The 47593-nt window shown below is 68.7% G+C and carries 48 protein-coding genes and 1 pseudogene (1 of these 49 running past the window's edge); 17 read left to right on the top strand and 32 right to left on the bottom strand.

The genetic code is table 11. From position 1 onward, the window contains the following. From hypE to hypB, 3 genes are all read left to right on the top strand, one after another. The coding region (hypE, locus tag H5J31_RS15250) for a hydrogenase expression/formation protein HypE (RefSeq protein WP_181773218.1) at positions 1 to 772 on the top strand (772 nt) is incomplete at its 5' end. A 10-nt stretch (positions 773 to 782) separates the two neighbouring features. Beyond that, positions 783 to 1166 (top strand): hydrogenase maturation nickel metallochaperone HypA/HybF, encoded by a 384-nt coding sequence (locus H5J31_RS15245; RefSeq protein ID WP_181773217.1) that lies wholly within the window; start codon positions 783 to 785, stop codon positions 1164 to 1166. Further along, positions 1121 to 1885, top strand: coding sequence for a hydrogenase nickel incorporation protein HypB (hypB, locus tag H5J31_RS15240; RefSeq protein WP_181773216.1), 765 nt, complete (start codon positions 1121 to 1123; stop codon positions 1883 to 1885). The genes H5J31_RS15245 and hypB overlap by 46 nt, the downstream gene beginning before the upstream one ends. A 42-nt stretch (positions 1886 to 1927) precedes the next feature. On the opposite strand, the gene H5J31_RS15235 is transcribed toward hypB, so the two are convergent. From H5J31_RS15235 to H5J31_RS15225, 3 genes are all read right to left on the bottom strand, one after another. After that, positions 1928 to 2308, bottom strand: a complete 381-nt coding sequence (locus H5J31_RS15235; protein ID WP_181773215.1) for a hypothetical protein — start codon at positions 2306 to 2308, stop codon at positions 1928 to 1930. Between the two features lie 128 nt (positions 2309 to 2436). Beyond that, on the bottom strand, positions 2437 to 2907 hold the full coding sequence (locus tag H5J31_RS15230) for a hypothetical protein (RefSeq protein WP_207898076.1): 471 nt from the start codon (positions 2905 to 2907) through the stop codon (positions 2437 to 2439). A 585-nt stretch (positions 2908 to 3492) separates the two neighbouring features. Then, positions 3493 to 5073, bottom strand: a complete 1581-nt coding sequence (locus H5J31_RS15225) for an amidase (protein ID WP_328701493.1) — start codon at positions 5071 to 5073, stop codon at positions 3493 to 3495. A gap of 500 nt (positions 5074 to 5573) precedes the next feature. Between H5J31_RS15225 and H5J31_RS15220 the strand changes: the two are divergent. Further along, positions 5574 to 6947, top strand: a pseudogene (locus H5J31_RS15220) (serine hydrolase domain-containing protein); the annotation flags it as partial. Between the two features lie 48 nt (positions 6948 to 6995). Here the strand turns inward: H5J31_RS15220 and H5J31_RS15215 are convergent. Beyond that, positions 6996 to 7184, bottom strand: a complete 189-nt coding sequence (locus tag H5J31_RS15215) for a hypothetical protein (RefSeq protein ID WP_181773212.1) — start codon at positions 7182 to 7184, stop codon at positions 6996 to 6998. A gap of 31 nt (positions 7185 to 7215) precedes the next feature. Between H5J31_RS15215 and H5J31_RS15210 the strand changes: the two genes are divergently transcribed. Then, positions 7216 to 8256, top strand: coding sequence for a zinc-dependent alcohol dehydrogenase family protein (locus H5J31_RS15210; protein WP_181773211.1), 1041 nt, complete (start codon positions 7216 to 7218; stop codon positions 8254 to 8256). A gap of 52 nt (positions 8257 to 8308) precedes the next feature. Here H5J31_RS15210 and H5J31_RS15205 read toward each other — a convergent pair whose 3' ends face one another. From H5J31_RS15205 to H5J31_RS15170, 8 genes are all read right to left on the bottom strand, one after another. After that, a complete protein-coding gene (locus H5J31_RS15205) occupies positions 8309 to 9004 on the bottom strand; it encodes a CBS domain-containing protein (protein WP_181773210.1) in 696 nt (231 codons plus the stop codon). Between the two features lie 18 nt (positions 9005 to 9022). Then, complete coding sequence (locus tag H5J31_RS15200) at positions 9023 to 10615, bottom strand: ABC transporter permease (RefSeq protein ID WP_181773209.1); 1593 nt, start codon at positions 10613 to 10615, stop codon at positions 9023 to 9025. Beyond that, a complete protein-coding gene (locus H5J31_RS15195) occupies positions 10615 to 11517 on the bottom strand; it encodes an ABC transporter ATP-binding protein (RefSeq protein WP_181773208.1) in 903 nt (300 codons plus the stop codon). The genes H5J31_RS15200 and H5J31_RS15195 overlap by 1 nt, the downstream gene beginning before the upstream one ends. After that, positions 11514 to 13754, bottom strand: a complete 2241-nt coding sequence (gene ppsA, locus H5J31_RS15190; protein ID WP_181773207.1) for a phosphoenolpyruvate synthase — start codon at positions 13752 to 13754, stop codon at positions 11514 to 11516. Before ppsA ends, H5J31_RS15195 begins: the two co-directional genes overlap by 4 nt. A gap of 209 nt (positions 13755 to 13963) precedes the next feature. After that, complete coding sequence (locus H5J31_RS15185; protein ID WP_181773206.1) at positions 13964 to 16267, bottom strand: heavy metal translocating P-type ATPase; 2304 nt, start codon at positions 16265 to 16267, stop codon at positions 13964 to 13966. After that, positions 16234 to 16851 (bottom strand): CBS domain-containing protein, encoded by a 618-nt coding sequence (locus H5J31_RS15180; RefSeq protein ID WP_181773205.1) that lies wholly within the window; start codon positions 16849 to 16851, stop codon positions 16234 to 16236. The genes H5J31_RS15185 and H5J31_RS15180 overlap by 34 nt, the downstream gene beginning before the upstream one ends. Then, complete coding sequence (locus tag H5J31_RS15175; RefSeq protein ID WP_181773204.1) at positions 16848 to 17033, bottom strand: hypothetical protein; 186 nt, start codon at positions 17031 to 17033, stop codon at positions 16848 to 16850. The genes H5J31_RS15180 and H5J31_RS15175 overlap by 4 nt, the downstream gene beginning before the upstream one ends. Continuing rightward, on the bottom strand, positions 17030 to 17944 hold the full coding sequence (locus H5J31_RS15170; protein WP_328701492.1) for a universal stress protein: 915 nt from the start codon (positions 17942 to 17944) through the stop codon (positions 17030 to 17032). The genes H5J31_RS15175 and H5J31_RS15170 overlap by 4 nt, the downstream gene beginning before the upstream one ends. 175 nt (positions 17945 to 18119) lie before the next feature. Between H5J31_RS15170 and H5J31_RS15165 the strand changes: the two genes are divergently transcribed. Continuing rightward, a complete protein-coding gene (locus tag H5J31_RS15165; protein WP_181773203.1) occupies positions 18120 to 18734 on the top strand; it encodes a hypothetical protein in 615 nt (204 codons plus the stop codon). A gap of 17 nt (positions 18735 to 18751) precedes the next feature. Next, positions 18752 to 19321, top strand: coding sequence for a hypothetical protein (locus H5J31_RS15160; RefSeq protein WP_181773202.1), 570 nt, complete (start codon positions 18752 to 18754; stop codon positions 19319 to 19321). On the opposite strand, the gene H5J31_RS15155 is transcribed toward H5J31_RS15160, so the two are convergent. The 4 genes from H5J31_RS15155 to H5J31_RS15140 all read right to left on the bottom strand — a co-directional run bounded on the left by H5J31_RS15155 (position 19308) and on the right by H5J31_RS15140 (position 23069). Continuing rightward, positions 19308 to 20813, bottom strand: coding sequence for a WS/DGAT domain-containing protein (locus tag H5J31_RS15155; protein ID WP_181773201.1), 1506 nt, complete (start codon positions 20811 to 20813; stop codon positions 19308 to 19310). The two genes, H5J31_RS15160 and H5J31_RS15155, sit on opposite strands and share 14 nt — an antisense overlap. Then, a complete protein-coding gene (locus H5J31_RS15150) occupies positions 20810 to 21076 on the bottom strand; it encodes a DUF1918 domain-containing protein (RefSeq protein WP_181773200.1) in 267 nt (88 codons plus the stop codon). The genes H5J31_RS15155 and H5J31_RS15150 overlap by 4 nt, the downstream gene beginning before the upstream one ends. 74 nt (positions 21077 to 21150) lie before the next feature. Continuing rightward, positions 21151 to 21675 carry a flavodoxin family protein gene (locus H5J31_RS15145; RefSeq protein ID WP_181773199.1) on the bottom strand — a complete coding sequence of 175 codons (525 nt, stop codon included), beginning with the start codon at positions 21673 to 21675 and terminating at the stop codon, positions 21151 to 21153. Beyond that, positions 21675 to 23069, bottom strand: coding sequence for a DUF4389 domain-containing protein (locus H5J31_RS15140; RefSeq protein ID WP_181773198.1), 1395 nt, complete (start codon positions 23067 to 23069; stop codon positions 21675 to 21677). Before H5J31_RS15140 ends, H5J31_RS15145 begins: the two co-directional genes overlap by 1 nt. Positions 23070 to 23236: 167 nt before the next feature. Between H5J31_RS15140 and H5J31_RS15135 the strand changes: the two genes are divergently transcribed. From H5J31_RS15135 to H5J31_RS15125, 3 genes are read left to right on the top strand one after another with little or no spacing between them, the layout of a single operon-like run. Further along, positions 23237 to 24256: an Acg family FMN-binding oxidoreductase gene (locus H5J31_RS15135; RefSeq protein ID WP_181773197.1), complete on the top strand. Its 1020-nt coding sequence runs from the start codon at positions 23237 to 23239 to the stop codon at positions 24254 to 24256. Between the two features lie 17 nt (positions 24257 to 24273). Further along, positions 24274 to 24504 carry an SHOCT domain-containing protein gene (locus H5J31_RS15130; RefSeq protein ID WP_181773196.1) on the top strand — a complete coding sequence of 77 codons (231 nt, stop codon included), beginning with the start codon at positions 24274 to 24276 and terminating at the stop codon, positions 24502 to 24504. Between the two features lie 42 nt (positions 24505 to 24546). After that, the gene (locus H5J31_RS15125) at positions 24547 to 25923 is read left to right on the top strand and encodes a wax ester/triacylglycerol synthase family O-acyltransferase (protein WP_181773195.1); all 1377 of its coding nucleotides are present in this window, start codon (positions 24547 to 24549) and stop codon (positions 25921 to 25923) included. 178 nt (positions 25924 to 26101) lie between these two features. Here the strand turns inward: H5J31_RS15125 and H5J31_RS15120 are convergent, their stop codons facing one another. Continuing rightward, complete coding sequence (locus H5J31_RS15120) at positions 26102 to 26638, bottom strand: GNAT family N-acetyltransferase (protein ID WP_181773194.1); 537 nt, start codon at positions 26636 to 26638, stop codon at positions 26102 to 26104. Positions 26639 to 26769: 131 nt separating this feature from the next. On the opposite strand from H5J31_RS15120, the gene H5J31_RS15115 reads away from it, so the two are divergent. Further along, positions 26770 to 27015 carry a PLDc N-terminal domain-containing protein gene (locus H5J31_RS15115; RefSeq protein WP_181773193.1) on the top strand — a complete coding sequence of 82 codons (246 nt, stop codon included), beginning with the start codon at positions 26770 to 26772 and terminating at the stop codon, positions 27013 to 27015. A gap of 16 nt (positions 27016 to 27031) precedes the next feature. Here H5J31_RS15115 and H5J31_RS15110 read toward each other — a convergent pair whose 3' ends face one another. Together H5J31_RS15110 and H5J31_RS15105 are read right to left on the bottom strand one after the other, a co-directional pair. Further along, the gene (locus H5J31_RS15110; protein WP_181773192.1) at positions 27032 to 28405 is read right to left on the bottom strand and encodes an MBL fold metallo-hydrolase RNA specificity domain-containing protein; all 1374 of its coding nucleotides are present in this window, start codon (positions 28403 to 28405) and stop codon (positions 27032 to 27034) included. 2 nt (positions 28406 to 28407) lie between these two features. After that, positions 28408 to 29397 carry an Acg family FMN-binding oxidoreductase gene (locus H5J31_RS15105; RefSeq protein ID WP_181773191.1) on the bottom strand — a complete coding sequence of 330 codons (990 nt, stop codon included), beginning with the start codon at positions 29395 to 29397 and terminating at the stop codon, positions 28408 to 28410. Between the two features lie 222 nt (positions 29398 to 29619). Between H5J31_RS15105 and H5J31_RS15100 the strand changes: the two genes are divergently transcribed. Next, positions 29620 to 30297, top strand: coding sequence for a response regulator transcription factor (locus H5J31_RS15100; protein WP_181773190.1), 678 nt, complete (start codon positions 29620 to 29622; stop codon positions 30295 to 30297). Here the strand turns inward: H5J31_RS15100 and H5J31_RS15095 are convergent. The 4 genes from H5J31_RS15095 to H5J31_RS15080 form a co-directional block, all read right to left on the bottom strand. After that, complete coding sequence (locus tag H5J31_RS15095) at positions 30289 to 32010, bottom strand: sensor histidine kinase (RefSeq protein ID WP_181773189.1); 1722 nt, start codon at positions 32008 to 32010, stop codon at positions 30289 to 30291. The two genes, H5J31_RS15100 and H5J31_RS15095, sit on opposite strands and share 9 nt — an antisense overlap. A 97-nt stretch (positions 32011 to 32107) precedes the next feature. Next, a complete protein-coding gene (locus tag H5J31_RS15090) occupies positions 32108 to 33097 on the bottom strand; it encodes a nitroreductase family protein (protein WP_181773188.1) in 990 nt (329 codons plus the stop codon). Further along, on the bottom strand, positions 33090 to 34751 hold the full coding sequence (locus H5J31_RS15085; RefSeq protein ID WP_181773187.1) for a SulP family inorganic anion transporter: 1662 nt from the start codon (positions 34749 to 34751) through the stop codon (positions 33090 to 33092). The genes H5J31_RS15090 and H5J31_RS15085 overlap by 8 nt, the downstream gene beginning before the upstream one ends. Next, on the bottom strand, positions 34748 to 35875 hold the full coding sequence (locus H5J31_RS15080; protein WP_181773186.1) for a lycopene cyclase family protein: 1128 nt from the start codon (positions 35873 to 35875) through the stop codon (positions 34748 to 34750). The genes H5J31_RS15085 and H5J31_RS15080 overlap by 4 nt, the downstream gene beginning before the upstream one ends. 120 nt (positions 35876 to 35995) lie before the next feature. Here H5J31_RS15080 and H5J31_RS15075 point away from each other — a divergent pair, with 120 nt between their 5' ends. The 3 genes from H5J31_RS15075 (at position 35996) to H5J31_RS15065 (ending at position 38326) form a co-directional block, all read left to right on the top strand. Further along, positions 35996 to 36934, top strand: a complete 939-nt coding sequence (locus H5J31_RS15075; RefSeq protein ID WP_181773185.1) for a universal stress protein — start codon at positions 35996 to 35998, stop codon at positions 36932 to 36934. 34 nt (positions 36935 to 36968) lie between these two features. Next, positions 36969 to 37610, top strand: a complete 642-nt coding sequence (locus tag H5J31_RS15070; protein ID WP_236005084.1) for a CBS domain-containing protein — start codon at positions 36969 to 36971, stop codon at positions 37608 to 37610. A gap of 131 nt (positions 37611 to 37741) precedes the next feature. Then, positions 37742 to 38326 carry a DoxX family membrane protein gene (locus H5J31_RS15065; RefSeq protein ID WP_181773183.1) on the top strand — a complete coding sequence of 195 codons (585 nt, stop codon included), beginning with the start codon at positions 37742 to 37744 and terminating at the stop codon, positions 38324 to 38326. Between the two features lie 87 nt (positions 38327 to 38413). On the opposite strand, the gene H5J31_RS15060 is transcribed toward H5J31_RS15065, so the two are convergent. The 7 genes from H5J31_RS15060 to H5J31_RS15030 form a co-directional block, all read right to left on the bottom strand. Beyond that, a complete protein-coding gene (locus H5J31_RS15060; protein WP_181773182.1) occupies positions 38414 to 40816 on the bottom strand; it encodes a bifunctional acetate--CoA ligase family protein/GNAT family N-acetyltransferase in 2403 nt (800 codons plus the stop codon). Further along, positions 40813 to 41388 (bottom strand): CBS domain-containing protein, encoded by a 576-nt coding sequence (locus H5J31_RS15055; protein WP_181773181.1) that lies wholly within the window; start codon positions 41386 to 41388, stop codon positions 40813 to 40815. The genes H5J31_RS15060 and H5J31_RS15055 overlap by 4 nt, the downstream gene beginning before the upstream one ends. A 13-nt stretch (positions 41389 to 41401) precedes the next feature. Beyond that, entirely contained in the window at positions 41402 to 42001 is a 600-nt protein-coding gene (locus H5J31_RS15050; protein ID WP_236005083.1) for an Rv1733c family protein, read from the bottom strand. Between the two features lie 26 nt (positions 42002 to 42027). After that, positions 42028 to 42534: a universal stress protein gene (locus H5J31_RS15045; protein WP_181773180.1), complete on the bottom strand. Its 507-nt coding sequence runs from the start codon at positions 42532 to 42534 to the stop codon at positions 42028 to 42030. Further along, entirely contained in the window at positions 42531 to 43343 is an 813-nt protein-coding gene (locus tag H5J31_RS15040) for a hypothetical protein (protein WP_181773179.1), read from the bottom strand. Before H5J31_RS15040 ends, H5J31_RS15045 begins: the two co-directional genes overlap by 4 nt. Then, positions 43340 to 44302 (bottom strand): Acg family FMN-binding oxidoreductase, encoded by a 963-nt coding sequence (locus H5J31_RS15035; protein ID WP_181773178.1) that lies wholly within the window; start codon positions 44300 to 44302, stop codon positions 43340 to 43342. The genes H5J31_RS15040 and H5J31_RS15035 overlap by 4 nt, the downstream gene beginning before the upstream one ends. A gap of 95 nt (positions 44303 to 44397) precedes the next feature. Next, complete coding sequence (locus H5J31_RS15030; protein ID WP_181773177.1) at positions 44398 to 44994, bottom strand: Rv1733c family protein; 597 nt, start codon at positions 44992 to 44994, stop codon at positions 44398 to 44400. Positions 44995 to 45136: 142 nt separating this feature from the next. Between H5J31_RS15030 and H5J31_RS15025 the strand changes: the two genes are divergently transcribed. Beyond that, entirely contained in the window at positions 45137 to 45568 is a 432-nt protein-coding gene (locus tag H5J31_RS15025; protein WP_236005082.1) for a CBS domain-containing protein, read from the top strand. Further along, the gene (locus H5J31_RS15020; RefSeq protein ID WP_181773176.1) at positions 45565 to 46041 is read left to right on the top strand and encodes a universal stress protein; all 477 of its coding nucleotides are present in this window, start codon (positions 45565 to 45567) and stop codon (positions 46039 to 46041) included. Before H5J31_RS15025 ends, H5J31_RS15020 begins: the two co-directional genes overlap by 4 nt. Positions 46042 to 46119: 78 nt before the next feature. Here H5J31_RS15020 and H5J31_RS15015 read toward each other — a convergent pair whose 3' ends face one another. Together H5J31_RS15015 and H5J31_RS15010 are read right to left on the bottom strand one after the other, a co-directional pair. Further along, positions 46120 to 47016, bottom strand: a complete 897-nt coding sequence (locus tag H5J31_RS15015; RefSeq protein ID WP_181773175.1) for a universal stress protein — start codon at positions 47014 to 47016, stop codon at positions 46120 to 46122. A gap of 180 nt (positions 47017 to 47196) precedes the next feature. Beyond that, on the bottom strand, positions 47197 to 47593 hold the 3' portion of the coding sequence (locus H5J31_RS15010; protein WP_181773174.1) for a flavodoxin domain-containing protein. It continues 131 nt past the right edge of the window; only the last 397 of its 528 coding nucleotides appear in the window; the start codon falls outside the window, past its right edge; it ends in the stop codon at positions 47197 to 47199.

The following is a 47593-nucleotide window of genomic DNA, read 5'->3' as shown; positions in this document are numbered from 1 at the left end:
CCTCGCCGTCTCCGGCGCGAAACCGCTGTACCTGACGGCAGGCTTCATCCTGGAGGAAGGCTTCCCAATCACCGACCTGACCCGGATCGTGGAATCCATGAAGACCGCCGCCGCAGCCGCCGGAGTGTCGATCGTGACCGGCGACACGAAAGTCGTCCAACGCGGAAAAGCCGACGGCTGCTACATCAACACCGCCGGCATCGGCCTAACCACCCACCCACAACGACTCGGCGTCGCAACCATCCAGCCCGGCGACGCCATCCTCGTATCAGGCCCGATCGGCGACCACGGCATCACCATCATGCTCGCCCGCGGCGAACTCGACATCGACGCCGACCTCGAGTCCGACACAGCCCCCGTCCACGGACTCGTCTCCGCACTGCTCGACGCCGCGCCCGGGGTGCGGGCGATGCGCGACGCCACCCGCGGCGGCGTCGCGACGATCCTCAACGAGGTCGCCAAATCAGCGAACGTGGGCGTCGTGATCGACGAGGACCGGATACCGGTCGTCGACCAGGTGCGCGGCGCTTCAGAGCTTCTAGGGATCGACCCGCTCTACATCGCCTGCGAAGGCCGGATCGTGGTTGTCGTCGACGGCGCCCAGGCGGACGCCGCGCTGGAGGCGATGCGTGCGCATCCGCTCGGCTCGCTGGCCGCGGTCATCGGGCGGATCCGAGCCGACCCGCCCGGGCTGGTGCTGCTGAACACCACGTTCGGCGGGACACGGATCTGCGACCTGCTGGTCGGCGACCCCCTGCCGCGGATCTGCTGACGGACCGGCCGTGCACGAACTGGCGCTCACCCAGGCTGTGGTCGAGGCGATCACCGAGCGGACGGGCAGCGCCCCGATCCGTCACGTGACGCTGGAAATCGGCGCCTTGTCCGGGGTGATGGTCGACTCGGTCAGGTTCTGCTTCGAGGTCATCGTGGCAGACACTCCCCTCCGGGACGCGGTCTTGGAGGTGGTGGAGCCACCCGGCCGGGCCCGCTGCCGGGACTGCGCCCGAGAGTTCGACGTCGAAGAGCCGCGGATCTTGCTCTGTCCCGGCTGCGGCTCCGCCGGCCTGCGTGTGCTCGCCGGGCAGGAACTACGGATCAGATCAGTGGAGGTAGGAGAAGAATGTGCGCGACCTGCGGATGCTCGGACGACGCCGGAGTCCGGGTGATCGATCCGGAGTCACCCGGCCACGGTCATGGACATGGCCACGAGCACCCGGGATCGAACAAGACCGTGGTACTGGAGCAGGACATCCTCGCGGCCAATAACTCACTCGCGGCGGTCAACCGCGGCTGGCTGGCCGAGCGGAAGATCCATGCCGTGAACCTGATGAGCTCCCCGGGCTCCGGTAAGACCACCCTGCTCGAACGCACCATCCGCGATCTGGCCCGCGGACTACCGATGGCCGTGATCGAAGGCGATCAGGAGACGGTGTTCGACGCCGAACGGATCAAGGCGACCGGCTGCCGCGTGATCCAGGTCAACACCGGCGCCGGCTGTCACCTCGACGCGGACATGCTGGCCAAGGCACTGCGCGCACTCGAGCCGGCGAACCGGTCCACGGTGTTCGTCGAGAACGTCGGGAACCTGGTCTGCCCGGCGCTGTTCGACCTCGGCGAGAGAAGCCGTGTGGTGATCATGTCGGTCACCGAAGGCGCGGACAAACCGCTGAAGTACCCGCATATGTTCCGCACCGCGGACGTGGTGCTGCTCAACAAGATGGATCTTCTGCCCTATGTGGACTTCGACCTCGACGTGTTCTCCACCGCCCTGGAGCAGGTGAATCAGCGGGCTCTCGTGCTCCGGGTATCGACGACCGGTGGCGAGGGCTTGGACGGCTGGTACGCCTGGCTCCGCGAACGCGGTGGTTTGGACGAGCAGCTCTGACGAGCCCGATCGGCACTCAGCCGGACAAAGGAGACGACACTGCTATACGGCCGCGAGGACGACGAGTGGAACCGGCTGATCGAGGCCGGCACCGCCTTCCTGATCGAACGTGCGCGCTTGCAGCGCACGTCGTCCTACACCGAATTCGCCATGGCCATCGCGAAACGAACCGGAGCACGCCGATTCGACTTCACTCACGACTTCGAACGTGCGGCGATCGGTCACCTCCTCGAACAGATCTCCGAGTCCGCCTTCGCCGACTGCGACGGTCTCCTGCTGAGCGCTCTCGTTCAGTATCTCGACACCAACGACGCCGGCCCCGGCTTCTATGCCTTGGCACAGCGCAAAGGCTTCAGCCTTCCACGTGACGTCTCGGCCCGGTACGAGTTCTGGCTCGACCAGGTCCGGCGTCTGCACGCCCACCATGGCCGCCCACGGCGGACCGGTGAAAGATAGGCAAACGTCGCGGTGCACGACGGCGCTGTCTTCTGGTCGCGTCCATGAAGCCTTCGCAGGGTCCTACGAGGACCCTGCGAAGGCTTCATGGAAAATCAGTTCTGTCCGGCCTCGTAACTCCAAGTCGCGTTACCGCGGAGAATCAGCTTGACCCACGGATGCGTGGCGGAAATACAAGCGCCCTGGAACGTGCAGTTCTCGACCAGGTGCTTCTTGAACGACGTCACCTCCCACGATGGCGACGGGGTCACGTAGTCGGATTCGACGTTTCGCGGGTAAGCGGTGGCGCTGACCTCGCTGAACCAATGAGTGCGGAAATGCACACCGAGGACCCGGTTGCCGTCCTGACACCAGTCCGCGCGGTGGTGGAACTTGTAGAAGGTGGCCCCCAGCACGGTCACCGCGCGGAACCACGCCTCGGTGATCCAACAGCCCTGAGCCCCGACTTCCTTGACTCTTGTGGTGTCCAGCCGAGTCGTCACACTTTCAGGCACCAGCTTGACGATCGCCGCGTTTTCACTCCGGCTCTCCGGCGACTGGATGTCCGCCGCCTGAGCATTCGACACTCCCACGACCGTCAATATCACGGCAGCCGCTGACGCGGCTATCGCTCGACAGAATTTCGACCGCATAAGAACCCCAATCCTCGCGTATCGATCAAGTCTGAAAGCAGTTACTTCCCCATGCCCGAGCGCAATTACCTTAACCGGGAACATAGGCGCCGACAAAGGCTTTCAATACTGTTTGAAACCGGCTTCGGCGGCCCCTGGAAAAGGTCGCGGGTAGGTCCGGGGGGGGTGGACCTACCCGCGACCATGACCTCCCGGACGGGAGGCCCGGGAGGAGGCGATCGGCAGTCGCGAGCGGCGGGCCCCGATGCCGCCTCAGGTTGCGGCCCCTGCGTTCTCCTTGACTCGAGGACGTCCCGGCACAGTTTCGCCGATGCTGTGGTTGTCCGACAGTGGTTTCAAGCTGCCCTGAAAGGCGCCGGAACAACGCGGATCCGCGCAGCTGCCACCACCGCGGCCTTCAGCCGGACCACGGTCTCCACAGGGAAGGTTCGATGCCGACGACCTCGCCGTACCGGAGTCCCGTGCGAAGGCCTGATCACTTCCGGCATCGCGATGCCGGAAGTGATCAGACCGGTGAGGTCAGCGCGTGGTGGGCAGGTAGTGCGGCGCCTTCCGAGCGTGGGTGGCCTGCTCGTAGGCGTAGGCGTAACCGAGCAGGGAAGCGTCGGTCGAGCGGGTTCCCAGGAACGAGATGCCGATCGGCAGCCCCGTCCTAGCGAAGCCTCCCGGCACCGTGATGTGGGGATATCCGGCTGCCGAAGCGCTGCGGGTGCTGCTGACGAACGGGCTGCCGCCGCCTCCGAAGATCGGCGGCGCGGGCAGGTCGGTGGCCGTCACGATCGCATCGAGGCGGTACTTCTTCACCACGGCGTCGATGGAGTCCCTGGCCTGCCCGGTCGCCGCCGCCCGGTGAGCGCGGTAGGCCGGGTCGTTCAGGTTCCCGTCGGTCTTGTCGGCCATCTCGAGCATGTCCTGCTCGAAGCCCGGCAGTTCGATCGCGGCGTTCTTCTTGTTGTAAGCGATCAGATCGGTGAGGTTCTTGGGGTGCTCGCCCGGGGTCGCCGCGAGGTAGCCGTTGAGGTCGTGTTTGAACTCGGTCAGCACGGCGGGCAGCAAGTGCGGCTGGACCATTCCGACGACATCGGGGACATCCGCTCCTTCGACGACTGTCGCTCCCAAGGCGCGGAGCCGCTGGACAGCGGAGTCGAAGACCCGGTCGACGTCACGGTCGATTCCCTCGTGTCCCTTGCGCCACACACCGATCCGCTTGCCGCGCAACGAGTCGCGGTCGAGCATGGTGCGGTAGTCGGCGGGCAGGGTGCCCGCCACCGGTGCGGTGGCGGGATCCGCCGCGTCGGCACCCGCCATCACCGCGAGGGTCAGCGCGGCGTCGGTCACGGTGCGGGCGATCGGCCCGGGCGTGTCGTGCCGGTTCGTGATCGGCACGACACCGCCGCGGCTGACCACTCCCAGCGTGGACTTCACGCCGACCGTCGACGTCGCGGCGGCCGGGCACACGATCGACGAGTCGGTCTCCGTACCGATCGTCACGGTCGCCAGCCCGGCCGCGGCCGCGGCAGCGGAGCCGCTGGACGAACCACACGGGCTGCGGTCGAGGACGTAGGGGTTGCGGGTCTGGCCACCGACGGCGCTCCAGCCCGGGATCTGCCTCGAACCGTAGAAGTTGGCCCATTCGGACATGTTCGCCTTGCCGAGGATGATCGCGCCGGCGTCCCGCAGGCGCTGGACCAGGAAAGCGTCCTTGGCGGGCTTCGCCGAACGCAGCGCGGTCGAACCCGCGGTGGTGGTCTGCCGGTCCGCGGTGTCCACGTTCTCCTTCAGCAGGACCGGAATCCCTTCCAGCGGCCCCCGCGTCCGGTGCTCTCGGCGACGGCTGTCGCTCTGGCGCGCGAGTTCCAGCGCGTCCGGATTCGTCTGCACCACCGCGTTCAGGCGCGGGTTCAGGGCCTGGATCCGATCGAGATAGCCGCGGGTGAGCCGCTCGGAACTCACCAGCCTGCCGTCCATGGCCCGCTGCAGATCCGGGATGGTCAGCCGGTCCAGAACGGTGCTCGTCTCCGCGGCCGGGAGTGAGGCCGTGCGATCGTCGGCGTGTGCCGCCGCGGGCAGCATCAGGCAGACACCTGTCAGTGCGGCCACGATCCCACGCCGCCGTGTTCGACCTGACGAACGCATTCTTTCCTCCTTGTTCGAGCACCGTTCACGATGCCCCGAAATGGTGAATTGCTGACGCGGATCGCTTTCCTCCCGCGTGTACCGGCGCCAAGTCCGGATAGCCGAACCCTAAGGCGTCCGGCGGCGGGAGGCGATGCCACCAGCTGCCCATTCGGGGTGGGGTTAACCCCACCCTGTCCACAATGGAGGCCGCTCACCAGGGCGATGTGCGCTCCGGTTCATCCGGCCGGGTGGTTGTTTCTCGGCTTTTGCCACAGGAATCTCGCCCTCCTGCCGCCGCCGGCGATCTCGAGACCGGGCCGCTCCGCCATGAGGAACGCCCTTCGTGTCCGGACACGAGAGAGACCGATCCCGTTCGTCGAATTGAACGAACCGAGCACGATGTCTCGCGGCTAATCTGCGAATGAATACCCGCCTGTCCCCCGCCGTCACGGAAAATGGAGTTCGTCACCTTGAATCCCGTCATCGACGAGTCGCACTGGCAGTTACGGCTCACCGACCTGGCCACCCGGCATCGGGTACCGGGTGCCACGCTGGGCATCCTGCGGCTGGGTGAAAACGCCGACGAGGTCGTACTGGCACATCACGGAGTGCTCAATTCGGCAACGAGGGTCGAGGTCACCGACGACTCGGTGTTCCAGATCGGGTCGATCACCAAGGTGTGGACCGCGACCGCGGTGATGCGGTTGGTCGACGAAGACCTGCTCGACCTGGACAGCCCGGTGGCCGAGATCCTCCCCGGCCTGAAGCTGGCCGATCCGTTCGTCACCAGGAAGCTGACGATGCGGCACCTTCTCACCCATACCAGCGGCATCGACGGCGATGTCTTCACCGATACCGGACGCGGCGACGACTGCCTGGAGCGCTACGTCGCCGGCCTCGCCACCGCCGCGCAGAATCACCCGCTGGGTGCGACCTTCTCCTACTGCAACTCGGGATTCTGCCTCGCAGGCAGAGTGATCGAGAAGGTGACCGGCACGACCTGGGACAATGCCCTGCACGACAGGCTCTTCACCCCGCTCGGGCTCACCCACACCGGCACCCTTCCCGAAGAGGCCCTGCGATTCCGAGTCGCCATGGGACACCTACTCGACGAGACAGGTACCCCGCGCCCCGCGCCGGTGTGGGGGCTGCCCCGCTCCGTGGGCCCCGCCGGGCTGATCAACTCGACCGCCGCCGACGTACTGGCCTTCGCCCGGCTCCACCTCACCGGCGGCCTCGCCGCGGACGGCACCCGGCTCCTGTCCATGGAAGCGACGACCGAGATGGCCCGGGAACAGACCACCCTCCCCGACGTCCACGTGCTCGGCGATTCCTGGGGACTGGGCTGGATCCGGTTCGCCTGGGACGGACGACGGGTACTCGGGCACGACGGCGGCACCATCGGACAGAACTCCTACCTCCGCATGCTGCCCGACCAAGGTCTGGCGGTCGTCCTGCTCACCAACGGCGGCAATGTGGGAGACCTCTACTCGGACCTGTACCGGGAAATCTTCGCCGACCTCGCCGATATCACCGTTCCCGCACAATTGGCACCCGCCGACGTCCCACCGGACGTCGACACCCGGCACCACATCGGAACCTACGAACGCTCCGCCACCCGGATCGAAATCTTCGAAGAAGACGGCGACCTGCGTATGCGTCACGTCATCACCGGGCCGATGGCCGACCTGACACCACAACCGGTCCACGAATACACGCTGGTCCCCATCACCGATTCGCTGTTCGTGTTCCGGGCGCCCACAGCCGGCCAGTGGACACCCGTCACGTTCTACTCACTGCCCGGCGGGGAGCGCTACGTGCACCACGGCGCACGCGCGACACCGAAAATCTCCTGACACCACTGCTCGGCCGGGCGGACCACGCCCCCGAGACGGGAAAGACGTTCAACCGCAGGTCGTAACAGGGTCGGCAACCTGCTGGGTGCCGAGCAGATGCCCGGCACGTGCGGGGTACGCCGACAGCCGCCACGCGGCGATGAGCTCCGCGGTCGTCGAGTGCCTGGCGGGCCGGAAGTCACGGTGCGGCAGGGCCTTCGGCACTGTGGCGGCGGTTCCGACCGGCGAGACGCTCACAGGCGGAATTCCCGTTGTGGAGGAGGAAGACATGAAGGCGCTGGTTTACGACGGCCCGGGACGGAAAGCCTGGGTGGACCGGCCGGAACCGGAACTCGCCGCTCCGACCGACGCGATCGTCCGCGTGGACGCGGTCACCATCTGCGGCACCGACCTGCACATCCTCAAGGGCGACGTCCCGACCGTGGACGACGGCCGGATCCTCGGGCACGAGGCGGTCGGGACGGTCACCGAGGTCGGCCAGGCCGTGACGACGGTCAAGCCGGGCGACCGCGTGCTCGTTTCGTGCATCACCGCCTGCGGGAGATGCGAATACTGCCGGAAAGGGGTCTACGGCCAGTGCCTCGGCGGTGGCGGCTGGATCCTCGGCCACCGCGTCGACGGAGTCCAGGCGGAGTTCGTCCGCGTGCCGTTCGCCGACACCTCGACCTACGTCCTGCCGAAGGGGATCGCCGACGAGGCGGCTCTGATGCTCGCCGACATCATGCCGACGTCGTACGAGGTCGGCGCCCGCAACGGGCAGGTCGGGCCCGGCGATTGCGTGGCCATCGTCGGCGCCGGGCCGATCGGGCTCGCCGCGATCACGGCCGTCCAGCTTTTCGGGCCGAGCTCGGTCGTGGTCATCGACAAGGAACTGAACCGTCTCGCCGCGGCGAAGACATTCGGTGCGGACGTCGTCCTGCAGCCCGGGGAGGATCCCGCCACGGCCATCGCGGAACTCACCGGTGGTCTCGGCGCCGACGTCGCCATCGAGGCCGTCGGCGTACCGGAGACCTTCGAGTTGTGCACCAGGCTGGTCCGGCCGGGAGGCCATGTCGCCAACGTCGGCGTCCACGGTGCGCCGGCCACGCTGCATCTCGAAGAACTCTGGATCCGGGACATCACGATCACCACCGGCCTGGTGGACACGTCGAGTACGCCGATGCTCCTGCGCATGCTCGCGGCGGGAAGGCTCGACACGAGCCGGTTCATCACGCATCGATTCGGCCTCCAGGAGATGGAGGAGGCCTACGACGTCTTCGCTCGTCCTCAGGACAGCGACGCGCTCAAGGTCGCTCTCTTCCGCAACTGAACAAGACGAATCCGCCTCCTGTCCTCTGTGGACGGGAGGCGGATTCGTCGGCTCAGGCGCGTCGTTTCAAGGAGTCGAGTACGCCCGTGCCGACCGGCTCTTCGATGGGAAGGTGCTTGTCGTCCAGTGCCGCGGTGAGCCGCTCGCGGACGTCCACCACGCCGTCCAGTCTGCGGATGAGCGCGACGATCACCGGGATCATGCTCGTTCGTTCCACCTCGCCGCTGATGGTCACGACACCGTTGTGCACCACCACCGAGACGGTGGTCGGATCGAGTGACATCGACCGCAGAAGCACGCCGGTGCGCACCTCCTCCTTCAACTCGGTGTCGGTCCGCAGGAAGCCGCGCAGCAGATCGGACCTGCCGACGATGCCGACCAGTCTCGCCTCGTCGTCGACGACCGGAAGCCGGCGCACTCGGTGGTCTTCCATCAACCTGGCCGCCTCGGTGACACCGGCGTCCTGCTCGACGGTCACCGCCGGCCTGCTCATCAGCTCTCCCGCACTGGTTCCCTGGACCTTGCGCCGCAACTTCGGCCGGAACTTCAGCAACGAGTGCTCGGATTCCCGCGCGAGCAGGTCCTTTTGGGAGACGACTCCCAGGACGCGGCCTTCTTCGTCCACCACCGGCGCACCGCTCACCCCCCACGACGCGAAGAGGACCGCGATCGCCTTGAAGGGCGTCTCGGGTTTGACCGTGAGGACGTTCGGACGCATCACCGTCCGGACGCGACGACGATTGTTCATTTCGACTCCTTTCCGAGATCAGGAAGTTCCGATGTCCCTGCGGCGGAACCCCGCCATCCCCAGCGCGATCAGCCCCGCAGCGAGCAGAACGAGCCACGGGAGCGCGGTGATTCCGTCCGTCGAGCCGGGAAGGCTCGGCAGGTGAGTGAACGGCGAGAGATTCAGGATCGCTTGGGGAACGCCGAAGACCACGCCGAACTCGCCGACGACGACGATCGCGGCCAGCACCGCCCACACGGCTCCGAGCCGTCGCGGCAGCAAGCCGAACATGGCACAGGCCAGCCCAGCCAGTACCCAGACCGCCGGAAGCTGAACCAGTGCGGCCGCCGTCAAGCGGCCGATGTCGGCGCCTGGCCGTCCGGTCTGCAGGCCGGACGAGAGCCCTGCCCCCAGCCCCGCCGCGGCCAGGGGAATCGCGCTCCCGGCCACGGCCAGCAGGACGTAGCCGGCGAGAAGGCGGGTACGCGTCACCGGGGTCGCGAGTAGCTGCTCGACGTGCAGAGCCTGCTCCTCGTTGTGCAGGCGCACCACGACCGACATCGCGTACACGGCGGCGATGACGCCGGAAATGCCCAGCTCGGCGGCGAAGAAGGCGTCTGTCAGCGCCTGTTGCCCGCCCAGCGCGGTGATCAGTCGTTCGGCCTTCGGGTTGTCCAGGAAGCGGCCGATGCCGTTCGCGAGGTTTCCGAGTACCAGTCCCAGCACCAAGTAGACCGAGGTCCACGCGAGCAGTGTCGAGCGATTCAGTCGCCACAGCAGTCCGCCGGTCCCGTACAGACTCCGGCCCGCCCGGGCGGGGCCGGGCCGTTCGGCCAGCACCCCGGCGCCCATGTCCCGCCGATCGCTGAGCCGGACGGCGGCCAGCGCGAGGTGCAGGGTGACCGCCACCGGGATCAGCGCCACCCACCAGCGTTCGCCCGCGAACGGGCGGATCTGCTGCACCCAACCGATCGGAGAGAACCACGACAGCCATTCCGGTCCTGAGTCCCCCACCGCCCGTACGAGATAGGTGACACCGAGAACCGAGGCGGCGCCGCCGGTCGCCAGCCGCGCGGTCCGGCTTAGCTGCGCGGTGACCGCGGCGATCGCCCCGAACACCCAGCCCGCCAGCATCCAGCCCAGCCCCAGCGCGAGAGACCCCGCCGCCGGCAGCCCAGCGACGATGAGACCCACGGCGGTGAGGACCCCGATCGCCAGACTCGTCGTCGCGGCGACGACCAGGCCGGCGGCGAGTGCGGCATGCCTGCCGAGCGCGCCGGCGCCGACCAGCTCCAGCCTTCCGGCCTCCTCCTCAGCACGCGTGTGCCGGACCACCGTGAAGATCACCAGCAGCGCCACCAGCGCGGCACCGAAACCGGTCAGCTTCAGCACCGCGGCCGCTCCGAGCGACGACGGATCGTAGATACGACCGTAGAAGGCGACCAGTGCCGGAACCGCGTTGACCCCCTCGGCGAACACGATCCGTTCCTGCTCCGACGGGTACAGGTCGGCGGTGGCGGCGGCCGCACCCGCCGTCGTCACGACGCATACGAGTGTCCACAGTGGAATACGGACGCGGTCGCGATGGAAGGCGAGACGGATGAGCTCCCGTGTTCCGCTCAGAGTGCCCATCACTGAACCTCCACCGGTTCCGGCGTCTTCCGGTAGTGACGCAGGAACAGTTCCTCCAGTGTCGGGGCCTGACTCGTCAGGCTCCGGACACCACAGCGGCCGAGCGCGGAGAGCACGCCGTCGAGACCGGCGTTGTCGACCGTCATCCGGACCGTGTCCCGGTCCTGGCTGAAGTCGTGGACACCCGTCAGCGACGACAGGCCGTCCGAAGGAGCGATGAGCCGCGCGGTGAGCGAGGTCCGGGTCAGATGCCTGAGCTCGTCGAGGCTTCCGGTGTCCACGGTGCGTCCGCCCTTGATGATGCTGACGCGGTCGGACAACGCCTCCGCCTCGGAGAGGATGTGGCTGGACAGCAGTACCGTCCGGCCACGGGCACGTTCCTCCCGGATGCAGTCGCGGAAGGCGTCCTCCATCAAGGGATCGAGACCCGCGGTCGGTTCGTCCAGCAGGAGCAGTTCGGCGTCCGACGCCAGCGCCGCGACGACCGCGACCTTCTGCCGGTTGCCCTTGGAGTAAGCGCGGCCCTTGCGGGTCGGGTCGAGGTCGAAGAGTTCGAGGTAGCGCTCACGCCGTCGCATGTCGATTCCGCCGCGAAGCCTGCCGAGCAGATCGATCACCTCGCCGCCGGTGAGCGTCGGCCACAACGACACCTCGCCGGGAACGTAGGCCAGCCTGCGGTGCAACGACACGGCGTCACGCCAGGGATCGCCGCCCAGCAACCGGATCTCGCCACCGTCGGCCCGCAGCAGGCCCAGCAGCAAGCGCAGGGTCGTCGTCTTGCCTGCCCCGTTCGGGCCGAGGAAACCGTGCACCTCGCCGGTGGTCACCGTCAGGTCCAGCCAGTCCAGCGCCTTGACGCGGCCGAACGTCTTGCGCAGGCCGCGGATCTCGATCGCGTTCATCGCGCACCGTCCAGGAGCACTCGGCGCTCGGCCGCAGCGATCGCGGCCCGCGCGGTGTCGATCACGTCCGGGTTCACCGAGATCGACGTGATCCCGAACCGCACCAGGTGTTCGGCGAACCCCGGCTTGGACGACGGCGCCTGGCCGCACAGCGACGAGGTGAGGCCGAGGTTTCGTGCCGTGGTGACGATCTCGTCGATCGTGGCGAGTACGGCCGGGTCGGCTTCGTCGAACAGTTCCGCGCAGACGGCGGAATCGCGGTCGACGCCCAGGACCAGCTGGGTCAGGTCGTTGCTGCCGATGGAGACGCCGTCGATGCCGAGGCCCGCGTATTCGGGGAGCCAGTGCACCACCGACGGGACTTCGGCCATGATCCAGCGGTGCAGCCCGCGCTGCCTGCCGAGCGGGCTCGCGTCGACGAGTTCGAGGCAGGCCTCCAGTTCCCATTTGGTGCGGACGAACGGGATCATGAGGTGCAGGTTCGGTGTCTGTTCCCGGACTCGAGCCAGGGTCCGCAGTTCGAGGTCGAAGAGGTCCTTCTCCCGCACATAGCGGAAGCAGCCTCGATAGCCGATCATCGGATTGCTCTCCACCGGCTCGTAGGCCTCGCCGCCCGCCAGCCCGCGGAACTCGTTGCTCCGCAGATCGGTCGCCCGGTAGACGACCGGGCGGGACCCGAACGGCTTGGTGATCTTCAGCAACGACTCGGTCATCGCGTCCACAAAGGATTCTTCCTCGCCCTTGGCTATGAGGTCGCGGGGATGCCGTCCGCCGAGCGCCTCGGTCAGCAGGAACTCCGCCCGGAGCAGGCCGACGCCGTCCACCTGCTGTGCGGCCACCTCCTCGGCGTGGTCCGGCATGGCGAGGTTGACGTACAACCTGGTGCCGATCGCCTCCGGCGCCGCGGTCGTCACCACGGGCTCGGTACGAGCAGGCGCCTGAACGAGACCGGCCCGCACCTCGCCGGCCGTGCCGTCGACGGTGACCTGGCCTCGCCCCGCGAGAACCCGTGTCGCGTCCCCGGTTCCGACGACGCACGGGACCCGCAGTTCACGAGCCACGACGGCGGCGTGACAGGTCATCCCGCCGCCGTCGGTCACCAACGCGGACGCCCGGCGGATGGCGGGGACCCAGTCGGGGTTGGTCATCGGCGCGACGAGTACCTCGCCGTCACGCAGTTGCCCGCCTTCTGCCGGGTCGTGCAGCACCCGCACCGTTCCGCCACCGAGGCCCGGCGAGGCCGCCAGACCGGTCACCAGTACATCCGGCGGCCGCTCCCGGTCGGACGGCAGAGTCGTGACGGGCCGGGACTGGACAATCCAGATCTCCTTGCCCACCAACGCGAACTCGATGTCCTGCGGGCAGCCGTAATGATCCTCCACGCGGGTGGCCAGCCGTGCCAGCTCAAGGACCATCGTGTCGTCGAGCACCCGGCGCCCCGCGGCCTGCGGGGTCAAGGCGACCTTGACGTCTCCCCCACCCACCTCCGCGATGATCTTGTGACTCTTGCTGCCCACCCGGGCGGAGATCAGCCGCAGACCGTCCTTCGACACCAGATACGTGTCAGGTTCGACGGAGCCCGACACGATCGCCTCGCCCTGCCCGTACACCGCCTCGATCACGACCTGGTCCCGATCACCCGAACGCGGGTCCGCGGTGAAGATGACGCCGGCGCGGTCGGCGGGGATCATCCGTTGCGCCACCACCGCGATCGCGGGTTCACCGGTGAAGCCGCGGCTCGCCCGGTAGCCGATCACGCGAGGTGAGAACAACGACGCCCAGCAGTCCACGATCCGCTCGCGGACGGCGTCGTCACCCCAGACATTGGTGAAACTCGCGTTCATCCCGGCGAACGAGGCCTCCGCGCCGTCCTCGCCCGTCGCCGAGGACCGCACAGCGATCGGCAGGTCCTCGCCGAGCTCGTGATACGCGGAGAGCACTTCCGCGAGGATCTTCCCGGTCATCCCGGCCCGGTGGATCAGCCCGCGCAGCAGATCGCACAGCGCGGCGAGCCGCTCCGGATCGTCCGCCGCCGTGACGGCCTCGGCATGCAGATTGGCCACCTCGTGGCGGACTCCGGCTTCCTCCAGGGACGCCAGATACGCTTCCCGCAAGACGACGAAACCGGGCGGGACCTCGAACCCGGCCGCGATCAGCTCACCGAGGTTGGCTCCCTTGCCACCGGCAGATTCCGCGTCGGCGAGGTCGACAGCCGACAAGTCGCGCACGTAGCTCATGGGTTCCCTCCGGTTGTTTTCCCTGAGCCATGCTCGCCGGAAGTACTCGCCGTCCTCTGCCGTCCAAGGTCCCGGTCCGACGGGACTTCGTCCCCCGCCGGTCACGTGAGCCGAAGGTCCCGGTGCGTCCCAAGGAGGGGCTGCGGGTCGTGAGTGGCGATTCGGGTTCTAACCCGAATCGCCACTCACGACCACCCGGGCCGAGTCGGTCACCGCAGAGTGAAATAGGCTTCTTCCTCCTGCGCGAAATGCAGGGTCAGGATCGCGTCCAGGCCGTAGAGAGTCGCCCGCAGATCGTCGATCTGGTCGGCTTGGATCCCGTCCGGCGCCTCGTCCAGGTGCCGCCGCAATCGGCGCACGAGCCGCTCGATCTCGGCGTGTTCCAGGCTCATCGTCATGGTTCCTTCGGGTCCGCCCAGAACCTCGGCCAGCGCCGGGTAAAGCTGCTCTTCTTCGGCCAGTTCGTGAGGCAGCAGCCGGTCTTCGAGCAACCGGTACGCGTGCCGGACAGCGTTTTCGACGCCGGGACCGCCGCCCTCCGCCAAGGCGTCGGCCGCCCGGCGGACGGCGGAACGGGCCGGCAGCAGGGTTTCGTGCTCGACCTCGAACCGCCGTAACAAGCCGTCCGGCGCGCGACGGCGCCTCGACGACATCGGAGCGACCAAGGACCGCAGCGCGTTTCCGATCACGGCGATGTCGATCCCTTCCTGGACGAGGGCGCCGAGCACCGGCACGAGCCAGCCGCCGGCGGCCGCGAGCATGGCCAGCACCGACAGTCCGGTACCGATTCCCGCACTCTGGGTCGCGAGGCGTCGGGTCCGGCGGGCGATGTCCACGGCGTCGGCGAGCCGGTCGATGCGGTCGTCGACGATCACCGCGTCGGCGGCCTGCGCCGCGGCGGTCGAGCCGCGTGATCCCAGGGCGATCCCGACGCTCGCCGCCGCGAGGGCGGGGGCGTCGTTGACACCGTCCCCGACCATGGCGGTCACCGAGCGCCCGGTCTCGGCGCGGACGAAGGCGATCTTGTCCGCGGGCTCGCATCCCGCACGCACCCCGTCGAGTCCGAGCAGAGCAGCCACCTCCGCCGCGTTGTCGACACGGTCACCGGTGAGGAGCACGATGTTCGCGATGCCGGCCACGCGCAGCCGCCGGATCGTGCGTACCGCGTCGGGCCGCATCCGGTCGCGGACGAGGAAGGCGGCGACCGGTTGTCCGTTCTCCTGTACCCAGATCACAGTCGCGAGGTCGAGCCTGCCCCTCCGGGCGGCACTACGCGCCCAGGCGGGCAGGTCGCCGTCGGGCGGTCTTCCGATCCGGACGGACTTGCCGTCCACCTCACCTTCGACCCCCTGGCCGGGAGTCCCCGCCGCCGCGCGGCCCGGTGCGGGCTCGACACCGGCGGCGCGCGCTGCCCTCACCACCGCGCCCGCGAGCACGTGCGGCGAATAGGCCTCGACGCCCGCGGCCAGTGCGAGTACGCGCTCGGGCGTATCGCCAGGGGCACACATCACGGCGATCACCTCGGGACGGCCGGCGGTCACCGTGCCGGTCTTGTCCATCGCCAGAGTCTTCACGCGACCGAGAAGTTCGAGTGTGGCCCCGTCCTTGACCACGACCCCCGAGCGCGACGCCCGGGACATGCCGCCGGTGATCGCGACGGGCACGGCGAGAAGGAGCGGGCACGGCGTCGCGGTGACGAGCACCGCGACCGCACGGCCCGGGTCTCCGCTGAACGCCCACGCCAGGCCGGCGATGGCCAGCGCGGCGGGCAGGAACCAGACGGCGATCCGGTCCGCGAGCCTGGCGATCGGCGCGGTGCCCGAGGCCGCCTGCTCCGCGAGCCGGACGATACCGGCGTAGGTGCTGGCTTCGGCGGAAGCGGTCACCTGGAGATCGACGGCCGCACCGGCGTTGACCACCCCGCTGCGCACCGCCTCGCCGGTCCTCACGACCGGCTCCGCTTCACCCGTCAAAGCCGACTCGTCGAACGTTCCCTCTTCCAGCACCACCCCGTCCACCGGAACGATCTCGCCGGGCAGCACGACCAGGCGGTCGCCCGCGCGCACGTCGCCGACCGGAACCGTGTCCACCGGCGCGTCGTCGGTGTCGCCGCGACGCAGATGAGCCGTCGTCGGTGCCCTGGCCAGCAGAGCGGACAGATCCCGGCCCGCCCGGCGCGCAGCCGCGGCTTCCAGCACGCGGCCGGTCGCGACCATCGTGGCGATGATCGCCCCGGCGAGGTACTCCCCGACCGCGACGGCCCCGGCGAGCGCGAGTATCGCGAGCAGATCGGCACCCCAGCGACCCGCCCGCAGGTCGGCGAGCACCCACACCGTGGCGGGGACGACCATCAGGACCGTGGCGGCAGCCCACAACACCGCGGCCGGTGCCGGTCCCGACAGCCTGGCGAGTCCGCCGGCGGCGAGCAACGCCGTCACCCCGCCTAGGAGCAGTACCTCCTTTGACGGGCGCCACCGGCTCACCCGGCCGGCCTGTTCGCCTCGTCGTCCCACGTGAACTCCACCCGGTCGATGACATCGACGACCCCGGCCACCCGGCGGATCAACGCGTCGAGGAGAACGGACTGGCTCCGGCGTTCGACCGTTCCCGTCAAGGTGACGATGCCGTCGGTGACCTGGGCGTGGACCTCGCCTCGAGACGGTCGCCGGATCAACACCAGGAGGTCTTGATCGACTTCTCCAAGGATGTCCGCGTCGGTGCGGACGAGAGCCCGGACCAGGTCGGCCCGACTGACTATTCCGGTGAGTTTCCCGTAGCGGTCCACCACCGGCAGTCGCTTCACCCGGTGACCCACCATCAGCCTCGCCGCCTCTTGCAAGGGCTTGCCCGCTTCGACGGTCACCGCCGGGGACGTCATCACGTCCTCGGCGGCCCGCACGACGGATGCACCTTCGGCCTGCTTCAGCAACAGATCCGCCTCGGACACGACACCCACGACGTCCCGGTCGTGGTCGACGACCGGGACGGCGCTGATACCACGGCCGGCCAGGATCCTCGCGATGTCGGCGATCGGCGTGGACTTGCGGACGGAGTAGACGCCTCGGGTCATGACGTCGCCGACCGTGGTTCCGGTCATGACGGCGTTTCCTCGTCTTCCTCGGCCGGCTCCTCCTGCTTGCGCTCACGATAGGACTCGGCGGCGAAGTACCGCCTCATCGCGGCTTCGGCGAGCTCGGCAGAAGACCGTGAAGATCCCGAGCCCGCGGCTATCGCCTGGCGCGCCTCTCGTGCGGCACGTGCGCTTTCGACGTCGTTCATGCCCCATCTCCTTCCAGCAAAAGCGATTCCGGTATCCCGGCGGCACCGGGAAGCACGACATCGGACCGGACGACGGCGACCGGGCAGGGCGCGTGCCCGGTCAGGTTCTGACTCACCGATCCGAACAGCAGCCCCGTGAACCCGTTCCGGCCCCGGGTGCCGACGACGATCAGGCCGGCCCGTTCGCCGTACTCTTTGAGCACCTTGGCCGGTCTTCCCCTCACCACGAGACAGTCGAAGGGGACGTCGGGGAACCAGTCCGCGACAGTCGCCACCTTCGTCTCCAGCGCCTGCCGCTCGGCGTCCTGCACTGTCACGGAGTCGGCGAGGTTCAGGTCGCTCCAGGTACGGAGCACGGTCACCGACGTCCGCAGCCGCGCCGCCTCCTCGAAGGCGAAACGCACGGCGGAAGCGGAGGCGGACCAGCTGTCGACACCGACCAGGACGGGCCCGGACCGCGACCGCGCGCCACGGACGACCACCAGCGGGCACCGCCCGTGAACGGCCATCGCGAGGGCGGACGACCCCAGCACCAACCGGCCGACGCCGTTCAAACCACGAGAGCCGACGGCGAGCACGAGTGCGTGTTTCGACTCGTCGATCAGCACCGGCCGAGGATCACCTTCCCGCACCTCGGTCTCGATCTCGAGGCTCGGAGCGACCGCCCACGCCGCCGGCTTCGCCAGGCGAAGCCGCTTCATGGCGGTCTCGCGTAGGGCTGCACGTACTTCCGCGGCGGTGACTTCGAGATTCGGGTAGTCGTCCCCGGTCGAGGAATAGGCGTGGACGAGCCTCAGTGAGGTTTCTCGCCGCACCGCCTCTCCGGCGGCCCAGCGCACCGCCTCCGTCGCCGACTCCGAGCCGTCGACCCCGGCCACCACCGGCTTGGTCGAACCCCAACGTTCTGACACGGCGACCGCCCGCCCTTCCTGTCGGCTCGTCCCAGGTTGCGCCAGGCGCGGTAGGGCGGGGCAGTGCCCGGCGTCCTCGCCCGGCAGGCCCTTGGCACATCCGGACAGGGACGTTCTGCTCTAACCCGGACACCGCGCACGGCGAATCGTTGGCCTCCACGGACAGGAGGAGCCGATGACCACGAACGCTGCCGGCACCGCCGGACTACTGGCCGACCGCTACGCCCCGGACCCCGACTTCACCGTGATCCGGCATCGCCTGGTGAACGCGGACGCCGCCACGACCTACGCGGCGGTCCGAGCATTCGATTTCCTGGAGGTCGGCGGACCACTCGTCCGGGCGGCGACCTGGGTACGAGGACTGCCTGAGCGATGGCGGTTCCGGCACGGCCGGGCCCCAGGGCGACCCACCGGCCTGACCTTCGACGAGATGACGGACGGCTCCGACTGGGTCGTGCTCGGCGAACGGCCCGGCGAAGAGTACGCCGCCGGGGTGGCAGGCAGGTTCTGGCGACCGGTCATCGAATGGCTCCGGGTCGAAGCAAGCGAGTTCGCCGGCTTCGGAGAGCCGGGCTACGGGAAGATCGTCCTGTCCCTGTCCGTCCGACCCTACGGTGACCGCCACAGCCTGCTCACCTACGACATCAGGGTCACCCTGACCGATTCCGTGAGCCTGTCCCGTTTCCGGCTGTACTGGATGGTGGCGTCACCGCTGATCAAGAACATCCACGGCGCCACCCTGCGTACGATCGCGCGGGACGCCGAACGCGCCGAGACCGGGATGTCGTGACCGGCGAAGGCGCGGACGTGGCGAACGCGCGACTGATCGACCGCTTCGCACCGCGTGCGGACTTCATCCTGGCCGAGGAACTACTTCTCAGCGCGGCCGCCACCGCCGCCTATCGTGCGATCGGCGAACTCCGCGACGCCGACCTCGAGTCCCCGGTGATCCGCCTGCTCTTCCGCGCGCGCGATCTTCCCGGCTACGTCCGGTCGCACGGACACGTCACCGATCTCGGGGAGATCCTCCTCGGCGGCAAGGGCATCCTGCTCGGCGAGCGACCTGGACGGGAGATCGTCCTCGGCGCGGCCGGACGATTCTGGAGTCCCGTACCCGAGTGGTACGACGTCACTCCGGAGACCTTCCGCGACTTCGCCCACGCTCGCGGTGGCACGATCGCGATGACCTTCCTCGTGGATCCCTTGGCCGAAACCGGCTGCCGCGTGACGATCGAAACGAGGATCACCGTGGCCGACCCGGCCGCCCGGCACACCGCGTCCCTCTACTGGCATTCGATCCGGCCTGCCGCCTGGCTCACCACCCGTGGTCTCCTCGCGGCCATCGCGGCGCGCGCCACGGCGCTCACGCCTTCGTGAGCACCGCGGCGTCCGCGGCCGCCGCGGCGAGCGCGTCGACCAGGAGATCCGGATCCGGAAGAAGTTTCCGGTCCGTCCCGAATCCGAAGTGGACGGAACCCGCGTAGCTGAACACACAGACGGTGACCGCCTGACGCCCGCTGCACGGCGCCCACCCGACAATGCCGTCGACCCGGACACCGGCCAGCGCCATCGGACGACGCGGTCCGGGCACGTTGGTCAGCACCCCCGTCGCCTTGTCGGCGAAGAAGCGGGTCAGCGGTTCGGACAGGCTCTCCGGCATACGACCCGAGAGCCACTGGATCCCGAAGGTCAGCATCGGCTCGTAGGACTCGCGAATTCGCTTCACCCTTCGGTGCACACCGTCGAGGCGTTCCCGAAAACCGTTCTCCGTCAAAGGGAAACCAGCGAGGACGAGAGCGAAGTCATTGCCTAGCCTGGGTGGCAACTCGGCGTCGAACCCCGACCGGCTCACCGGGAGGAGCCAGTTGAGGTCGATCGGCGCCGCGACACCGTCACGGTCCCGCGCGTACCGTTCGAAGGCGGCCATCACCAAGGCCACGCAGACGTCGTTGACGCTCGTTCCGGTCGCGCGAGCCACCGCGGTGATCAGGTCGAGCGGGACGGAGTCGCCCCAGGCGGCCGTTTTCTCCTCGGCGGGCTCCCCGGCCCACAGCGTTTCCGTCTGCGCCGGACTCGCGAGCTTCGCCACACCACTCGCGGTGTTCCGCAGGGTGAATCCTTGGGAAACCAGGAACTTCAGTAGCCCCGCCGGTCCGATAGGGAGCGTGGAGGTCACCAGTTCGCCCGCCGCGCCGGCCAGGCCGGCGACACCGGTCAGGCCGAGAACCGGCCACGCCACCGCCGCACGGGCCAGCGGCCCCGCTCGTCCCGCCACCCGATCCAGCCGGTCACCCAGCCCGCCGAACATTTCGACGACATTCGCGGCGGCCCTGGCCATTGCTCGTGAACGTTCGGGTGCCTGTGGCCCCGTCCCGCCGACCTGGACCGGCCGGGAGTCCTCTTCCTCGATCGGATCGAGAAGGCCGAAAAGTACCTGGATCAAACGGATCCCGTCCGCCATGGCATGGTGCGACCGCATCAGCACGGCACTGCCGGTCCCGTATCCCTGCAGCAGCTCGATCGTCCACAAAGGATGATCGAGATCGAAGGGAAGTGCCCGGCGGGCGGCGACCAACTCCTGCAGCTCTTCCCTCGTGCCCGGTGCCGGCACCCTCCCCACCGTCAGATGCCTGTCGAGGCTGAAGTCCACGTCGGTCTCCCAGAACCAGTCACCTCCTTCGCGGACCGGTCGCTGGGTGAACACCGGGTACCTGCCGAGCAGCCGGTCGGCGACCACCCGCGCGAGACTTTCCGGAGCCACCTCGTCCGCCGTCCACAGCACGGAGGTGATGACCATCAGATTCGCCGGATCGTCCAGTTTCAGCCACAGCCGGTCGTGTGGCGCGAGCGGACGGCGCAGGGAGCTCACGACTTGTGCCGGGTGGCGATGGCCTCCTGGACGGCGAAGAGGCGGGCACGTTGAGCCGCGTCGGCGGCGTTCTGGTCGGCTTCGGTGACGATCACCGCGTCCGGTCCGGGAAAGACCGTGGAGACATGGTCGTCCTGTATCCAGCGCACCACGTACGGAGGTGAGCCGTCCGGCGAGCGGACCTCGACGATGAGTCCCCGCTGATCCGTCTTGCCGACGATCGGTCCCTTGATGACCAGCCAGTCACCTTGACGAGCATGCATGTCGCTCCCTTCCGGACGGTCTCTTTCCTTTGCTACGGGGAATGTTCTCCACCGTGTCGAGCCACCCGTGACGCTCATCCCCCCGCCTTCGCGGCGAGCAGGCGCCCGAGACCGGCTCCCCAGGATTCCGCCCGCTCCTGCTCTCCGTCACGGAGGGCGGTGGTCTCCTTGCTCACGTCCACGAAGAAGCTTTCGCACGGTACGAGTGGAACGCCGCCATGGCGCCGTAGGGCCTTCTGTGCGCCGCGGGCGGCGGAACCGGTGAGCCAGCGTGGTTTGGCCATTCTCGTATCGAAGACAGCCACCGGTATCCGGGCTTGAGCACTGCCACAGGAGCCGATCCATTCGCGCAAGCCGGTCGCCGACCGGACGCCGTGTCCGGCCTGCTCGAGCGCGGACTTCCGGGTCGCCGGCCTGGTCATCCCCAGAGCGTGTGTCGGCCCGCCGACGACCAGCAGGTCGATACCGTCCCAATCACGGGGCGCCTCGTCCACGTTGAGGACGTCGACGTCGGTGTGCGCCGCCAGTCCCTTCCCGATCGCCGTCGCCAGGGTTTCGGTGTTCCCGAACATCGACTCGAAGACCACCACGGTCCGCATCAGGATTCTCCTTGCCGCGCATCGGAAAGTTCTCGGGAGGAGCGGGAGACGGGGATCGCGACCAGCATGACGGCGGCGGCGAGCAGCACGACGCCCGCGGTCAGGAAGACCCACGCGAGCCAACCGAGCGCGGGAGCGGTCACGCCGGCCTCCGCCCGCACGTCCACTCCCGGCGTCCCGTCGGCGTTCATCACCACGACCGTCCAGTCGCCCGCCTGATCCGGCCACTCGACCGTGCGGGTTCCCGCCCCGATCGACGAGACCGTCCAGACGTCCGCGTTCTCCGGGAGCATCGGTACACCCGGGCCCTGATGGACGGCGACCGCGCCGGAGGCCAGGTCCGTGATCGTCACGTACTCGGTTCCCTCCAGGTAGCGCGCGACCGCGGACGACGGCGCGATGCCGACGAAGATCGGATTCTCCGTGCCCAGATCGGTGATCCGGACCCGGATGTCGCCCAGCGCTCGTTCGGCGAGCAGCACATCGTCGGGGGTTCCGGCGAACCGCACCCGCTCGCTCGTCAGCGCGTAAGTCCCCGTGCGGTAGGTCGACGAGGCGGACAGGTAACCGTCGTCGGATCGTTCGCCCTGGTCCAGCCAGAGCAGGGTGATCCCGCCGGTGAGCAGGCCCATGGAGACGGCTCCCAGGGCGACACCGGCCACGACCGAGACGATCCGGCCCGGCGACCACCGCGCACCGGACCGGCTCGGGGGCCGTGTCTCCGGCGAGGTGGCGGTCCGCCCCGGTTCGGTGCCGCCCATGTCCAGCCGGAACGGCGGGTACTCGTCGGTCATCAACGCGGCGTAGGCGCCGACCCGGATGACCCAGCGGTCCATCCCGATCACGAAGTCGTACAGGGGCTTCGGATACTTCCCGGTGAACAGCAGGATGATCGCGGCGATGAGCACCAGGATCCCGATCAAGCCGCCCGCTCCCCAGCTGAACCGGTCGTCGGAGCGGCCCCAGCCCAGCCACAGGCCGCCGCCCGCGAAGACGCCGAGGACGAGGTAGTGCGGAATCGCCAGCAACCACCATTTCACGAGCACGGATCCGCGTGACAGGCGTTCCGGATAGTCGATTTCGAGCCTGGCCGGATAGGACGGGTCGTCGGCGAGCGTGAACGGCGGATACCGGTCGGTGCCCAGCGCCGCGTAGGCGTAGTAGTGCACACGCCACGCCCACCGGAAGACCCCGACGTTGAATTCGAAGATCGACCGCGGATACCGCCCGGTGAACAGGATGGCGAAGAACGCCACCATCGTCAGCGGAACGAACGCGAGCCACAGCACCGCGAGTACGAGGTAATGCGGAATCGCCAGCAGCCATTTCACCAGCCAGAGCCACCGGGACAGGCCGGGATCGAGCGTTGTCTCGACGCGGACGGACGAACTCATGACGACGCCTCCTTGAGGGGAGCGGACCTGTCGACTCTCCGCCCCGTTCGCCCGCGGGAACAGAAACGAACGGCCCGCCGAGCCGGGCCCTCCGACCCTGCCCTCGCCCCGCCCGGCCGAGAACCATGAACCTCGACCCCTTTCCCCTTCTCAGAGGCAGGTTTCCGATGGACCACGGCCTTCCCGACGACTTCACCGTCGAATCCGCGGTGGCGCTGGCCGTCCGCGCGCCTTCGGTGCACAATTCCCAGCCCTGGCAATGGCGAACCGGGGACCGCACGGTCCACCTCTACGCGGATCGCACCCGGCGGCTCGCCGGCACCGACCCGGACGGCCGGGACCTGATGCTCAGCTGCGGCGCGGCCCTACACCACCTCCGGATCGGGTTCGCCGCCTTGGGCTGGCGTGCCGAGGTGCACCGTCTGCCCAATCCGGCGGAGCCGGATCACCTCGCCGCCATCGAACTTCACCGCCATCAGCCGACGCTGGAGGACATCGAGCTGGCCGCGGCCATCCCCCGCCGTCGGACCGACAGGCGCAGGCACAGTTCCTGGAGCGTCCCCCAGGGGCATATCGAGGTGCTGGCACGCCGCGCCGCCGACGAGGGCGCCATCCTGCGCCCGGCCCTCGACTCCGCCCGCTATCACCTCGCCGGCGCCATCAAGGAAGCCGCCTGGCTGCATTCCGAGGACCCTGTCTACCGCACCGAACTCGCCGCCTGGAGCGGACGTCACGTCTCTCCGGACGGTGTCCCCTCGGCGAACGCGCCCGCACAGGACGACACCCCCGGCGCCCTGCCCGCGCGCGCGTTCGCCGAGCCCCGGCTCGCCCAGACGGAAGGCGCGACCGGTGAGGACGACGAGACCGTCCTGCTCGTATTGAGCACCGCGTCGGACGATGTGATGTCCAGGCTCCGTGCGGGTGAGGCGACGAGCGCGGTCCTGCTCACCGCGACGAGTCTGGGCCTCGCGACGTCTCCGCTCACCGAACCGCTGGAACTCGCCGGCACCCGCGACAAGGTCCGTGATCTCGTCACCGGCGGGACGTTCCCGCAGATGGTGCTCCGGACGGGCTGGGCGCCGGTCAACGCGGATCCCCTGCCCGCGACACCTCGCCGGAACACGGCGGAAGTCCTGGGGGAACTGGGGAAGCCCATCACCGATCCCGTGCGCTACCAAAGCCACTGAACACCAGAGGAGCGGACATGCGGTACTCGCACTACGCGGACGGCGGCTGGATCGGCATGCTGCTGCTGCTCATCACCGTGCTCGTGCTCGTCGGCGGGCTCATCACCGTGTCGGTGATCCTCCCGCGCCGCGCCGCGCGGCCGCCGGAGAGTCACGACCAGGCCATCCGGATCCTCAACGAAAGGTTCGCTCGTGGGGAGATCGACAAGGACGAATTCGAGGCGCGCCGCGCCGCGCTCAGAACCTGATCCCAGCGGGTCCCGAGGTTCCGACGCCGACAGGAGTCCACAATGGACAGGCTGAGTCCGCTGGACGCCGCTTTCCTCGAACTCGAAGACGGCGATTCCGACGTCACCCTCTCGATAGCCTCGGTCGCGATACTCGAAGGGCCGGCGCCGCCGAAGGGGGATTTCGTCGAGCTGATCACCTCGAAGCTGCCGATGGTCCCCCGCTACCGGCAGAAGGTGCACCGGGTTCCCCTCGACCTCGGCCCACCGGTGTGGGTCGACGACGACCGGTTCGACGCTTCGAGACATTTCCACCGGGTCTCGGTCCCCGTGCCGGGCGACGAGAACGCGCTCTGCGAACTGGTGGCGCTCCTGATGGCCGAACGCCTCGACCGCGAGCATCCGCTGTGGGAGTTCTGGGTCATCGAAGGACTCGCCGGCGGTCGCTGGGCCGTGCTGTCGAAACTGCACCACTGTCTCGCCGACGGTGTCGCGGGGAACGCTTTGCTGAAATTGATGTTCTCGGCGGAGAGCCCGCCGAACATCCCGACGGAACCGGTGCGCGATCCCGGCACTGCGGCCTTGTTACTGGACGCGTCGCGCGGAATCGTCTCACTTCCCGTGGACCTGCTTCGCGGTGTCGGCGGGCTGGTGCTGTCTCCGAACCGCGCGGCCCGCCTGATCGCCGACACCGCCAAGGGACTGACCGCGCTCGCCGCGGCCCTCGTTCCCGCCGCACGGTCTTCCTTGTCGGGTCCGGTCGGGCCCGGACGGCGCTACGAGGTGGCTCGCACCTCCCTGGCCGAGATCGGCGAGATCCGTGCCGCGTTCGACGTGACCATGAACGACGTGGTGCTCGCCTCGATCACCAGCGCGTTCCGCGACGTGCTGCTGCGCCGGGGAGAAAAGCCACTGCCGGACTCGGTACGCACCCTCGTTCCGGTCTCGGTTCGCGGCGACCTGGAGACTCTGGACAACCGGGTTTCGCTGATGTTGCCGCTGCTCCCCGTCGACGTCCCGGATCCCACGGGCAGACTGCTCGCGGTCCATCGACGGCTCGCCGACCTGAAGGCCGGCAAGGAGGCGGAGGCGGGTGCCGCACTGACCGGCGCCGGCGAACACACGCCGTTCGCGCCGGTCGCCTGGGCGATCCGCCTGGCCGCGAACCTGCCCCAGCACAACGTCGTCACCGTCACCACCAATGTTCCCGGACCGGCGGAACCACTGCGCCTGCTCGGCCGCGAGGTGCTGGAGCTGTATCCGTACGTGCCGATCGCGATGCGGCTCAGGTCCGGGATCGCCGTACTGTCCTATCAGGACAAGGTGACCTTCGGGGTGACACTGGACTTCGCCAGTTCACCGGAGGCCGGCTTCTTCGCCAAGGCCATCGAGCACGACCTCGAGGCCTTGCTCCGTCTCGCCCGCGAATCCCGGCCCTGATGGCCCTTCGGCCCACGGCGGCGGGCTCGGGCCACCGATCACCGCTTCCCGTCCTCCGCCGGACGGGCCACGACCACCGGGCACAGCGCGTAGGACATCAGATATCCGATGTTGCCTCGAACGTTAGGAAGAACCGCGGTTCGCGGGGAGCGTCGTTGGTAACCGGCGGGCGGGACCTTCAGCCCTCCCGCGATTCACGGGGAGGTTCGAGGGTGAGACTCACGGACGCGTTCGCGATTCCTGACGCGATCACCTGCCGCGCGCCCGCCTCTTCGAGAAGTTCCGCGACCGGCCGGTTGTCCGCGAGATAGGTGGCCGTGAACCGGTCGAACCCGTGTCTCAGTGCGGCTTCGCCGAGCATGCGAACGAGAGCCGACGCCAATCCGGCACGCCGCCATCCGGGCAGGACCACGACCGCGATCTCGGCGACGCCTTCCTCCTGTGTCGCCTCGTACCTCGCGATCGCCACCCCTTCTCCGGTGTCGTCACGGGCGACGAGCGCGTAGCGGCGCTCGAAGTCGAGTTCGGTCAGGTATGCCAGCAGGCGTGGCGTCACCCTCGGCGGCGCACCGCAGAACCTGCGGTACAGCGTTTCCCTGTCCGCCTCGGAGATCGCCTTGCCCAGCGCGGCGGCGTCGCCCGGCCCCAGCCGGTCGACACTGACAGTACGTCCGTCACGGAGTTCGACCCGCGTGACACCGGTATCTCCGTCCATCGGAGCAGCGTAGAACCGGGATCCCGGATCCCACTGAGGCCGAACAGTTCGCCTCGCAGGGACCTACGACCCTCGTTCGACGCGAAACCGTGAGCGACGCTCGAACGACCACCAAGCCGAAGGAGCAGTCCATGAAAGAGCGATCCGGCACCCAGCGGAAGCCCAATCCGGGCGTCCTCGGATTCCTGGCCGGGATGCAGATCACCCTGGCCGCCGTCGCGTGGTCCGACCTCGCGGTGCGGCCCGCCGCCGAGATCCGCGGTTCCAAACGAAGGTGGGCGCTCATCATCGCGATCAACTTCGCCGGCCCCATCGCCTACTTCACCTGGGGCAGGCGGCCGGTGGATCCGGCAGGCCACTCCGCCGAAACGCCGTGACCGCCCGCCCCGACGATCAGATCAGTACCCGTTCCCGCTCACGAGGAACGACGGCCTGCCAGTCATATTCGTCGCGAAGCCGTTCGGCGACCGCCTCCGCGGCCTCGGGTTCGCCATGGACGAGATACGTGCTTCCGGGCTGGGGGCCGGCCGTGGCCCAGGCGACCAGTTCGTCGGCGTCGGCGTGGGCGCTGAAGGCATCCAGCTGGGTGACATCGGCACGGACGGTGACGTAGCGGCCATGGATCTTGATCTGCCGTGCCCCGGACGCGAGCTGCCGGGCACGGGTGCCCGCCGCGGCGTAGCCGACGATGAGGACGGTATGCCGATGGTCGGGCAACAGGTGTTCGAGATGGTGCAGGACCCGTCCGCCCGTGGCCATTCCCGAGGCGGAAATGATGATCGACGGCATTCGCGGGGCGTTGACCCGCATGGATTCCTCCACCGTCCGCAATTCGGTGAGCGAACGCGGTGTGAGGGGATCGTGCCCGGCGGCCTCCGGCCGGATCTCCGGCCACTTCGACCGGAGCGCGTCGCGGTACACCTTCAGCGCGGCCAGAGCCATCGGACTGTCGACGTAGACCGGCAGATCGGGAATCGCGTGCGAACTCCGCAACTTCGCCAGCGCGGCCAGCACGACCTCGGTCCGGTCTACCGCGAACGCCGGGATGAGCACGCTGCCTCCGCGCCGGGCCGTCCGGCGGATGACTTCGCCGAACCGGTCCAGAGCGCCTTCGTCGTGGTGAAGCCGGGTGCCGTAGGTCGTCTCCATCACCAGCGCGTCGCAGGCAGGCCTCGGTGAGGGCGGCCGAAGCAGGCTGTGTCCGGGGCGGCCGAGGTCGCCGCTGAAGACGACGTCCCGGGCATCCGACCGCAGGTGAGCCCACGACGAACCGAGAATGTGCCCGGCCCGGCCGAAGTCGAGAGTCACCCCGGCCGCGATCTCGGTTTCGGTGTCGAAGTCGAGCTTCTCCAACAGGCCGATCGCCTTCTTCGCGTCGCCGGCGTCGTACAGCGGCAGAGCCGGATGGTGTTTCGACCAGCCGTACTTGTTGGCGTGCACCGCGTCCTCGGTCATCAGATGCGCGCTGTCCTCGAGGACGATCGGTACGAGCTCGGCCGTCCCGGGGGTCACGTACACCGGACCGCGCCAACCCGCTCGCACGAGCACCGGGAGATATCCGCAGTGGTCCAGATGCGCGTGGGTGATCACCACCGCGTCGAGTTCGGCGAGCGCGGGTGGGAGCGGTGCCCAATTACGGCGCCGCAACGCGGTGAGTCCCTGGAACAGACCGCAGTCGACCAGGACCCGGGAGTCCGGCGTCTCGACCAGGTATTTGCTTCCGGTCACCGTCCCGGCGCCGCCATGGAAGGTCAGGGCCACGGTCACGATTACTCCGTTCTCGTCGGGGATCCGAGGACTTCGTCGAGCGCACGCCGCGGGCTGAGCGGCATCGGACCGTCGGGATACCCGAATCGCATGATGGCCTGGGGGAATCCGGCGAGCTCCAGGTCTTCGCACAGGGCGGAGCGCACCTCGGGCAGGTGAAGCGGCTGGGTGAGGACCGATCCGGCGAGTCCGGCGTCGACGGCGTCGAGCCAGGTGTACTGGAGGGCCCGTCCTGCCCGCAGGTGGTCGTGCCTGCTGTCGTCGAGGGTGAGGAACACGAGCAGGGTTTCCTCGGTCAGACGCCGTTGCAGGACGCGGCGATCGGGGATCGCGGTGGAAGCCCTGACAAGTCCGGCCCACGGCAGGGTCCCCGGCGGGGTCAGGCTCGCTGCCAGGCCGACGCCGTGGCGATGGGATCCTTCGTCTCGGATCGTCCACAGGGCCAGCTCGCGCTGGTAGGCCTGATCGTGCTGGTATGCCTCCGCGGCGAACTCCAGCAGATCCGCCAGCTGCGACAGCTCCAGTTCGTCCTGGACCGGCCGCGCCGTGATCCCGTTCTCGGCCGCCACGGACATCAGATCGCCGATCTCGAGGCGCGACACCGTCCGTCCCGAGAACCGACGACGGTAGCTGGCGCGTCGCGCGATGGCCGAGTACCGGTGCAACTCCACGTCAGAAGGAGCTGACCGCTCTCTCGCCTCGATCACGGCCACGACATCCGAGCCGTCGGCGTCGGGCAACATCTCGGTCCTGCCGCTGTAGCCGAGCACCCGGACGGCGAGCTCGATGTTGGCGAGGGCGGCACCGCACGACATGAGCCTGTCCCGGCCGGCCGGATCGTGCTCGGGCAAGGCCAGGTCTCGCCGCTCGCGCAGCAGGAGCCGGTCGCCGTCGAAGTCCAGTCGCCACGGCTGGATGTTGTGTACCGACGGTGCCCGCAGCAGCGTTCTCGCCAGCACCTCGGCTTCCGCCTTGGTCCACCCCTCGGCCATGGTTCCTCGTTCCCTTTTGGTCGGTTCGCCGGCTCCACGGTGCTGCAGAGCCACGGTGCCCGAGCAGGTGCGGAAGGCACCGATAGCCGGGACCAAATGCCCGGCCCGCGGCCCGATAGAGCCGAAGGTCCCGGCTCGTGGGGACGTCCAGGCGGATGTTTTCCGCTGATCACCCGAGTACGGTCGATTTCGCGGCCAGGACCCTGCGGTGGGAGGACCCGAATGACGACGAAGGTGTTCCTCGTCGACGATCACGAGATCGTCCGGCGTGGTCTGGCGGATCTGCTCGGGAACGAGCCCGACATCGAGATCGCGGGGGAAGCCGCGTCGGTCTCCGAGGCGCTGGCCCGTATCCCGCAAAGTGCTCCGGACATCGCCGTGCTGGACGTACGCCTGCCCGATGGCACCGGTATCGAACTCTGCCGCGAGTTGCTGTCCAAGCAGACCGATCTGCGCTGCCTGATGCTGACGTCCTACGCCGACGACGAAGCGCTGTTCACCGCGATCATGGCGGGCGCCTCGGGTTTCGTGCTCAAACAGGTACTCGGGAACGACCTGGTGTCGGCGATCCGCACCATCGCCGGTGGTGGGTCGCTGCTCGACAGCCGCACCACGGCCGCCTTGATGAACCGGATCCGGCGTGAGCGCAACCAGAGCGACCCGACGGCCGGTCTGTCCGAGCAGGAACGCACCGTCTTCGAGCTGATCGGCGAAGGCCTCACCAATCGGGAGATCGGTGAGCGGATGTTCTTGGCGGAGAAGACGGTGAAGAACTACGTCTCCCGGCTCCTCGCCAAACTCGGTATCCAGCGCCGAACCCAGGCGGCGGTCCTGGCGACCGAGCTCAAACGAGACGCCGTCCCGCAGATGTTCGGTGACCAGGACGCGGAGTCACGGTAAGGGAGCCTGCCAGACCAGCCTGGTCCCGCCGCCGTCCCGCCGCGTGAACTCCATGGTGCCGTTACAACGCTGCGCACGCTGCGCGAGGTTCGCCAGGCCGCTGCGCCGTCCCTTCTCGGGGATGCCGATCCCGTTGTCGGTCACCTCGATGACCAGCTCTCGGTTCGCCTCCACCGCCACCGTGATCTCGTCGGCCCCGGAATGCCGGATGGCGTTGCTGAGCGCCTCCCGCACCACCGCTTCCGCGTGTTCGTGCAGCTCCGCGGGCACAAGTGTGTCGACGGCGCCGGCGATCCGGACCGACGGCGTCACGGTGCCCTCGGTGGTCAGCTCCGTGATCGTGTCGAGCAAGCGGCGGCGCAGGCTCTTGGACGCGTCCGAACCGGAGGTGTGCAGGTCGAAGATCGACGTCCTGATCTCCCGGACCGTCCGGTCCAGCTGTTCCACCGCCTGGATCACCCGGTTACGGGCGTGTTCGTCGGGCACCCTCGGCACGATGCTCTGCAGGCTCATTCCCGTGGCGAACATCCGCTGGATCACGTGGTCGTGCAGGTCCTGAGCGATCCGGTCCCGATCGGCCAGCACATCCAGCAACCGCTGGGTGCGCTGCTTCTCGGCGAACTCGAGCGCGACCGCGGCCTGGTCGGCGAACGAGGACAGCATCGGGATCTGGTCCTGCCGGTAGAGCGGCGCACCCTTCTCTCGTCCGGCCACGAGAACCCCGCCGACACCGGCCGCGCTGTTCAGCGGGACCACTACCGTCGAGCCGAATCCGTGGAACACCGGTTCGTCCTCCGACCGGTTCACGACGCCCAGATCCGCCGTGACGCTCGGCTGTCCGGAGGTGACCACCTCGTCGATCACCGGGTGCCCGCTCGGGATGGACACTCCGGCCAGCCTGCTCGCGGCCTCGCCTGCCGCGACACTCACCGTGAACGCATCGCCGCCACCGTCCGCCAGCAGGATCATCACGCCGTGGGCGGCGGAGAGTTCACGGACGCGACCCACGATCAGGTTCAGCGTGTCGGTGACCGAGGCGCCACCGAGCAGTTCCCCGTTGACCTCGGCGACCGCTTCCAGCCACCGCTCCCGAGTACGAGATCGCTCGAACAAGCGGGCATTGTCGATCGCGACTCCCGCCGCGGCGGCCAAGGCCTGGAGGACGACTTCGTCATCGGCGGTGAACTCGGCCGCTCCCACCTTCTCGGTCATGTACAGGTTGCCGAAGACCTCGTCCCGGACACGGACCGGGACGCCGAGGAAACTGTGCATCGGCGGATGGTTCGCCGGGAACCCCACGGACGCGGGATGTACCGACAGGTCGGGCAGCCGGACGGGGTGGGGTTCTTCGATCAACAGCCCCAGCAGGCCCCGGCCCTCCGGCAGATGGCCCATCTTCGAACGGGTTTCCGGGTCGATTCCCTCGTGGACGAACTGTGAGAGTCCTTCTTCGTCACCGAGAACGCCGAGGGCGCCGTACCGTGCGTCGACCAGCTCGACCGCGGCTTGAACGATCCGCTGCAGCGTCGAGTCGAGTTCGAGGCCGGTGGCCACGGCCAGGACCGCGTCGAGCAGGCCCTGGAGCCGGTCACGGGTCTTGACGATCTCCGACAGCCGCTCCTGGACCTCGTGCAGCAATTCGTCGAGCCGCAGACCGTTCAGAACCGCCGGGCTCAGCGGCGCCTCCTCGGCCGCTTGACGCTCCGACGGCATCGAGGGGCTCCTCTCCCACGATCAGTGATGACGGGTGTTCGTCGTCCCTGAAGCCTTCAGCGTTTCACCATTGATCGGTTCTGCCAAGGCCCGCTCCTCAGAACACCCGGCCGCGATCCGGACGCCGCAGCAAGTCCCCGGCAGGGCGGCGCGCACTTCGCCGAACCGAACCGTCCGGATAGCCCAGTCGCATGATCAACTGAGGTGGGGCCGGCAAGGACAGAGCGCCTGCCAGGCGAGCCCGGACGTCCAGGACGTGCAGCGGCTGGGACAACACCGACGCCGCCAAGCCCTCGTCGACCGCGGCGAGCCAGGCGTGCTCCATCGCCACACCGGCCGACACGTGCCCGGCACGGCTGTCCTCGGCGCAGAAGATCAGGAGCGTCTCCTGCGCCAGCCTGGACGCCAGTGTGCCGGTATCGGGGATCACGCTCGTCTCCCGCACCAGGCCGGCCCAGGGAAGACCTGCCTTCTCGTACCCCGGTGCCACCAAACCATCACCGACGCCGTCGGTACGCCAAGCCGAGGTCCATGCGGCGAGCTCCGCCTGGAGCCCGGCGTCGCCCTTGATCACTTTGGCGGCCGTTTCGAGAAGATCGGCGAACTCATCCGTGTCCTCGGGTCCGACCAGATGACAGAAGACCCCCTCGGGCATCGGATCGATGATCCGCGACAACGCCACTGGGGCCACCGGGAGCGGCGAGAAGGACCTGCGATGGCTTCGTCGCCGGGAGATCGCGGCGTAGGCGTGCAGCTCGTGGTCCGAAGGCTGTTCGCGGCCGGCCGCGGCCGCGATCGCGACGAGCGGGGCCTCACCGCCGGGGATCGTGACGTCGGCATGCCACCCGAGGACGCGGACGGCCAGGACGAGATTGGCGAGCGCGGCGCCGCAGGACAAGAGTCTGTCGGCGCCGCGTGGATCCTGTCGGGGCAGGGCGAGGTCCGCACGTTCGCTGAGCTCGGCCCGCCGCTCCGGCAGCGCCAGTGACCAGGGCTGGCTGTTGTGCACGGACGGCGCGCGGACCACTGCCCTGGCCAGGACCTCCACCTCGCCGGCGGACCACTCTCGTTCATTCGCGTCACGCATCGGCGGACTCCCCCTTCGCACGGAAGGCCTCGACCACGCTGGGCAAGGTCGGGTAAAGACGTCGCTCCTCGATGAGTTCGAGCAGACCCGCGGCGGCGAGGTCATCGCGGAGTTCCTGCTTGACCCGGGCCATCGCGAAGGTGATCCCGCGTCCTCGCAATTCCGTGAAGAGGCCGCGGAGCGCGTCGGCGGCGGTGATGTCGAGTTCGACGTTGGCCTCGGCGTTCAGGACGAACCACTCGACCGGCTCGTTCCCGTCGAGGGACTGGAGCGCGCGCCGCCGGAAGTCGTCCGCGTTGGCGAAACACAGAGGCGCGTCGTAGCGGTAGATGACCAGCCCCGGTTCGGTGGTCGACTCCGGATAGTCGTCGACGTCGTGCATACCCGGCACGCCGGGAACGAAGCCGAGGACGGCACCGTGCGGTCTCGCCAGCCTTCGCAGAAGGTCCAGAATGGACAATCCGACGGCGGCGAGGACTCCGTAAAGGACATCGAGTGCCAGGACGGCCACGCAGGTCGACGCCGCCAGCACGAACTCGCTGCGCCGGAAGCGGGCGATCCGCCTGAACTCGCCGACCTCGATCAGTTTGAGCGCGGCGAACACGACGATCCCTCCCAGCGCGGCCTTGGGGAACGCGGCCAGTACCGGGCCGGCGAAGAAGACCGTGGCGAGCACCGTCCCCAACGCGGTGATCGAGTACAGCTGTGTCCGGGCCCCCATCGCCATCGCCAGCGCGGTCCTGCTCCCGCTCGAACTGACCGGGAAGCCGTGCAGCAGGCCGGAGGTGACGTTCGACGCGGCGAGCGCGCGAAGCTCCCGGTCCGCGTCGACCCGATCCCCGTGCTTGCCCGCGAAGGCCCGCGCGGTCAGGACGTTGTCGGAGAACCCCACGATCGCGATGCCGACGGCGGGTAGCAACAGGTCGGGCAGATCCGAGCCGGAGACGGCGGGAACACCAGGTACGGGCAAGCCGGCATCGACCGCGCCCACCACTTCGATTCCGTGACCGGTCAGGGAGAACGTGGCGACCACGCCGGCGGCGAGCAGGATCGCGGCCAGCGGACCGGGAAACCGGGGTATCCATCGCTGAAGAACCAGCAGGGACACCAGCACCAGTGCACTCACCAGAAGCGTGGGCCAGTGCAACTTGCCGACGTTCTCCAGGAATGAGGCCAGTTCCGCGACGACACCGTCGCCGGTGACGGTGACTCCGGTCATCTTGCCCAGTTGGCCCACCATCATCAGGACCGCGATGCCGGCCATGTACCCGGTCAGCACGGGTTTGGACAGCAGATCCGCCAGGACACCGAGCTTCGCGAGTCCGCCGAGCAGGCACAGTCCGCCGACGAGCAGCGCGAGCGTCGCCGCCAGGACGCCGTAGCGCAGTGGATCCCCGGCCGCGAGCGGTCCCAAGGCCACGGCCGTCATCAGGGCCGTGGTCGACTCCGGCCCCACCGACAGGAGCTTCGACGAGCCCAGGAACGCGTAAACCGCGAGCGGGCCGATCGTCGCCCACAGCCCTGCCTCGGGCGGCAGCCCCGCCACCTCGGCGTAGGCCATCACCTGAGGGACCAGGTACGCCGCGACGGTGACCCCGGCCAGCAGATCGCTTCTCGACCACGACCTCCGATAGCGGCAGGATGACGGCTTCATCGGTGTCTCCTGGCCACGGCGCGATACAGCGAGGGCGGCAGGCCGGAAAGGAGCCTTCCTTCCTGCACGACCGAACTCGTCTCGTCGAGGAACCGCAGCACCGGTTCGGCCGAGGAACGATCGAACAACGCCGCGAAGATTCGTTCCAGCTGAGCCGGATCCCTGGTGATCACGTCGAGCAGCGCGGCGTCGAACACGCGGTACCGGTGCGGTGGCTTCGGCAGGTCGAAGGGATGTCCTCGAAGGGCGAGAGATCTCGCGATCGCCGCGCTGTCGGTTTGGATCCGCTCGAAGGCGTATCCGGTCGAGGCCTTGACCATTCCCGCCTTCGTGCCGATGGCGAGGACCGGACCTCGTCCACGGTCCACGGGGTGGGTGGACAAGGGCAGCGACCCGGATTCTTCCCGTCCGACGGTGCATTCCCGGAGGCCGAGAACCTCGGAGACGTATTCACCGAGCGCGTCTCTCTGTGCCTTCACCTCGGCCACGCCGCGAGTTCGGGCCGGCGCGAAGGAAGTGTGCTCCACCAATGCCTCCTGAGGACCTCGCGGAAGAACGTAGAGGAAGCTCGCCGCCCGGCGCTGCGAGGTGCGGAAGTCGAAGAACGTCGGGATCGCCGGGTCGAACGCCGGGGCGGCGGTGCGCACGTGCCAGCCGCGGAAGGTCAGCCAAGCGTCGGCCCTGGGCGGTTCGGGTCCGAGCACACTGTCGAACACCCAATCCGCGTACATCGCCTCGCCGTCCACAAGGACTTCCGCACCTTCGCCCGCCGGCCTGATCTCGCTAATCTGTCCACTGTGGAATGTAACTCCGCCATGCCTTGACGTCATTCGGGTGACCGCTGCGGCGAAGTCGTCACCCCGTACGAAGCGGTAGCGATAGGCGCCGAGATCGACGATCCGCTCGCGGCCGCCCGCGTGGACCCGGAATCGATCGAACGTGCGGGAAACGGCCGTGTCGAGCAGGCCTGGTCGGTCCGACCAGGAAGCCCAGCCGGCCTGTGCGATCGGCCGGCCGCCGTCGTCGTCGACGACGGTGATCGGCCCGAGCGGTTCCGTCCGGGCGGCGAGGTGTGCCGCGAGGCTGAGCCCGCTGAGCCCTCCGCCGGCGATGAGGATCCTCATCGATCGAGTCCACAGCTCCGCGAGGTACGCCCGATAGGGCCCAGTGGCGCGCCTGGGGTCCCGCGAATCCGGGACCTACGACACCGGCGTAGCCCGCCTCCAGGGCCTTAGCTTTGCGGCATGAGCCGTGAGGAACGGAAGGATCCGATCATCGACCGCCCCCTGCCGTCGGCCGGACCGATCGTGGTCGGCGTCGACGGATCCGCCGGTTCCAAGGCGGCCACCGTCTGGAGCGCGCAGGCCGCGGCGCGACACGGTGCGCCTCTGGTTCTCCTGCACGCGTTGGCGATTCCCGACTTCTACGCGGGCCCGATCGTCCCGCCGACCGAGGAACTCCTTCGCAAAGTACGCGTCCGCGGCGAATCCCTCGCACGCGAGATGACCGAGATCGCCGAACACGTCGCCGTGTCCGGGGTCGAAACCAGGATCTCCGACGACTCCCCCGCCCTCGCACTGCTCGAAGTCTCCCGTGAAGCCAGGATGATCGTCCTCGGCTCTACCGAGCACAACCGCCTCACAGCGTTGTTCGGAGGCTCGGTGACGACTCCTCTGGCGGCCCATGCGCGGTGCCCGGTCGTCTCGGTCCGCGGCCGCACCTGGGATCTGCCCGACGCTCGGAACCGGCCGGTCGTGGTCGGCGTCGACGGCGGTTCCACCAGCGACCTCGCCATCGCGGCCGCCTTCGCCGAAGCGAGCGCCCGCGACGCCGAACTGATCGCCGTCCACGCTTGGGGAGAGGTCGGCGGCTCGCGATCCTTCGGAGACTCCCTCGGCCACTACGAGTGGGAACTCGTCGCCGAGTCCGCGCGGACCATGGTGACCGGACAACTCGCGAAGTTCCGCGACAGCCATCCGGACGTCAAGGTCCAGCAGGTCGCCGTTCGCGACGACCCGCGCCAGGAACTGCTCCGCTGGAGCGTCAAGGCTCAGCTGATCATCGTCGGAAGCCGGGGACGGGGCGGATTTCGCGGCCTCCTCCTCGGTTCGACCGGACAGGCCCTGCTGCACCACGCCGCCTGCCCGGTCTTGATCGCCCGCACCGCGGCACCCGGAAAGTAGAGGAAGGGCCATGCGCACGACCGTTTCCCAAGTCATGACCGACAGTCCGATCGCGGTCACGCCGGACACGACCTACAAGCGGCTCGCCGGCCTGATGGCGCTGCATCGCATCAGCGCGATCCCCATCGTCGACGAGGCCGGTGTCCCGATCGGTGTCGTATCCGAGGCCGACCTTCTCGCACGGTTCCGTCGGCCCCGGGCCTCCTTCGTCTCCGGCCGCCACGCCAAGGACGAGGTCCGAAAGGCGACCGGGCTTCTCGCGAAGGACCTGATGACCGAACCGGTCCTGACCGTCGGCGGCGCGGAATCCGTCGAAGCGGCGGCGACCTTGCTCGCCCGCAAGGGCGTCCGGCGGCTGTTCGTCGTCGAAGACGGCAAGCTGACCGGAGTCGTCTCGCGGCGGGATCTGCTCTCGAACTTCCAACGTCCGGATGAGGAGATCCGCCACGACATCGAGCGCGACGTCCTCGCCGGCATCCTCTGGGTGGCACCGGGTCAGGCGTCCGTGACCGTCCAAGACGGCGTCGTCACCCTGCTCGGCAGGCTCGACAACCGCGGTGCCGTCGAACGAGCCGGTGCGCTCGTCGCGGACGTCGCCGGCGTGGTCGAGGTGCGGAACCGGCTCGACTTCGTCTGGGACGACGAAACGATCCGCCCCGCCGCGCTCGGCATCTGACGCTCGGCACACCGGCTTCGCCGCGGCGCATGACGATGGCCTCGCCGACCCGGGCCTTTCGACCCCAGAGCCGCGCACCACTCCGTAACAGACTGGATTCGACCATCAAGGCCGAATACGAGGAGAATTCCATGGCCACCACCGACAGCGGCCACCGCCACACCGTTCCCGCCGGCGACCTGAACGTCCACACTGGACAGAGCGCGGGCGCCAAGAGTCTCGCGGTGCTCCGGATCGCGACCGGGTTGTTGTTCCTGTGGGCTTTCGCCGACAAGACCTTCGGTTTCGGCTACGCGACCTCGTCCGGCAACGCCTGGATCAACGGCGGCTCGCCGACGAAGGGTTTCCTCAGCCGCGTCGACGTCGGACCGTTCGCCGAGACGCTGCGCTCCTGGGGCGGCACCTGGTGGGCGGACTGGCTGTTCATGGCCGGTCTGCTCGGCATCGGCATCGCCGTGACCCTGGGGATCGCCCTGCGGCTTTCCGCCATCGCCGGAACCGTGATGATGCTGCTGATGTGGGTGGCCGAGTGGCCGCTTTCCCGTACCACCGCCGCGGGCGAACCGACGATGTCGACCAACCCCGTCATCGACTACCACCTCGTCTACGCACTCGTCCTGATCGCGCTCGCCGCGACGGCGGCCGGGGCCACCTGGGGGCTGGGAAATCTCTGGTCCCGTATGCCTTTCGTCGACCACAACCGCTGGCTTCGCTGACACGACCGGACCCAAGTCCGTGAAGGCCTCCTTGAGGGACCCAGAGTCCCTCAAGGAGGCCTTCACGGACGTACGGTGCGGGAAGGTTCAGCACAGGGCCCGAAGGTAAGGATCGCTGTGCGGCCGACGTCGGACGAGCACCCGGGCCGCCCCCACCGCCGCGCCTTCGGAAGAGGCCAGCACCGGATCGAGGTCGACGTCCACGATCTCGGGCAACGACTCCACCATCCGGCCCACCCGGAGCAGAAGATCCCGCACCGCGGCCTTGTCGACAGAGCCTTCGCCGTCACCGAAGAGCAGGTGAGCCGACCGCAGACCGTCCATCAGGCCGTCCACACCGGCGGTCGTGAGCGGGCAGAGCGCGGTGACGCGATCGTCGAGCAGCGCCTCGTCCAGGCCGCCGAGACCGAGCACGATCACCGGGCCGAACGTCTCGTCGATCTGGGCGCGCACGATGAGTTCACGGTCACCGAACCGGCGTCCGGTGCTCCGGACGCCGAAGCAGCCGACGAAATCCTCACTGTCCTTTCGGGACAGCCAACCACCATCGGGATGGGCAACGAGGAACTCGTCGACGAGATGGGCTGCCGTCACCAGGTCGATGCCGTCCAGATCGGGAACCGCGCCTTCGACCGTCTTCAGCCATTGTGCGCGGGCAGCCAGCTTCGCCATGATCACCGCCGCCTCTTCGACGTCGCCATAGCAAGGTATACCCGCGTGCGCGGTCACGGATTCCAGCTGACCGAGACGTACGGCGAGAACAGGCTTCCCCTGTCCTGACGGTTCGAGCGCGGCGAGCGGATCTCCCACGCCGGTCGGCACGCCGGCGGCGATCACGGCGTCGACGGCGTCGTCCGCGAGCACGGCCGAAACGCAAGCGGCGAACGTCTCCGCGGTGACGGCGGCACTCGTGTCGACCGGATTCCCCACGGTCGCGTGCTCGGGGAGCAGGCGACGCAGTCCGGCCACGGTGTCCGTGCCCAGCTCAGCGGACACCAGACCGTGACGGGCACATGCTTCGGCGCCGAGTACCGCGGCGCCACCCGCGTTGCTCACCACGACGACCCGCCCACTCGCGGGGAGAGGCTGCCAGGACAGAGCCGCGAGGAGCCCGACCACTTCGGTCACGGAATCCACGACGAGCACCCCGGCCTGGCCGAACAACGCCAGCTTCGTGGCGGCCGGTACGGCTCGCGCCGACGTATGGGCGGCGGCGGCCCGCTGGGCGGCCGCCGTACCGGCACCACGAATGGCCACCACCGGTTTCTCCCGTGCGAGTGCCCGAGCCACTCTGCCGAACTTCTGTGGGTTGCCGAATGATTCCAGGTACAGCACGGCGATGTCGGTGTTCTCGTCCCGGCGCCACCAGCGCAGGAGGTCGTTTCCGCTGACGTCGTACTTGTCCCCGGTGGAGACCAGGGTGGACACACCGAGGCCCAGTGCGGACAACGAATCCAGCAGGGCTATGCCGAATCCGCCGGACTGGGTCACGACACCGATCCTGCCCCGCGGCGCCACTCCGTGCGCGAACGTCGTATCGAAACGCACCGAAGGCGCGGTGTTGGCCACGCCGAAGCAGTTCGGTCCGACCAGCCGTATTCCGTGACGCCGCACGCTCGCGCGAACCGTTTCGCCGAGTGGTGTGCCGGTCAGCCCGGCGGTGACGAGGACGATCGCTCGAACGCCGTGACGGCCGCAGGCTTCGACCACGCCGGGTACCGCTCCGGCTGGTACGCAGATGACGACGAGATCCACCGGCCCCGGCAGCGAGTCGATGTCCGGAACGGCGGGGACCCCCAGGATTTCCGTGGCGTTCGGGTTCACCACGTGCAGTTCGCCCGGGTAACCGGAACCGACGAGGTTGCGCAGGACCGCGCGCCCCACCGAATCCTCTCGGCGTCCCGCGCCCACCACGGCGACGGACGCGGGTTCCAAGATCGCCCGAAGGCTCGCCACGTCCGCGATCCGTTCCCGCTCCTCGATGCGCGCGAGATACCTCTCGGGTTCACCGAGTTCGATCTCGACGTCGCGTTCCGGACCGGTATGGCCGATGACGTAGGGCAGGCCGAGGTCGGTGAACACGCGGACCATGCGGCTGTTCTCCGCGAGCACCAGGGCGAGGAACCGGCGGATCCCCTTGCCGAGCGCCAGGGAGACGAGGTGCTCCAGCAGCAGGGTCCCGACGCCGTGCGCCTGGGAACCACCGTCGACGGTGAGCGCGACTTCCGCCGTGTCCCCCTCACCCCCGACGCGATAGTGGGCGACACCGAGCAACTCGTCACCGCGAAACGCCCCCAGGCCGGGACCTTCGATCACCAGACGCGTCAGATACTCCAGCCCGGCCGGATGGACCGTGAAGAACCGCAAGTAGCGGTCTCGCTCGTCGAGCCGCCGGTGCAGGTCCAGGACGGCGTCGAAATCGTCCTCACACAACAGGCGGACGGAGACCATGGCCCCGTCCGCCAGCAGTGCCGTGATCCCGGCTGTCACGTCGTGGCCGGCTTCCGGCCGGCCAGCACCACCGCGACGACGCCCGGCACGGTTCGGGCCAAGGCGTCCAGTACGCGGCGCTCCGCCTCGTCCCGGTACTCGCCGGAGATCCGGACGTAGCCACCGTCGACCTCTACCGTCCATTTCGGACGGTGACCGGCATAGTCGCTCAGCAGGTTGTGGACGTGGGCGGCGACGGTGTCGTCCGGCCGCACCAGAGGGCGGAGCAGGTCCCGCCTGCTGACGACCCCGACCAGCACCCCTTCCTCGACGACCGGCAGACAGCGGAGCCGGTCACCGAGCATTCGGCGGCCGATCTCCGCGACGTCGGTCTTCGGTGAGACGACCTCGACCGGGGTGGTCATCAACTCGCCGACCGAGATTCCGTTGCCACCGGCCCATGCCCGGCGCAGGGCGTCGAACTCGGTGAAGGTCCCCACGACCCGGCCTTCGGGGTCGACGACCGGAAGCCCGGCGAACCCCTTCTCGATCAGCAACGCGACCGCCTCACGGACAGGTGTGTCGGGTGTGGTCGCCACCGCCGGACTCGTCATGATCTCTGAAGCATGCATCGAAACTCCTTTCTCAGGCAGCGGTCCAGTCCTTGGCGACCCGCTGCCACTCCCGGGCCCAAGCGGCGCTACGCGCGCGGGCGAGCATCGCCCGCGCACCCAGATACAGGCCGGCCAGCACGGTCACGAACGCGAGCCAGATTCCAGTACCGACACCGATTCCCGTGCTCGTCGCGTCGGTGGGCGTCACGGGCGGATCGACCACCGACCCCGCGGAATCGAGCCAGATCCGCACTTCGTTGCCCGCTACCGCACCGGAGTCCACGGCGACCACGCCCTCCCGAATCGGCCCGCCCGGCACGGTCCAGTGGGCGTGCACATACGCCGTCTCCTCGATCGGTACTCCGTCGAGCCGGATCCGGACCGGTGGTGCGTCGGCCAGCAACCTCGCCGTCGTCTCATACCGGTCCACGGTCTGCTCGGCCGCCTTGAGCATCTGGCCGGCGTACACGTCCGATCCCACAGTGGCGGCGAACGGGATCGCCAGCAAGGCGGCCAGGACGGCTCCGATCGCGAACGCGGCTTCGCACCGGTCGGACCCGCGGGCCAGTGGATTCCGCCCGGGGCGGAGCCGCCGCCACATCATGGCGACGATTCCTGGCTGCTCTCGCATGACATCTCTCCTGGCTCAGGGCGTCCTCAGAGGATCGGACCCGGTTCGTAGGAAACGGAGTTCAGGAGCCGGCCCAGCCTGCTGCCCGGCTTCCGGGCGGGCGGTGGGATCACGACGACCGGGCAGGTCGCGTTGTGCAGGCACGCGTTGCACACGGAGCCCACGAGCAGTTCTCGCAGCTTCCCCGTTCCGTGGCTACCGAGAACGAGTAAGGAGGCATTCTTCGACTGCTCGACCAGGACGTCACCCGGGTCCCCGACGGGTACCTCGTAGCGGACCTGAAGTGCTTCGTGGCCTTCGAGCAGTTTCGAAGTCGCGGCTTCGAGAGCCTTCAGATGGACGTCTTTCGCCTCGGCGAGCGTACGGTTCGCCGAGGCGTCGTCCAGCATCGAGTCGTGGAACCACGCGTTGACCACCTGCAGCACGGCACCTTGCCGAGTCGCCTGCTCCGCCGCCCATCGAACGGCCGCGGCCGCACTCGCCGAACCGTCCATTCCGACGACGATCCGGTTCTCCGTGGTGTCGTCTGTCATGACGTGTATCCCTTCTCTGCCGTTGTTGTCTGGTGTTTCCGGACGATGACGACCAGTTGGGGAAGACCCGGGGCCCCGCCGAGACCGGCGAGTGAGTCACGGACTCCTGGCGCGTCGAAGGGCTCCGTCAGCGTGCAGCTGCGCAATCCGTATTCCGCGGCGGCGAGCCGCAACCGTTGCGCCACCGCCCCGGCACGGACAAGGAGGGGACGCGCTTCCGTTTCGCTGCCGACCACGAAGGCCGACCAGGTTCCGGCCCGGTCCTCGGTGTCGGGCGCCGCCTTGCGGCCGATCTGCCCGCCGACCTTGGGCAGGGCTCGCGCTGCGCACGGAGACAGTGAACCGACGTGCACTCCGCCCGAGGCGTTCTCCTCCGCGGCTCTCCGGCCCCACTCGGGCAACGACGACGGAAGGGGCTTCGACGCCCTGCCCGACATCGCGCCGAACCGGGCGAAATCACCGGCATCCGGGCGTGTCCGGGTCGTCGCCCGGATGCTCGCGACGCGATCGAGCGCGTGGACGTCGGCGGACAGATCCACCAGGGGTGACCAGCCCAGCACCCGGACGGTGACCTCGAGATGGGCGAGCGCGGCCCCGCAGGCGATCAACCGGGCACGGCCGCCACGATCGCGGAGCCAGTGCGTGTCGTGCGGCTTTTCGAAGAGATCCACCGCGTCGCCTTGCAGGGAAAGGATCCATTCGTCGCCGAGCCAACGCCGTGCCGCGAGCCTGGCCGCCCCGACGAGGATCCGCTTCTCCTCGGTCGACCAGACATGCGCGGGGACCGTGGTCCGCAGGGAGCCGTTCATCGTGATACCCGCCTCTCCCGGACGACCGCGTCGATCGATCGGCGCGGCGTCGGGACGCCGGGATAGCCGTATCCCAGCCGGAAAACGGTCTGCGGATGATCGGCACCTCCGAGCAGTGCCCGGAGTTCCCCGCGGGTGGACGGGATTTCCATCGGCTGGGAATAGAACGACGCGCTCATTCCGGCGCCGGTGGCGGCGAGCAGGACGCGTTGCATCGCCCGGCCCGCCCGGACCTGCGACAGAGATCCGTCACTCGGGGTCGTCAGGACCGCCACCAGCGGGTCCCGTTCGAAGACCCGGGTCTCTTCGCTGCCGATGAAATGCCGGACCGGAAGCAGACCGCCCGCGGACCGGGGCCCGCCCGCGAAGTCCGGGACACCGTCGTCCCCGCCATGCCCCTTGGCCCAGACGCGGAGCTCTGCCCGGAAGGCCTCGTCCTGGTTCTGTATGTGGTCGGCACGGCGGATGAGCCCCGCCACCGGCTCCAGCAGCCCGTGTTCGTCGAGCAGCACGAGGCCGGCTCCTTCCTCATGCGCCGCTTGGACCATCGCCGACCGCACCGCGGGCGGCACCGCCTGCTCGGTGAACGGGCGCCGGTTGCTGAAACGCCGTGGCACCGCGGCCACGAGCCTCCGCTCAGCCGGACTCGGCCGATGCCGGGGCCCCGGTTTCACCCTCGCGAGCAAGGAGGGCCGGTCACGCTCCGGTGCCAGTTCGACGTCCGCGACTCGTCCGGCCGCGGCTATGGCGAGCTCCATGTTGAACAACGCCGCCCCACAGGCCAGCCGGGCTTCTCGCCCGTCGGGATCGCAGACCTCCAGAATCCGCTCCTCGTCGAGGACCAGATCGACGACGTCCTGTGCCAGCTCGAAGATCCAAGGTTGCGAGTTGTGCGGTGAGGGCGCCCGAACGGCCGCTTCCAGCGCGGCCTTGATGACCGGTGACCGCGTGGCGACCATGGTGCGCTCCTTCTGTTCGTTGCCTCTCAGCCTGCTCCGCGAACGCCTGGGCCGGGAGTGCCGTGGGCCCCGGTGAGCCGGGACCTTCGGCACCGCTACCAGGTCGTCCATTTCGGGGCCGTCTCCCGCCATTCCTCTTGCCAGTGCGAGAACCTCTTTCGATCGAGCCCCAACCGGACCAGCCCGTAGAACAGCGAAGCGACCACGATCGCGGCGAGCCAGAGCCCGATGGCCGCGCCGATCCCCATCAAGCGAGCCTCAGGCACGGTCAACGGCGCGGCGACCGGATTGCCCGCGCCGTCGAGCCAGACGGGTACCGTCGCGCCCGCTCGCGTGCCCCGGGTCGCCGGGACTTCGCCGACTCGGACCTCTCCCCCGCGCGTGGACCAGGTGGCTTCGGCGGGAAGGGTGTCCCGCGTCAGGCCCGCACGTCCGCCCATGGCGAGCGGCGCCCCGTCCTCCAGCAACCTCGCCTCGGCGCGATACCGCTCACCCTGCTCCCCGGCGGCTCGCTCCGACTTCGCCGCGAAGACCGCCGAGCCGACGGCCGCGGCGAACGGCAAAGTGAGCAGCACGATGAGCGCGGCGACCAGCAGGGTGATCGCTTCGGCCCGATCTTCCCCGCGGGCGAGCGGATTACCCCCGATGTGAACGGTGCACCAGACTCGCGCCCACCGTGACGACGCATCCATGACCTCGACCTCCGACGCTGGCCCCAGCGGTTGATGTCGTCAGAGTCGCGCGTGTCCGTTCGCTTCGGACAGGGTCGACCGTCCCTCCCATGCGGGACCTCCAGCGGTGTCGCCGGGGCGCCGCCCGGCCGACACTCGGTCCATGCGAGTACGTGAGGTCATGACCACTCCTGTCGTCGCGGTGACACCCGCGGCGACGATCAGCGAGGCGATCGTCGTACTGACCGGCAAGGGAATCACCTCACTGCCGGTCGTCGACGACCTCGGCGAGCTCATCGGCCTGCTCTCCGAGGAGGACGTCATCCGCGCGGGCTACCAGCCCGATCCACGGCTGGACGGCGGGCCCGACGCCGGCGTTCACCTCGGTGCGCCCACCACCGTCCGGGACATCATGCGGGCGCCCGGTGTGGGCGCCCATCCGGACGCCGACCTCACCGATCTCACGGACAGAATGCTCGAACACCGGCTCAGGTCGGTCCCGGTGCTCGAACTCGGCCACGTGATCGGTGTCGTCACCTGGCAGGACCTTCTCCGCGCAAAGATCGACCTTCCGGCACAAAGGAACAAACCATGAACGCAAGCACGGAGAACGCGCGCCGCATCGTCGTCGGCGCCGACGGGTCACCCGGTGGCGAGGAAGCGATCAGCTGGGCCATCACCGAGGCGGCGGCCCGTGGTGACCGCGTCGAGGTCCTGCTCGTATTGCCGAGAGAGGAACTCCTGCCCGGTACCTCGTTCGCCCTCCAGCCACACGGCCGTGTACCCGTCAGGAACGGTTATTCGGTCAAGGAGGCCGCGGAACGGACACGTGCGAAGCTCGACGCGGACGTGCCGGTGGAAGCCTCGGTGCGGCAAGGAAATCCCTCCTCGGAACTCCTCGCGGCGGCCCACGGCGCCGACCTCCTGGTCCTGGGTTCCCCGTCCCGGAAGGGAATGGAACGGCTCGTGTTCGGCAGCGTCGCCACGGCCTGTATCAAGCACGCCACCTGCCCGATCGTGCTCGTCACACCCGAAGCCGTGCACCGGTTCAGCCCGAACGATTCCTGAGGGCGACGCGGAAAGGCCACGGACGACACGACTCGTCCGTGGCCTTTCCGTTCCTTGCCTTGGGGGCCGGCCGCATGGTCACTTCTTCTTTGCGCGGACCACCATGACCGGGCATTCGGCGTGATGTGCGAGCGCCTGACTGGTGGAGCCGAGCAACTGCCCGGTGAAGCCACCGTGACCACGGCTGCCGACCACGACGAGCTGTGCCTTCGCGCTCCATTCGAGCAAGGTGTGCCGCGGCCTGTCGCGGACGAGCACTCGCTGGACCTCGACGTCCGGATACTTTTCACTCCAGCCCGCCAGGCGCTGCGCCAGCAAGCGCTTTTCCTCGTCCTCGATGGATTCCCACTGCACGACGAGCCTGGACATGCCGAAAGCGTCGTCATAGGTGACGTCGCGCCACGCATGCACGGCCACCAGGCCGGTGTCGCGCCACGACGCCTCTTCGAAGGCGATCTCGACGGCACGCTCGCTCAACGGGCTTCCGTCGACGCCGACGACGACCGGCCCTTCCTGGGGGTGGTTCGCCGTTCCCTTCCTGCCGCGGATGACGACCACCGGGCAATGCGCGTGCGAGACCACCGCCGATGCGGTCGAGCCGATCGTCATCTCGCCGAAGAAGCCACGCCCGGTACCGCCGACCACGACCATCGTCGCCTTCTTCGAGACATCGATGAGGAACGGCACGGGCGAGTCGGCCGGCATGACGGTATCCACGGTCACTTCCGGCGCGACGGCACGTACCTGCTCGACGGCCTCGTCGATGATCCGCTCACCTTCGCCTGCCAGCACGTCGAACCACGGCGCCGGTCCCGCCAGGCCGCCTCCATAGGAGAGTTGCTCGGCTCGCAGCGCGTGCACGATCAGCAGCCCGAGCCCGCGCTGATCCGCGATCGTCGCGGCCCACCGGGCCGCTTCCCGTCCGGGTTCGGTCCCGTCCACCCCGACGACGATCTTCAGTCCTGTCGTGCTCATCGTTCGTCCTCCTGGTAGATCACTTTGGCTTCCACGACACCCGGAACGGCCTCGGCCAGCAGCTTCGCCACATGCCGATCGGGTCGCCGTCGTATCAGTCGGCTATCCGGACCGCGCCGTCATCGACCTCGACGCTCCAGCGCCCGGGGCGGACCGTCGGTCCCGGCGATCACCGCGCCCTCAGCCACGCCCGGCATGTCCACTCCCCTTCGTCGCTTTCAGCTGCGCGGCGATCTCGGCGGCCCAGTCCCGGACCGCCGTCCAATCCCGGTAATCGCCGTCCTTGACGCGCAGTGCCGCGACCATCGCCCGCTCGGGCAACCGGAGTCGGCTCCGATCGATCCGGCCCGAAAAGACACGATGCCCGCGCGCCCCGGACAGCGTCACCAGTCCGGTGACGTCGACCGAATCCTCGGCGGGCTTCGGCGGCTCCCCCACCGGACCACTCGAGAACAACCACACGTCCTTCTGCCGCAAGCCTTCGTGCTGCCGCTCGACCAGACCGGCCGCCCCGTCGAGCCAATGCCCCATGTACACGGCACTGCCCAGCAGTACCGCGTCGTAGTCGTCGACCGAG

The organism is Amycolatopsis pittospori, assembly GCF_013870525.1.
Lineage (GTDB): Bacteria > Actinomycetota > Actinomycetes > Mycobacteriales > Pseudonocardiaceae > Amycolatopsis > Amycolatopsis pittospori.
Note: the sequence above shows the minus strand (reverse complement) of the source record. Positions and strands in the feature narration are given on the sequence as shown.

Coding starts and splice junctions, on each gene's coding strand:
- H5J31_RS15135 (WP_181773197.1), top strand. CDS start 23,237: ATGGACCACGGCCTTCCCGACGACTTCACCGTCGAATCCGCGGTGGCG.
- H5J31_RS15200 (WP_181773209.1), bottom strand. CDS start 10,615: ATGGGCACTCTGAGCGGAACACGGGAGCTCATCCGTCTCGCCTTCCAT.
- H5J31_RS15080 (WP_181773186.1), bottom strand. CDS start 35,875: ATGAGGATCCTCATCGCCGGCGGAGGGCTCAGCGGGCTCAGCCTCGCG.
- ppsA (WP_181773207.1), bottom strand. CDS start 13,754: ATGAGCTACGTGCGCGACTTGTCGGCTGTCGACCTCGCCGACGCGGAA.
- H5J31_RS15205 (WP_181773210.1), bottom strand. CDS start 9,004: ATGAACAATCGTCGTCGCGTCCGGACGGTGATGCGTCCGAACGTCCTC.
- H5J31_RS15020 (WP_181773176.1), top strand. CDS start 45,565: ATGAACGCAAGCACGGAGAACGCGCGCCGCATCGTCGTCGGCGCCGAC.
- hypB (WP_181773216.1), top strand. CDS start 1,121: ATGTGCGCGACCTGCGGATGCTCGGACGACGCCGGAGTCCGGGTGATC.
- H5J31_RS15065 (WP_181773183.1), top strand. CDS start 37,742: ATGGCCACCACCGACAGCGGCCACCGCCACACCGTTCCCGCCGGCGAC.
- H5J31_RS15095 (WP_181773189.1), bottom strand. CDS start 32,010: ATGCCGTCGGAGCGTCAAGCGGCCGAGGAGGCGCCGCTGAGCCCGGCG.
- H5J31_RS15050 (WP_236005083.1), bottom strand. CDS start 42,001: ATGCGAGAGCAGCCAGGAATCGTCGCCATGATGTGGCGGCGGCTCCGC.
- H5J31_RS15195 (WP_181773208.1), bottom strand. CDS start 11,517: ATGAACGCGATCGAGATCCGCGGCCTGCGCAAGACGTTCGGCCGCGTC.
- H5J31_RS15180 (WP_181773205.1), bottom strand. CDS start 16,851: ATGACCGGAACCACGGTCGGCGACGTCATGACCCGAGGCGTCTACTCC.
- H5J31_RS15015 (WP_181773175.1), bottom strand. CDS start 47,016: ATGAGCACGACAGGACTGAAGATCGTCGTCGGGGTGGACGGGACCGAA.
- H5J31_RS15040 (WP_181773179.1), bottom strand. CDS start 43,343: ATGAACGGCTCCCTGCGGACCACGGTCCCCGCGCATGTCTGGTCGACC.
- H5J31_RS15025 (WP_236005082.1), top strand. CDS start 45,137: ATGCGAGTACGTGAGGTCATGACCACTCCTGTCGTCGCGGTGACACCC.
- H5J31_RS15070 (WP_236005084.1), top strand. CDS start 36,969: ATGACCGACAGTCCGATCGCGGTCACGCCGGACACGACCTACAAGCGG.
- H5J31_RS15075 (WP_181773185.1), top strand. CDS start 35,996: ATGAGCCGTGAGGAACGGAAGGATCCGATCATCGACCGCCCCCTGCCG.
- H5J31_RS15210 (WP_181773211.1), top strand. CDS start 7,216: ATGAAGGCGCTGGTTTACGACGGCCCGGGACGGAAAGCCTGGGTGGAC.
- H5J31_RS15045 (WP_181773180.1), bottom strand. CDS start 42,534: ATGACAGACGACACCACGGAGAACCGGATCGTCGTCGGAATGGACGGT.
- H5J31_RS15145 (WP_181773199.1), bottom strand. CDS start 21,675: ATGCGGACCGTGGTGGTCTTCGAGTCGATGTTCGGGAACACCGAAACC.
- H5J31_RS15125 (WP_181773195.1), top strand. CDS start 24,547: ATGGACAGGCTGAGTCCGCTGGACGCCGCTTTCCTCGAACTCGAAGAC.
- H5J31_RS15105 (WP_181773191.1), bottom strand. CDS start 29,397: ATGGCCGAGGGGTGGACCAAGGCGGAAGCCGAGGTGCTGGCGAGAACG.
- H5J31_RS15085 (WP_181773187.1), bottom strand. CDS start 34,751: ATGAAGCCGTCATCCTGCCGCTATCGGAGGTCGTGGTCGAGAAGCGAT.
- H5J31_RS15035 (WP_181773178.1), bottom strand. CDS start 44,302: ATGGTCGCCACGCGGTCACCGGTCATCAAGGCCGCGCTGGAAGCGGCC.
- H5J31_RS15100 (WP_181773190.1), top strand. CDS start 29,620: ATGACGACGAAGGTGTTCCTCGTCGACGATCACGAGATCGTCCGGCGT.
- H5J31_RS15030 (WP_181773177.1), bottom strand. CDS start 44,994: ATGGATGCGTCGTCACGGTGGGCGCGAGTCTGGTGCACCGTTCACATC.
- H5J31_RS15130 (WP_181773196.1), top strand. CDS start 24,274: ATGCGGTACTCGCACTACGCGGACGGCGGCTGGATCGGCATGCTGCTG.
- H5J31_RS15055 (WP_181773181.1), bottom strand. CDS start 41,388: ATGCATGCTTCAGAGATCATGACGAGTCCGGCGGTGGCGACCACACCC.
- H5J31_RS15175 (WP_181773204.1), bottom strand. CDS start 17,033: ATGAACGACGTCGAAAGCGCACGTGCCGCACGAGAGGCGCGCCAGGCG.
- H5J31_RS15120 (WP_181773194.1), bottom strand. CDS start 26,638: ATGGACGGAGATACCGGTGTCACGCGGGTCGAACTCCGTGACGGACGT.
- H5J31_RS15150 (WP_181773200.1), bottom strand. CDS start 21,076: ATGCATGCTCGTCAAGGTGACTGGCTGGTCATCAAGGGACCGATCGTC.
- H5J31_RS15165 (WP_181773203.1), top strand. CDS start 18,120: ATGACCACGAACGCTGCCGGCACCGCCGGACTACTGGCCGACCGCTAC.
- H5J31_RS15090 (WP_181773188.1), bottom strand. CDS start 33,097: ATGCGTGACGCGAATGAACGAGAGTGGTCCGCCGGCGAGGTGGAGGTC.
- H5J31_RS15115 (WP_181773193.1), top strand. CDS start 26,770: ATGAAAGAGCGATCCGGCACCCAGCGGAAGCCCAATCCGGGCGTCCTC.
- H5J31_RS15140 (WP_181773198.1), bottom strand. CDS start 23,069: ATGAGTTCGTCCGTCCGCGTCGAGACAACGCTCGATCCCGGCCTGTCC.